Raw genomic sequence first — 57,671 nt, 5'->3', positions numbered from 1 at the left:
ATTTCCTTAGGAGGTTTTTATATACCAGATTATAGGTCTTTGAATAACTACTTTAAAAGGGTAGTCTACAGAACAGGTGTTAGATTTGAGAAAACAGGACTTAATGTAAATACTGAAACAATTAAAGAGTTTGGCATATCTTTTGGTGTAGGTTTACCACTAAGAGGAGGAATATCTAGTGCCAACCTAGGTTTAGAGATAGGTAAAAGAGGAACAACAAGTAGTAATTTAATTCAAGAGAATTTTATAAATCTACAATTAAGTTTATCTTTGGGCGATAGATGGTTTGAGAAAAGAAAGTACAACTAACAAAAGAGAAATATTATTATCATGAAGACGAGAATTACTTTTTTACTAACATTATTAATAGGTTTAAGTTTTGGTTTTGCACAACAAGATGAAGAGTGTATGACAAAACTTTCTATTTTTCATGAATATGTTAAAGCTAAGAATTACGATGCGGCTTTTGAACCTTGGATGGCTGTAAGAAACAAATGTCCAAAATTTAACAACGCTATTTATGTAGATGGTGAAAAGATTTTGGGGCATAAAATTAAGAACTCTACAGGTGCAGAAAAGTTAGGTTTTATTAATGATTTAATTAAACTTTATGAGCAAAGAGGTGAGTATTTTGCAAGTAAGACACCTAAAGGGAAGTACGGGGCAATTGTATGTCAATTAATGTACGATAACAGAAAAGAACTTAACAAAACGGTTGAAGAGTTATATGATTGTTTTGATACTGCTTATAAAGCTGATGAAAAAACATTCACAAACCCAAAAAGTTTGTATACCTACTTCTCACTTATGGTAGAGTTATATGATGCTGGTAAAAAACCTGCAAAAGATTTATTCAATAAATATGATGATATTGTTGAAAAAGTTGAAGATGAGGTTAAAAACTATTCTAGTAAACTTAATACGCTTGTTGCCAAAGAGGATGCGGGAACTGCTTTAACTAAAAAAGAAGGTAGTTATAAGAGGTTTTATGAAAGTTATTTAAAGGCATATGATCAAATTTCATCTGGTGTTGATGAAAAATTAGGAACAAGAGCTAACTGTGAAAACTTAGTGCCTTTGTATTCTAAAGATTTTGATGCCAATAAAACAAATGCTATTTGGTTAAAACGCGCGGTAAGCAGAATGTATTATAAAGAATGTACTGATACAGCCTTATATGAGCAATTAGTAAAAGCTTATGATGAAACAGCACCATCTGCAGATACTAAATACTTTGTTGGAACGGTTTTATTTAAAAACCATAAAGAGAACGAAGCAATTAATTACTTCAAGGAATCTTTTGATTTAGAAGATGATACTTTTAAGAAAGCAAAATTGGCCAACAGAATTGGTTTAATTCTTAAAAAGAAAGGAAGATATGGTCAGGCAAGAACCTACTTCAGAAATGCTTTAAAATTAAACCCGTCAAATGGCCGTCCACATTTATCAATAGCTACTATGTATGCATCAAGTGCAAATAATTGCGGAGATACAACATTTAATAAAAGGGCTGTATATTGGTTAGCAGCACAAGAAGCTCAAAAGGCAGCAAGAGTAGATCCAACCCAAAAGAAGAATGCTGCTAAATCTGTAGCTAATTATAAGGCGAAAGCTCCTCAAAAGGCAGAAATATTTAGTGCTGGTAACTCAGGTCAAGTTATTAAAATTGGTTGCTGGATAGGTGGGCAGGTAACAGTACCTGCAATAAACTAATTGTTTATTAGTTTGAGTTAGTACTCAAAACATTTAATGAAACAAATAATTAAATATTATATATTAAACATAGTCACAGTAATTACTGTGACTATGTTTTTTTCATGCAATGATAATTATAAAGAAGTGCAAAAAATTGGAGTTTCTGAGAATGAGCCTATTGGTGAAGCAGAAAATTTCAATTTAAAATATACAGATTCTGGAAGAGTTACTATTAATCTTTTAAGTCCTATAAGGCTTGATTTCTCTAATAGAGATTTTCCTTATGATGAATTCACAAAAGGTATCACACTCTATTTTTACAATGAAGACAATAAAAAAAGCACAGTTGTGGCAGATTATGCTATTTCTTATAGCAAAACTAACATTATAGATTTACAAGGGAATGTGGTTGTTACAACACATGATGGTAATGTTTTAACGTCCGACCAGTTGTATTTTGATCGTAGAAAAGAGTGGATATTCACAAATCTTCCTGTTACATTTAAATCTGGTCAAGATATTATTCATGGTAACGGTTTTGATTCAAATCGTAATTTCACCAATGCCGAAGTTCTTGAGGTAACGGGTATTTTTACCGTAGAAGAATAGTGCGGTTTAAAAAATTATCATTCCTAATTTAATTATCTTTACCATAAATTAATAAAATGAAATATTTAAGTTTTTTTCAATACGCATATTTAATATTTGCAGTACTATTTATATATGATGGTATCTCTAAATTGGGTGATGGAACAAATGGTGCGTATCTATCATTTGGTATAGGGGCATTAGCAGTTTTCATGTTTTTTTTCAGAAGAAAATTCAGTAAAAAGTTTCAGGACAGGAACAATTCAAACTAAATGACACTTTATGTTGTAATTATTATTGTTTCTTTAATGCTTTCCGCATTTTTTTCTGGTATGGAGATAGCATACGTGTCCTCAAATAAAATCCATATAGAGATAGAAAAAAAGCAGGAAGGTATTCTAGCTAAAATATTAAGAAGACTTACTGCAAAACCTTCAAAATTTATAACCACCATGCTTATTGGAAATAATATAGCATTGGTTATTTATGGGTTTTTTATGGGCGATTTATTGGTGAGTTGGTTTCAATCTATATTACCAAGAGAGAACGACTTTATAAACTATTTGCTCACTGATCTTAGTTTGCTTTCGCAAACGGTTATCTCTACGTTTATTATTTTAATTACAGCAGAATTTTTACCAAAAGTATTTTTTCAGATTTATGCTAATGCGCTAATAAAGGTTTTGGCTTTACCTGCATATATTTTTTACGTTTTATTCAGTTTAATTTCTGGTTTTGTTATTTGGATTTCAGATATGGTTTTGAAAACTTTTTTTAAAACCGACGGTGATCAAATCCAATTAGCATTTACAAAAGTAGAGCTTGGAAATTACATTAGTGAGCAAATGGAATCTGTTGAAGAACATGACGAAGTAGATTCTGAAATTCAGATATTTCAAAATGCTCTAGAATTTTCAGAAGTAAAAGCGCGTGAAGTAATGATTCCACGAACAGAAATTATTGCAGTTGAAATTGATGAATCTATTAAAACATTAAATGCTCTTTTTACAGATTCTGGTAGAACCAAAATTCTTGTTTATAAAGAAACCATTGATGATATATTGGGTTATGTACATTCCTTTGAGCTTTTCAAAAAACATAAAGATATTAAGTCAATGATGCTCCCGGTTGAGTTTGTTCCAGAAACAGTTCTCATTAAAGATGTGTTAAATGTATTAACCAAAAAGCACAGAAGTATGGCAGTAGTTTTAGATGAATATGGTGGAACTTCTGGAATTATGACTGTTGAAGATATTGTAGAAGAGTTGTTTGGTGAGATTGAAGATGAACATGATGTAGTTGACCTAATAGAAAAAAAAATAGATGAAGAAACGTATTGTTTTTCGGCAAGGTTGGAGGTTGATTTTATTAACGAAACATATAAGATTAATCTTCCTGAAAATGAAAACTACGAAACATTGGGTGGGTTGATTGTTAATCATACCGAAGAGATTCCTAATCAGGATGATATAGTGAAAATTGATAACTTCCAATTCACTATTAAGGAGGTATCAAATACTAAAATTGACTTAGTAGAGTTAAAGCTTTTAGAAGAAAACTAAAATAGCCTGACCTATTTATAATTAATGCCTGATTCTGCTTTTATAATTAAATAGAAAATGGTATTTTCGCGCACGATATTTTCGTCAATCACAGTGTTTTTTTTGATTGATTTTCAATAAAAAGTAAAAATCAGATATATAAAATGGCTATTTTAAATAAGATTAGACAAAAAACTTTAGTATTAATACTTGTAATAGCAATGGCATTGTTTGCCTTTGTTTTATCGGGTCTTTTTGATGGAAGTGCAAGCTTCTCTAATAAAACTCAGAATGTTGTTGGGTCTATTAATGGTAAAGATATTTCTCGTGAAGATTTCATGCAGAAAGTTGAGGCTACTCAAAGACAAATGGGTCCAAACGCTACCAACACCCAAGTAATGAATAGAGTTTGGGATCAGGAGGTAAGACAAGCTGTTTTAGGAACGCAATTTGAAGAGTTAGGAATTACTGTTGAAAAAGATCAAATGAGGGATCTTTTAAGAACAGCTTTAGCTACTAATCCTCAGTTTTTAAATGAAGCAGGTTTGTTTGATGAAAATAAACTAAATGAGTATATAGCTAATTTAAAAGATAATTCAGCTGAAGGTTATGCAAGTTGGGTAAATTATGAACAGTCTATTGCTACAAATGCTTTACAACAAAATTATTTTAACCTTGTAAAAGCTGGTTTAACCGGTACTTTGGCTGAAGGTGAATTAGATCACAAATTAGAAGGGAATAAAATTGATATTAAATTTGTACAAGTGGCATACAGTTCTATTGCAGATAGTATTGTGAAAGTATCTAAATCTGACATTTCTAAATATATTAATGATAATAAAAAGGAGTTTGAGGTTGAAGAGTCTAGAGATATTAAATTTGTTCAGTTTAATGAAGTTGCTTCGGTTGAAGATGAAGAGGCTATCAAGAATGAGTTAAATACTTATTTAGCCGGAAGATTAGTTGATGAAACTGGGAGAAAAGATACTATTATTGCATTTTCAAAAGTTAAGAATGATGCAGAATATATAAACTTGAATTCAGATATTAAATTCAATGACCGTTTTGTGTTTAAGTTAGGTTTAGCATCAGAAGCGGCTGATAGTTTATATACTTTGAACGTTGGCGAAACTTATGGTCCTTATAAGGAAGCAGGATATTTCAAAATATCGAAATTAATTGCAGAAAAGCAAATTCCAGACTCAGCTAAAGTAAGACACATTTTAATTCCTTTCTTAGGTTCTCAAAGTGCTACGCCTGATGTAACTTTAACAGAAGATCAGGCAAAAGAGCAAGCGGATAGTTTATTAGCGGTTATTAAAGCAAATCGCTCTAAGTTTCCAGAATTAGTTAAAGAATTTTCTTCAGATAGAGGGAGTGTAGAAAACGAAGGGCGTTATGATTGGCACCCTTATAATTCTATGGTTCCTGAGTTTAATGATTTTGAATTTGAAGGTAAAGTTGGTGATTTAGGAGTTGTAAAAACAGTTTTCGGATTCCACATTATTGAAATTGAAGGTCAGAAAAATAAAAAGAGAGCTGTTAAAGTAGGTACAATTGCTAGAAGAATTGAGCCTTCTGAAGCTACTACAGCTAAAATATTTAGAGATGCTTCTAAATTTGAAATTTCTGCTGGTGATAAAGATTTTGAAGAATTAGCAAAAGAAAGTAATTATACGGTTAGACCTGTAAACGGAATGAAAGCTTTAGACGAAAGTATTCCTGGGGTTGGAAACCAAAGACAAGTAGTGCGTTGGGCATTTGAACAAGAAGCGAAAGTTGGTGATATTAAAAGATTTAATATTCCTGGAGGTTATTTAGTTGCACAATTAGTTGCTAAACATGATGCAGGATTAATGTCTGTTGAAGATGCTACGGCTAAAGTGTTGCCAGAAATTAGAAAAGAAAAGAAGGCTGAATTAATAAGAACAAGAGTTTCTGCTACAACACTTGAGGATTTGGCTGCCGCAGAAAACACAACAGTAAGAAATGCTTCAGCTATTAACATGAAGAATCCAACTATTTCTGGAGCCGGAAGAGAGCCATTGGTAGTAGGTACAGCTTTTGGTTTAAGCGAAGGAGAAACTTCTGGACTTGTTGATGGCTTGAATGGTGTATATATGATACAAGTTACTAAAGTAACATCAGCTGTAGAGCTTGATAACTATCAAGCTGCTGCTAATAGAGTTGAACAGCAAAAATCTAATACGGTTAATAGTAAATTATTCAATGCTTTAAAAGCTGCCGCTGAAATTGAAGACAACAGAGCTAAGTCTCAAGTTCAGTAAGAATAGACAATAATGTTTTAAGAAGCCTCGTTTATCGAGGCTTTTTCTTTGGGTTAAATTCATTTTAGGGCATTACCCGCAAGGGGTCGGGCTTTCGGCAGTCGCTTTTTTGTATTGCATAGGTGCAACAATTCAAGAAGAGCTCCAACAAAGCCTCAATCCCTAATGCAAACCTAAACTATAAGTATAATTCGTTATTCAAAAAGCATATATAGAAAATCCTTTCATTATTTTTGCACAACCTATGGCAGAAAACAAAAAAGATATTCGAGCATTAACAAAAGAGCAACTTAGGGAGTTCTTTGTAAGAGAAGGTGATAAAGCTTTTCGGGGCAACCAAGTCTATGAGTGGTTATGGCAAAAATCGGCTCATACTTTTGATGATATGACTAACATATCAAAAAACACCCGCCAAATGCTTGAAGACAATTTTGTTATCAATCATATAGAGGTTGATACCATGCAGCGCAGTAATGACGGAACTGTGAAAAATGCTGTTAGATTACATGATGGCTTAATAGTAGAATCCGTTTTAATTCCTACAAGTAGCAGAACAACGGCTTGTGTATCAAGTCAAGTAGGATGTAGTTTAGATTGTAAATTTTGTGCTACTGCTCGTTTAAAACGTATGCGTAATTTGAATCCAGATGAAATTTACGATCAAGTAGTTGCTATTGATAAAGAAAGTAAATTATATCATAATAGGCCTTTGAGTAATATTGTTTTTATGGGAATGGGCGAACCACTCATGAATTATAATAATGTCATAAAAGCAATTGAAAAAATAACATCTCCAGAAGGATTAGGTATGTCACCTAGACGTATTGTAGTGTCAACATCAGGTGTGCCAAAAATGATTAAAAAAATGGCGGATGATGAGGTTAAGTTCAAACTAGCAGTATCATTACATTCAGCTATAGATGAGGTTAGAGATACCATTATGCCATTTAATAAAACATTTCCGCTTAAAGACTTGAGAGAAGCGTTAGAATATTGGTACGCTAAAACAAAAAACAGAATAACCTATGAGTATGTTGTTTGGGATGGGATTAATGATAAACGAAAGGATGTAGACGCTTTGGTTAAGTTTTGCAAGTTTGCACCAAGTAAAGTGAATTTAATAGAGTATAACCCTATCGATAATGGCGCTTTTCAACAAGCAAAACCTGAAGCTATAGATATGTATCAAAATATTCTGGAAGCTAATAATATAACTGTAACAGTTCGACGTAGCAGAGGTAAAGATATTGATGCAGCTTGCGGACAATTGGCAAATAAAAGTTGAAAATAACTTACTAAAACTTATATTTGATTTTCCTTAAAGCAAAAGTTTGAAAATAGTAGAACAAATAAAACAACCCATAGCTTTTGAAATGGACCTTTTTGAGCAAAAGTTCCAACTCTCAATGTCTAGCAAAGTTGCTTTATTAAACAGAATTACCCACTATATTGTCAATAGAAAAGGAAAACAAATGCGGCCTATGTTTGTGTTTTTGGTTTCCAAAATGGTGTCCAATGGTGAAATTAGTGAACGTACCTATAGAGGAGCTTCAGTAATTGAATTAATCCATACGGCTACCTTAGTTCATGATGATGTAGTTGATGATAGTAATAGACGCAGAGGTTTTTTCTCAGTTAATGCACTTTGGAAAAACAAAATAGCTGTTTTAATAGGTGATTTTTTACTGTCAAAAGGCTTGTTGCTTTCTATAGATAATAATGATTTTGATTTACTTAAAATCATATCTATTGCTGTTCGTGAAATGAGTGAGGGTGAGCTGCTTCAAATTGAAAAAGCTAGAAAACTTGATATTACAGAGGATGTTTATTACGAAATCATTCGGCAAAAAACAGCTACTCTTATTGCTGCTTGTTGCAGTTTAGGAGCAGCCTCTGTAAAGCCAGATTCTCAAGATGTTGAAAAGATGCGTAAGTTTGGTGAGCTTATTGGTATGGCATTTCAAATAAAAGATGATTTATTTGATTACGGCGATAAACAGATAGGTAAGCCTACAGGTATTGATATTAAAGAGCAAAAAATGACATTGCCTCTAATTCATGTTCTTAACAATGCTTCAAATAAAGACAAAAAGTGGTTAATAAACTCTATTAAAAACCATAATAAGGACGCCAAAAGAGTAAAGGAAATTATTGCTTTTGTAAAAGACAATGGAGGATTACTATATGCTATTACTAAAATGAAATTTTTTCAAAAAGAGGCGCTCACTATATTAAAAGATTACCCAGATTCTGACTATAAAAATTCTCTTGAGCTTATGGTGAATTACGTAATTGACAGAAAGAAATAGTTAACAGTTCTCCTGTTATTTTATTGTTTTTTTTAATCCTTAGGCAACCATTTGCATAAAAATTGCGTCTGTAATAATAGAAAGCAAAATGAATCCTTTTTTGAAAGTTATACAACTCCATAAGAATGAATCTGCTCTTATAAAAAGAGCAATTAAAAACAATCGTGAGGCGCAACACGTTTTGTTTGAGTTGCATGCTCCCAAAATGTTAAGTGTTTGTAGGTATTATATAAAAGATTTACAACAGGCTGAAGAGGCCATGCTTAATGGTTTTTTCAAAGTGTTTTTAAACTTAAAAAATTTCAAAGCGGAAGGAAGTTTTGAAGGGTGGATTAGACGTATTATGGTAAGAGAATCTATTTCGTTTTTAAGACAACAAAAGAATATTGAATTTCCTGTTGAAGAAGTTGAAATTAAGAATGATTATACCAATAATATAAATACAGATTTGGAAGTTGCAGAAATACAACAACACATTGATGCACTTCCTGAAGGATATAAAATGGTATTCATTATGTACGCTATTGAAGGCTATAAACACCATGAAATAGCTGAAATGCTTAACATTAGTGTGGGTACTTCAAAATCACAACTATTTAAAGCACGAAAGATGCTTCAAGAAAAATTAAAAGAATTAAATAAAATAACAAGCTATGGCACCAATTAAATTTGAAGAGCATATAAAAGAAAAGCTTGAAAAGAGAAGGTTACAACCATCGGAGAATGCATGGGATAAATTGTCTTGGCAACTAGAAACTGATGAGAAAAGAAATAATAAGAATGTGTATTGGTGGTATGGTATTGCTGCTAGTATTGTAGGGATACTATTTGTGATTACTCAATTTTTGAATAATGGAACACAAGATGTTATTGAAAATCAGGTAGTGGAAAACCCAAAGATAATTGATGAAGTTGAGCCTGAAAAATCAAGAGCAGATCTTAAATCGGAAATAAAAAGCATACCTGAAGCAATTGTTTCAACTGAAAATAACGGCGAGTTGAACTCGGCAAAAAAGGAATTACCAAAACAAAAAGCAAACCCAGTTGTAAAAACAGCACCTATAGTAGTAGCTGAAAATATAGCAGAGCCTGAGGAAGTTAAGGCCATAAAGGAGACAACTGAAATTTTAGAAGATAAATTGACTTTTGAAGAACAAAAAATACAGCAGGTGGTCGCTCAGGTTCAAAAGTTAAAAGAAAACAAAAGCCACGTGACAGATACAGAAATTGAAGACTTGTTACAACAAGCACAAAGAGAAATAACATTAAAGCAATTATATAATGAAAGCACAGGAATTGTTGACGCTAATGCTTTGCTTCAAGACGTTGAAGCAGATTTAGATAGATCATTCAGAGATAGAGTTTTCAAAGCCCTAAGGGAAAGTTACGGAACGGTAAAAACTGCAGTTGCCGCGCGTAATGAATAATAAATAATATTCATCAATTAAATAAACGAACAGTTATGCAAACTATTACAAAGTATTTAACGCTAATGGCGTTATGTCTGAGTGTGCAATTAATCAATGCACAAGACACTATTCAAAAGATAAATAATAAGGAAAAAATTAAAACATTAAAAACCATTAAGGAAAAAATTACGAAGGAAGAAAAAGACTTTTTAAAAGCTGAAGTAGAAGCTATTAACCGTAGGTTAGAAAAAGCTGAAATGACAAATACCGAGGCTGAAGCCTTAAAAAAAGAAGCTGCTAAAAAAAGAGCAATGAACATTGAAAATAGAATAACCATTGTAAATAACAAAATAGCCCTATTAGAAAGAAACGAAGAGGGATATAAAACCCATGATAACGAAGAATTATCTAAGGCTGGAATTTCAATTGGAGGTTCAGATGGTAGCTTTGTAGGTGTTAACATAAATGGGAAGAATAAGCCTAAAAAATATGACAGACGCACCAGTAGCGATATGGTTCTGGCTTTCGGATTGAATAATGCTATTATTGAAGGTGAAAAATTAGATGATTCGCCATATAAAATTGGTGGCTCTCGGTTTTTTGAAATTGGGTGGGCGTGGAAAACGCGTGTATTTAAAGAATCGAATTTCGTTAGATTCAAATACGGGTATTCGTTTCAAATTAATGGATTGAAACCTAAAGACAATATGTATTTTGTAAAACAGGGTAATCAAACCGTTTTAGAAGAGTTTCCTCAAGATTTAAAAAAGTCAAAATTGTCTATTACTAATTTGGTGTTTCCTATGCATTTAGAATTTGGTCCTTCAAGACGAATAAATAATGATACTTATTTTAGATATTCAACTGATAACAAATTCAAAATTGGCTTGGGTGGTTATGCCGGATTTAATATTGGTACACGACAAAAACTTAAGTATGAGTTGGATGGTGAACGCATTAAAGACAAACAAAAACGCGGACTTAATACTACTGATTTGGTATATGGTTTAAGTGGATATGTGGCTTTTGGAGATACGGCGCTTTATGTTAAGTATGATTTGTCACCCATTTTTAAAGACCAACAATTTGACCAAAACAATATATCAATAGGCGTACGATTTGATATGGATTAAAAAATTAAAGGCTTCCTTAAGGAAGCCTTTTTTATTTTTTAGTATTATTGGGAAGTCTACATAACTATTTTTGGCCCTTTTTAAAACCATAGATATTTTGCCCAATAAAATCTTTTGGAAATTTATCATCGCCTTTAAACCCAATTTCAACGGTTCCGCTATCTTCAGGAATATAATTTGTTTTAAAGATATAATCCCATAAGCTTAAACTAATCCCATAATTCACACCATATTTGCCTTTAGGCAAGGTATATGCATGATGGTACAAATGCATAACTGGATTGTTAAAGATATATTTAAGTGGTCCCCAAGTAATTTTAATGTTTGAGTGATTAAAATGTCCAATGGCTATAGTAATAAAATGTATTATGAAAGCTTGTTCCGGTTCAAAGCCACCTATTAACATTACTCCGAAAGTTTTTAGTGGTTTATACAAAACATTTTCCATCCAATGATATCTTAAATGAGCCGCAAACCCCATTTCTTTCACACTATGGTGCACTTTGTGGAATTTCCATAGAAAGGAATACTTGTGTAGTAATACATGTGTAAACCATTGTACAAAATCTAGAATGATAAAGAACACAAGAAGTTGCGCCCACATTGACCACTCTGAAATATCAAAAAGGGCAAAAGTTTTAGCTCTAATACTAATTTCAGCAAATAGTAATTCTAAAATTTTATAAAATCCGCTAATAACAATAGAGAAGATGAAAAAATTAAAAAACATATAAAAGCCATCTAACCAAAAATCTTTTCTAATAACAGATTGTTGTTTGCGCCAAGGGAAAGCTATTTCTAAAAGCCAAACAGCTAGTGAAATTGCTACAAGTCCCCAAAAATAATTTGTGTACCACGGAACCTCAAAAATTATTGATTTCCATGTCCAGTCAACAGTGCCGGTGAAAGCATTAATGAATGCATCTAAATATTTGTCCATAATTAATTTATATTATTTGTTTATCAATTAATTTAAAAATCTACTAACCTTTAGATATTGGTTTAATTATTTAACTCATACCAATCAATATTGCTTAGAGTAGCTCGTCTTCCTACTTCTAAAGGCGGGTAATTTGTAATTAGATAATTAACTATAATCTCTTGGTTTTTACCTAAATCCCATAGGTTTTGCGTTTCTTGCATCCACCTGATAGTGGAGTTCCATCGTTCTTTATTCATCCTATTCTGAATAACTAATTTGGCAGAATGACAATTAGTACAATTATTAACAACAGCTGTTAGTCCTTCGGCTTCAATTAATCCAGTTCTTACATGTATACCATTTTCTATTTTGTCATAATCATCTTCCTCTACAGAAACAGTATTAACTGTGGTTTCCTTCTTGAAATTGAAAAACGATGGATTGACTGAATAAAAAACAAGTAACCCGCCAGTAACTATAAATAGGCTAGAAAATATGGTTGTTAGCCAATAGAGTTTTTTAATATATTTTTTAAAAATTTCTTCGTTGGACATCTAACTTACTTTTACGGCAATTCTATGACATGCATTGTTTAAATATCCTTTTGGATTCCATCCTGGTAATAACATGGGTTGAGAATTTCCTAGAGAATCTGTCGCTCTAGCCCAAATTTCATAATACCCTTTTTTAGGAAAATCTACAGAAGCTGTAAAATGTTGCCACGCCAAACGGTTAGCTGGCTTTTCAAGAGAACATGTTTTCCATGTTGATCCAAAGTCTATAGAATATTCTAATTTGCCAACTTCTAATTCTCCAGCCCAAGCATGTCCCCTTATATTTAAGCTCTTTCCTTCTTTAATAATTGCTCCAGATTTTGGATATGTAATTAATGATTTTACAGGCATAGACTCAATAATGCACATGTCTTCATCTTTCACTTTATCTCCTGGAGCAACAGGATTACAAGGAACTCTATAGGCAGTACCGGTCATTTTTGTGCCATCATGAACTTTATCTCTAATACTAATTCTATTTACCCATTTACCTGAAACAGACGCTGGCCAACCTCCAGCAACTAAACGAAGTGGATAACCATGTGCTACAGGAATATCTTCATCGTTCATTTTAAAAGCTAAAAGTGTTTCATCTTGAAGCGCTTTAGACATCGGGCATCCTCTAGAAATTGGTTCTTTGGTTGGGTCCATACTTAAATGCGTATCTGTAGCATGATAACCAATATATACAGCGTTGGATTTAATGCCAGCATCTTCTAACACGTCTTTTAACCGTACACCTGTCCAAGAGGCGCAATGTACAGCACCAACAGTCCATTGATTCCCTTTCGCTGGTGGATTGAATTCACTCCTGCCATTACCACCGCATTCTAAAGTTAATTGATATGTATATTGTTTAAACTTAGATTTTAATTCATCAAGCGTATATGTTTTTTCTTTAAGAACAGACTCTCCGTCAATCGTTAGTGTCCATTTTTTTGCATCAATTTCTTGTGGAATAAGTCCGTTGTTTCTAATGAACATGCAAGAATTCGGGGTAATATTATCATCGAGCAAATGAGCTTGGGCTTCAATATTCCATGGTTTGTCATTAAGAACAACCATCTCCTTATGTTTATTGAACATTTTAAAAGGATCTGGATCCTGCAAAGCCAGAGGGTTGTAATCTTCTAATAAACTGGAACCATAAACAATTTCTGCACCAATAAGTGCTGCAAGGGAGCTTAACGTGGCTTTTTTAGCAAATTCTCTTCGTTTCAAAATGGATAAAATATAAAGTTATAGCACTACAAATTACAATATCTGAAAAACTATTCTGTAACTAATGTTACAACATTAGAATTATTGACATCTTTGGGTGTTATTTAAAAGCACGAATCTTGTAAAATTGATCTAACTACATATATCAAGATTTGGCTGTAAGGGTAGAAAGTTAATTATAATTAAAAACCCTTATGAAACAAAAGTTACAATAGATACCACTGGATAATACTACTTTACAAGCTGTTAAAACAAATTATTTATGGAAAAAAGTTTTGAAACTAAGTTTACAGGGTGGTCATTTATAGCTGCCGCACTTATGTTATGGGGAGGTTGGGCCTTATCCTCTCATCATGTAGGTGAGTATTTTGTTGCTGAAGATTTTGCTTCTATTGGAGAGAATGTTTGGTATTGGATTTGGATGTACCGTATATTTATATTTGGTTGGGTAACAATGGCAATTGCCATGTTTGCATTAGTATCAGTAATCGGTAGGAAACCTCATAGAGTCTTAATATTACCGGGAGCAGGAATGGTTATTGTAGGTACATTTACACTTGCAATAGCTTCAGCTTATTATTACAATTACGGTGCTTGGGGTGTTGGGCAAACTGCAGGAAAATCAGCTGCGGAAATTCAGGAATTTATGAATAGTATATTGTATACTAATCAATATGTTACTTGTTTTGTTCGATTTGGGCGAATCTTCTCTGGTGTTGGACTTGTGTTATTAGGTGCTGGTTTAGTGAAATGGAAAATTGTTAGTACGTGGTTAGGATGGTTTACAATTTTATTAGGATTGGTGGCTATGGGAATTATTTTAACCATTGCCGATAACTTTGAAATATATAAACCAATCTTTCATGTGAAAGTAATATGGTTAGCTGTAATGGGTTTATACTTATTAAAACAAGGAGTTAACCTTTCTAAAGAATAAGTTTGATTTGTGATTTGATTTGAGTGACTAACTAAAAAAGCTTCCTAAATTTAGGAAGCTTTTTTAATTTTAAAATCAATTCATTAATATTACATTTACACTCTAAGCAATTTTTTTGTCAATTGATATCACCATCGTCCATAGATCAAGTTTTTGAAACCGCCAGAGTAGAGGAGGTTATTGGAGACTTTGTAAATCTTAAAAAAGCAGGTAGTAATTTTAAAGGTTTAAGCCCTTTTAGTGATGAGCGAACACCGAGTTTTATGGTGTCTCCTGTAAAACAAATATGGAAGGATTTTAGTACTGGTAAAGGAGGAAATGTAGTAGCTTTTTTAATGGAGCATGAACATTTTACCTATCCAGAGGCAATTAAATATTTGGCAAAAAAATATAATATAGAAATAGAGGAAACTCAGCAAACAAATGAACAAAAAGAAGCTGCTGATGAGCGCGAGAGTTTGTATTTGGTAAGTGAGTTTGCAAGTTCATATTTTCAAAAAATTCTTCATAAAACAGATCAAGGGAAATCTATAGGTCTTAGTTACTTTAAGGAGCGTGGATTTACAGAAGAAACTATTAAAAAGTTTGACTTGGGTTATTCTCTAGATGAATGGCAGGCGTTTACTGATGAAGCTTTAAAACAAGGCTATAATATTGATTATTTAGGAAAAACAGGTCTTACAATTGTAAAAGAAGATAAACGTTTTGATAGGTTTAAAGGTCGCGTGATGTTTCCTATTAAAAGTATGAGCGGGCGTGTTTTAGGATTTGGGGGTCGTATTCTAATAAATGATAAAAAAGCGGCTAAATATGTGAACTCGCCAGAAAGTGTAATTTACTATAAGAGTAAAGTGCTTTATGGTATTTATCATGCCAAACAGAGCATTGCTAAAGAAGACAATTGTTTTTTAGTTGAAGGTTATACAGATGTTATTCAATTCCATCAAACTGGTGTTAAGAATGTTGTGTCTTCCTCAGGTACAGCTTTAACTTCTGAGCAAATTAGGTTGATAAATAGGTTGACTAAAAACATCACGGTTCTTTTTGATGGTGATGCAGCGGGTATGAGGGCCTCACTGCGTGGGATTGATTTGATTCTTGAGCAAGGTATGAATGTAAAGGTTTGTACGTTTCCGGAGGGTGAAGATCCCGATAGTTTTGCAAAACAGAATACCCTTGAAGAGTTATCATTGTATTTAGAAGAAAAATCAAAAGATTTTATTCAGTTTAAGGCTTCTGTTTTATATGAAGATTCTAAAGGTGATCCTATTAAAAAAGCCGAAACTGTTAGAGATATTGTAAACAGTATTTCTAAGATTCCTGACAGAATAAAAAAGGAAATATATATTCAGGAATGTGCCAGAATAATGGATATAAGTGAAGAAGTGTTGTTTAGTACTTTGGCCCAAATCAATAAAAAAGAATTTCAAGAAGAAAACAAACAATTTAAAAAAGAGCAAAAAGCTTTTGAAGTTATAAAACATCAGCAACCAGTAAAAAAGGTTGATGTACAATATGTTTTAGAACGAAAGATCATAGAGTTATTATTACTCTATGGAAATAAAGTTGAAGATTTTGAAGATCTTGTCTTAAAGGAGAATGATAAGGGTGATTTAATTTTAGAACCTGTTATTCAAGAGGCAAAGGTTTTTGAGAAAATTTATTTGGACTTGCAAGATGATGAGATGCAGTTTTCCAACGAACAGTTTAGAGCATTGTATTACACTATAATTGATAGGCTTAATCAGAATCCGGATTTTGATCTTAAAATGTTTATAAATTCAGTTGACCAAGAAACATCAAACCAAATCACAACCATTTTAATGGAGGATGAACGTTATGTTCTGGATGACTGGCAGCGAATGAATATATTCCCAAAAGAAAAGATAAATACTGTAGCGCAGTTAGTTAGTGAAACAATTTTAAGCCTGCGTTGCTTCTTAATAGACCAAAAGGTAAAAGAGTTTCAGCAAGAAACGTTACAACATAAAAATGATGTAAATAAGAATGTTCTTGAAGAAGTTAAAGACTACTCAGGCTTAAAAATGCTACTATCTAGAAAACTTAACAGGGTTTTATAATAACTGGTCTGAAAGTTTAGCTTGATTTACCAAATCCACTAAATTAGTAACCTTCAATTTACGCATCAATCGTGCTTTGTAAGTACTAACGGTTTTTTCGTTAATATCAAGTTCTTTAGAAATTTCTTTATTTTTTCTACCAACTGTTAAAAGTTTAAGTACTTCTGCTTCTCTGGTAGAAAGTTTTTTGTAAAATGATCCGCTGCTTTTTCCAACACGATTTCCAAATGCTAATTGCTGTGTCAGTTCATTACTTAAATAAATTCCACCGTCGTTTACTTTCATAATGGCTTCATTAACTGTAATAACATTAACAGTTTTTGATACATAACCAGCAGCTCCTGCTTTTATGGCATTTATTGCATAAACTTCTTCTGGCTGACCACTAAATATAATGGTTTTAATATCTGGATGATCACTTTTTAAGTGACGTAACAATGTTAAACCGTTTAGTTTAGGGAAATCTGCTTCGGTTAAAATAATGTCTACAGGATTTTTCTTAACAAAATCCAAGATGGCTGCACCATCATCAAGGCTTCCAACAATTTTTATGTTAGGAGAAGCCGAAAAAAGAACTTCTAGTCCTTTTCTGGTAATAGGGTGATTGTCTGCTATTAATAACTTTATCATAATTTTGGTTGTTTTGCATAATTATTTTTGAGAGATAATTATAAATTGAGAGAATATGCAACTGTAAAAGTAATGATTTCCTGAATATTTAACAAAAATTATATCAGATTATTAGGAATCTTGCAAACTGGTATAGGAATCATTTTATGTTTATTGGAAGTATTAAAACGCTTGAAAATTTTAAAAACGATTTGTTCTCTGCCTTCAAAGTCGGATTCAGTTTTTCCTTGATCGTCCATTTTCATGGCCCACTCTAATTCTGGGTAAGAGGCACCTATTTGGTCTTCATCACTTCTGGCATCACCAAATAATCCGTCGCTAGGGGCAGCATTCATAATAGATTCGGGAACTTCTAGAGCCTCACCTAATTTATATACTTCAGATTTCATTAAGTCTGCAATAGGGCTTAAATCTACACCGCCATCGCCATATTTTGTGTAAAAACCAACTCCAAAATCTTCAACCTTATTACCAGTTCCAGCTACTAACAGCTTATAAAGGCCTGCATAATAATAAAGTGTTGTCATCCTTAAACGAGCTCTGGTATTTGCCAAGGCCATATCTACAGTAGCTTGATCACCATCAAGGAAAACTTCGGTTTTAAACTCATCAAAAACTGGAGTTAAGTCTGTACGTGTATCGCTAACATTGTCAAATCTCTTTTTTAGTTGCTCAATATGTTCTTGGGCCCTGCTTACATGACTTTCAGCTTGGTGAATAGGCATTTCAACAACCAAAACATTCATGCCGGTTTTAGCACATAATGTAGAAGTAACGGCAGAATCAATACCTCCTGAAACACCAACAACAAATCCATTCACACCTGCTTTTGTAGCATAATCTTTTAACCAGTTAACAATATGTTTAGCAACTTTTTCTGTTTGCATATTAGATGAATTTAAATCTAAGAATAGTACCTTTGCCAACAAAAATAAACGAAACACTCAATTAATAAAAATTTATGTCGTTTAAGTTTTATATGAAGAATTTTCTATTGTTTTCATTGATATTAATAGCTGTCATTTCTTGTAAAAAAGAAAGTCAGCTAGAAAAGGAAATAGCTAAAATAAATATTGATATAAGTGTTGAACGTTTTGATGTGTTTTTTTCGGAATCAAACATTAGTGGCCTTCCTAAGTTAAAGAAAGCATATCCATTCATGTTTTCAGAAAAATTCAAGGATTCTTTTTGGATAGCTAAATTGTCAGACACCTTACAACAAATGCTATTTAGTGAAGTTCAAAATACTTTTCAAGGTTTTAAAAGTGAGGAAGCAGAAATAGAGATGCTTTTTAATCATATTAAATACTATTTTGGAACATTTAATCCACCTAGGGTTATTACCACTACAAGTGATGTAGATTACAGAAATAAGGTAATTGTAACTGATACCATTGCAATTATAGCATTAGATAATTATTTAGGAGGTGAGCATGAGTTTTATGCCAATATACCGAAATTCATAAGCGCTAATTTTGAAAAAGAACAATTGGTTGTTGATTTAGCAACCGAATATGCTAAAAAGTATATTTTCCAAAGTCAAAACAAAACACTTTTAGATGAGATGATTTTTTTCGGGAAGCAACTTTATTTTAAAGATGTAGTTATTCCATTTAGAACAGAGGCACAACGCATCGGGTATTCTCAGGAAGAATTAGATTGGGCAGATGTTAATGAAAGTGAAGTTTGGCGTTATTTTGTTGAACGCGAATTACTTTTTAGTACAGATTCTAAATTACCTGGTAGATTTATAAATCCAGCACCATTTTCTAAGTTTTATTTAGAAGAAATCGATGCTGATTCTCCTGGACGAATAGGGCAATATATTGGTTGGCAAATAGTGCGATCTTATATGAAGCAGAATGATGTTTCTTTAGAAAAAATGCTAATAACGAGCCCTAACGAAATTTACAATAACACAAAATATAAACCAAAAAAGTAATGGCTGGAATGCATAAGTCTAAGATTGAGTTGAATATAGAATTGGATGAAAATAGAGTACCAGAGAATTTGCACTGGACCGCTGAAGATGGAGGAATAAGTAATGAAGAGGCAAAGGCTATAATGTTAAGTGTTTGGGATTCTAATGCAAAGGAGTCTTTGCGAATAGATTTATGGACTAAAGATATGCCAGTTGATGAAATGAAGGTGTTTTTTTATCAAACCTTGGTGTCAATGAGCGATACTTTTAATAGAGCTACCCAAGACGAAAAAATGACCGCAACTATGAAAGATTTTTGCGATTATTTTGCGGAAAAGTTAGAGCTGAAAAAGTAAAACTAATTATTCCTGTCTTTACTCTCTTTCATTTCTTTTTCAAGATGATCAAGATATAGAATGCCATTTAAATGGTCTATTTCATGTTGGAAAATCACAGAAGTAAAACCATCAACCGTTTCAGTTTTATGCTCATTGTTTTGAGTATCGTATTCAATTTTAATTGTAAAAGATCTAGTGTTCAGCGTGTCTGATCTATTAGGTATTGATAAACACCCTTCTTTAACGGTTTGTTTTTTATTTGAGTACTCAATAATCCTTGGGTTGAAATATACTTCAAATGGAAAGTTTTCTCTATCAAATCGTTGTACCCAAATAATGTTTTTCAATATTCCAACTTGTGGTGCTGCAATACCAACACCTAAAGACATGCTGTCTCTTACTGTGGCAAATAGCCTTTTTATAAACCTTTGTTGATTATCGTTATCTGGATTTGGTTTAATGTAGCTGCTTTTGGTACGGAGTAAAAGCGAATCACTTTTGTTGGTGATTTTATAAACTCGCATGGGTTTAGAAGCCTCGGCATTGGAAATCAAGGCTATTTCAGATTTAGAAAAACTGTTACTTGAGATATTCTTTGTACTAGAACATCTTATAAATAGAATAGTAAAGAAGACAAGTAGAAGCAGTTTTTTCATTAGTGTGAAAATGTATATCTATATATTTATCTAACTACCATTCGTTTATCCTGTTAGAATCTAATTTAATAAATATGAATATTAAAATTGTAAACGCCCATAGTCCAGAACCACCATAACTAAACATGGGCAACGGTATACCAATTGTTGGAATCAATCCCATCACCATACCAATATTTATAAAGAAATGAATAAAAATAATGGATGCTACCCCGTAACCATAAACTCTACTGAATTGAGATTTTTGTAATTCCGCCAAATGAAGAATGCGTAATAATAACAAAACAAAAACAACAACAACAAAAGTACAGCCCAAGAATCCCCACTCTTCGCCAACGGTACTAAAAATATAATCGGTATGTTGCTCAGGTACAAATTTCCCGGTAGTCCTTGTGCCTTCCATAAAACCTCTTCCTGTAAAACCTCCTGAACTGATTGCTTTTTCAGATTCGTTTAAGTTATAGGCGAAAGTTCTTTTCATTTGCTCAAGCTTAGCAGGATCTTTTTCTAAACGCAGCCATAGGCTAATACGGTCCTGCTGGTGAGGTTGTAAGATACTTTGATAAAAGAATTTCACTCCAAATGATAATGCTATTGACAACAATAAAATGAATACAGATTGAAAAAGTGAAACTTTTTTTCTATTAAAAAAGTAATAGGTAAAAATAAGAATGGACGCAATAAATGATGTAACAATTGCGCCAAACTTTAATGCCAAAATAGCTAAAACTATCATAGAGATTCCTATAGTTAAATAGTATTTTGGCAAACCTTCTCTATATAAAACAAAGAAAAAAGCACCATATACAATTGTACTACCAGTATCATTTTGAAGTAAAACCAATAAGGCTGGTATTATAATAATTATAAAAGTTTTTATTTGATCTTTGAGAGAATTAATATTGGTATTTAAATCACTAATATGTTTAGCTACAGCCAGGGCAGTAGCTGCTTTGGCAAATTCACTAGGTTGTAAAGTCATGCCTCCAATGGCGTACCATGAAGTAGCCCCATTTACATTTTTGCCAAAAATGAAAAGTCCAACCAAGGAAAGCATGGAAATAATGTAAATAACACTAGAAAACCGTTCATAAAATTTAGTGTCAATAGCTAATAAAACAACAACGAGACCAAAAGTTAAGAAAATGAATATAAGTTGTTTTCCATAAGATTGGTTGAAATCAAGATAGTTAAGTGTTTCTCCAGTGTGTGAAGCGGATATGATATTTAGCCATCCAAAGCCCACTAACAATAAAAAGAGTATGATTGTAATCCAGTCAAAGTTGAAATATTTGGTTCTACCTGTGTTCATTTATTGTTCTCTTTCTGCTAAAATACGATCATATTGTTCAACGGTCATCATTCCAGATTTTGCATTTATTTCGAATGGTTCTCCAAGAAACGGTTTGATGTATTCATGTTCTAGTGTGTAGGTTAGAATCCAATTTTCAAGATCTTTTCTAGTTATTTTCCTATTAATGTATTTTTCAATCATTAAAGTAGCAATTCTACCTGCAAATCGTGCGCCGTAATAGCCGTTTTCAACCAGTATGGCAAGAGCAATTTGCGGGTTATCTTTAGGAGCAAATGCTACAAAAATAGAATGATCGGTTAACTGCTTTCGTTCTCCATCAATTTTAGTAAAGTTTTCTGCAGTTCCAGTTTTACCACAAATTTCAATTCCAGAGGCATTTAAAAACCAAGCTGTACCGTTAGGTCCATAAACATCATGTAAACCTTCAATAATAGGTTCAAAATGGTGTTTATCTATTGATGTTTCGTGTTTATTTGTGTATTTAGAAGGTATGGTGTCATTTTCAATTTTTTTAATGATGTGAGGTGTAAAATAATGACCTCTATTTGCTATGGTAGCCATTACATTTGCTAACTGAATAGGGGTGACTAATACTTCTCCTTGACCAATTGAATTCGAAATAATGGTTGTTGATCCCCATCTAAAATCAGGATACCACTTGTCATAATAAGAGCCATCAGGAATATTTCCTTTTTTGCCAATAGAAAGATCATAGCCCAAATATTCACCTAAGCCGAAACTTTTAATATGGCTACTCCAAACATTCATCCCTTCAGTAGCATTGTTATATTTGTCAATAGTTTTTCTGAAGGCATTAGCAAAATATGAATTGCATGATTTTGAAATACCATTATTAAGTACTCTAGTACCTCCTCCACAGTGGCACCCCATGGGTCTGCTACCGCCATAATGGTATGCTCCAGAACACCTAATTGAAGTTTGTTCATCTATAGCACCTTCCTGTAATGCAGTCAACGCTATAAGAGTTTTAAAAGGTGAACCTGGTTCATGCATTCTTAAAAGACCTTTATCAATTAAAGGAAGGTGGATAGAATCTTTATTTAATTTAGTGTAATTTCCAGACCTTTTTCTTCCTACAAGCAAATTTGGGTTATATGAAGGCGCTGATATCAAACTCAATATTTCTCCACTTTGGGGTTCTATAGCCACAATACCTCCAACCTTATTTTTCATCAGAAATTCTCCGTATTCCTGGAGTTCAGCATCAATGGTAATGGTGACATCTTTTCCAGGAATTGGTATGGTGTCTTTTTCACCATTTTTATAGGGACCAATATCTCTGTTGAATCTGTCTTTTTGGATAAATTTTACGCCCTTAATGCCTCTTAATTCATTTTCATAAGACTTTTCAATACCTTGTTTCCCAATAATATCACCGCTTAAATAATAGCCATCATTTTTAATCTCTCTTTGATTAACTTCAGCTATATAACCCAAAACATTGGCGCCAATAGTGGTTTGGTAATCTCGTAAAGACCTTTTTTGAATATAAAACCCTTTAAACTTTCGCATTTTTTCCTGTAAAACAGCATAATCTTCTTTTGATAAATGCGAAACGAAAACGGAAGGAAGTCTTGGAGAGTAATTTCTAGCCCTTTTATAAGTTTTTAAAAAATTTTCTTTATCAATTTTCAGAAGACTGCAAAACTCAATAGTATCCAGAGGCTCTACTTCTCGTGGAATCACCATGACATCATATGAAGGTTGGTTTGAGACTAAAAGCTCTCCATTTCTGTCGTAAACAAAACCTCTCTTCGGGTATTCGTAAACTTTTCTAATAGCATTATCTTCATACAAATCGTGTCCACTTGAAGTGTAAATTTGCAAGTAGAATAGTCTTGAAATGAATAAAAGCCCAACAAAAATTATAGAAGCAAAAAGTAAAAATTGTCTCATTTAGTTTTTCTACTAAAAATAACAGATATAATTATACTCAATAAAATAGTAAATATACTTGAGAATAACGTTTTTTCAAGTATTAAAAGTATGTTGGAAATATTAAATATTTCTAATGAAAACAAAACAATATGATGCAACGGCACTAATAAAGAAATATAGATAAGTTTTGAACCAAAATCGACAGATCCAAACCTGACTGTTTGGTGCTCATATATCATACCGAAAGATGATTTTAAAAGTAAAGGTCTAACATAGGCTATAAAAACACTTGCCCCAGCATGAATGCCACCTGAATCTAAAAACATGTCAATTGATAGACCTAAAATAAAGCTTACTAAAATAAGTACTAATCTGTTGTTCTTAACAGGGAAAAATGCTATAAATAAAATGTAAACATAGGGGTTTATGTAACCCAGAAAGTTTATGTTGTTAAAAATGATGACCTGCACTAATACTAATGCTATGAAACGAATTATATTTCCAGTAATAGCATTATTCATTTAAAAGTGTATTTATTTCTTCTCTATGTATGTTCTCTATAAGATAAACATGTTCTAAGTTGGTCATGTCATTGAATAGTTTCACGTTTATCTCATAAAAATTTCCGGCGGCATCATTATTAAAATCTTGAATGGTTCCTATACCAATATTCTTTGGGAAAATAGACGATTGTCCGGATGTTATGATAGTGTCCCCTTTTTTCAAATTGGCATTAATTTGAATGTCAACAAGCTGAACTAGTTCAGAGCTTTTGCCGTTCCATTTTAAAGACCCTAAGTGCCCTGATTTTTTTAATTGTGCACTAATCCTGCTATTAGTATTTAAAATTGATATTACCGTTCCAAAGCGGTTGCTAGTTTTGTCAACAATACCAACAATGCCCTTGGTAGTTATTACGCCAAAATCTTCTTTTATACTATCTCTTTTGCCTTTGTTTATAGTTAGAATATTGTCGGTTAAAGAAAAGTTGTTTTTTATAATGTTTGCAGGGTAAAATTTATAGGCTTGTTCAAAAGAGGTGTTGTTTGTAAAGACTGAATCTTTATTTTTATCAATATTAAAAAGTAATTCTTTTAACCTATTGTTTTCTTCAGAAAGTAATTGGTTTTGAGATTTAAGGTTGAAATAACCACTGATGTCGTTTACCGAATTGTAAATACCGCCACTTAAAAAATTGGCAGAATTTATAAATTTACTCTTGTGATAAGAGTGTGATTGAATGGTAAATACAATTGAAATAAAAAACAGCGATAAGAACAATAGGAAATTTTTGTTCCGTATTATAAAATTTATAATCTGCTGCATGCTTTAAGCCCTATTTTATCAATACACTTTTGTATTTAGGTAAATTTTTAAGTGTAATTCCTGTACCTCTAACTACGGCACGTAAAGGGTCTTCTGCTATATAAACTGGTAAATCTGTTTTTTGAGATAAACGTTTGTCTAAACCTCGCAACATGGAACCTCCACCAGCAAGATATATGCCAGTATTATAAATATCTGCAGCTAATTCCGGCGGTGTTTGAGATAAAGTTTCCATAACGGCATCTTCAATACGCAAAATAGATTTATCCAAAGCTTTAGCAATCTCTCTATAAGAAATTGTTACTTGTTTAGGTTTACCAGTAAGTAAATCACGTCCTTGAACACTCATGTCTTCTGGCGGTAATTCTAAATCTTCAGTGGCCGCACCAATTTGAATTTTTATCTTTTCAGCAGTACGTTCTCCAACGTATAAGTTGTGTTGTGTACGCATGTAATAAACAATATCATTTGTGAAAACATCACCTGCAATTTTAACCGATTTATCACAAACAATTCCACCAAGTGCAATGACTGCAATTTCCGTTGTTCCACCACCTATATCAACTACCATGTTTCCTTTAGGTTGCATGATGTCAACCCCAATACCAATAGCTGCAGCCATTGGTTCATGTATTAAATAAACTTCTTTTCCGTTAACACGTTCAGCACTTTCTTTTACCGCACGCATTTCAACTTCAGTAATTCCTGAAGGAATACAAATAACCATCCTAAGAGCAGGTGTAAAGAACTTCTTTTTTAGTGCTGGTATGTTCTTAATAAACATACTTATCATTTGCTCTGAAGCATCAAAGTCTGCAATTACACCATCTTTTAGTGGTCTAATAGTTTTTATATTCTCATGAGTTTTTCCTTGCATTAAACTAGCTTCCTGTCCTACCGCAATTATTTTTCCAGTAATTCTATCTCTTGCTACAATTGAGGGAGAATCAACTACAACTTTGTCGTTATGAATAATAAGCGTATTTGCAGTACCTAAGTCTATTGCTATTTCTTCGGTTAGGAAGTCAAAAAAGCCCATGTATTTTTAGTGGTTTATTGGGTTAGTAAACGAAATCTTGTAAATGTAATAAAAGTTACTAAATATACGCCCTATCAAAGCATTGAAAATGCTATTAATTTTAGGCATTTGATTGTTATACGTCTTTTATCGATTTTCAGACTATAGGTTTTTCGTTTTTTAACTCAAATTAATGTTTGAAATGACGTGTTCCAGTCATAACCATGGCCACATCATTTTCGTTACAGTAATCAATGCTTAATTGATCTTTTATTGAGCCGCCTGGTTGAATAACGGAAGTAATTCCAGCGTTTTTAGCAATCTCAACACAATCAGGGAAAGGGAAAAATGCATCACTGGCCATAGCAGCTCCGTTCAAATCAAAATTAAAAGAACTTGCTTTATGAATAGCTTGCTGTAAAGCATCTACACGACTGGTTTGCCCAGTTCCGCTAGCGCATAACTGCTTGTTTTTAGCTAAAACAATAGTGTTAGATTTGGTATGTTTACAAATTTTCGAAGCAAATAGTAAGTCTTCAATTTGAGAATTGGTAGGAGTTATGTTTGTTACACTCTTTAGGTCTTCAGCTTTATCAGTAATATTATTTCTGTCTTGAAGTAAAACACCATTTAAACAACTTCTTACGTTCATTTTTGGCATTTCAACATCATGAATTTCTAATAAAATTCTATTCTTTTTGCCTTTTAATACTTCTAATGCATCAGAAGCAAAAGAAGGAGCTATTACAACTTCACAGAATAATTTATGAATCTCTTCAGCCGTAGCTAAATCAATCTCGGTATTACTAATTAAAACACCTCCAAAAGCAGAAACCGGATCACCAGCTAAAGCGTCAACATAGGCCTGGTGTAAATTATCACGTTGCGCTAAGCCACAAGCATTGTTGTGTTTTAAGATGGCAAAAGTGGGTGCGTCGTTTTTAAATTCTAACATCAAGTTTACGGCAGCATCAACGTCTAATAGATTGTTGTAACTTAGCTCTTTACCATGAAGTTTAGTGAATAACTCATCAAAATTCCCGAAGAAAAACCCTTTTTGATGAGGGTTCTCACCATAACGTAAAACTTTACCTTTTGTTTCACTAATTTTTAACGCTGCTTCATTATGTTCTTGATTGAAATAATTGAAAATTGCTGTATCATAGTGGGATGAAACATTAAAGGCTTTACCAGCAAAACGCTTTCTGTCTTCTTCTGAAATAGTACCGTTATTAGCCGATATTAATTCTAAAAATTCAGCGTAATCATCAACAGAGGACACACAAATTACATCGGCATAATTTTTAGCAGCAGCCCTAATTAAAGAAATGCCACCTATATCAATTTTCTCAATAATGTCCTGATTACTAGCTCCAGAAGCAACTGTTTTTTCAAATGGGTATAAATCAACAATAACTACATCAATTTGAGGGATATCGTATTCCACTAATTCGGCAACATCACCATCATGGTTTTGTCTGTTCAAGATACCTCCAAACACCTTTGGGTGTAATGTTTTTACACGTCCGCCCAAAATAGAGGGGTAAGATGTTATGTCTTCTACAGGAACAACTTCAACACCTAAATCATTTATGAATTTTTCGGTACCACCTGTTGAGTAAATGGTTACACCTTGTTCATCTAATTTTTTAACAATTGGTTCTAATCCGTCTTTACTAAAAACTGAAATTAATGCTGATTTAATGGTTTTTTCGTTGCTCATTCCTGCTGAATTTTAATGCGATTTGTAATAAAACGCAAAAGTAGTTATTTCAAGTAAAATATCAGCTTAACAATTCTGAAAAATGAAGCTGTTTTTTTATCGAAAAGAAAGAGTTGTTAATATCTATAAAATTCCAGCCACTTTTTCGCAAACAAACTCTAAAAAGCGTTCATCAGCTTCGGTGAAAGGATCAGGGGTATTGGAGTCGATATCAATCTGACCAATATTTTCGCCATTTACAAAAATAGGAATGACAATTTCAGCCTTAACGGTTATACTGCAGGCTATATAGTTATCCTGGGCAGATACATCTGGTACCACGAAATTTTCATTGCTCACAGCAACTTGTCCGCAAATTCCCTTTCCAAAAGGAATTACAGTATGGTCTGTGGGTTCACCAATATAAGGCCCTAAAATGAGTTCTTCTTTGCCGCCATTTCTAAAATAAAAACCAACCCAGTTATAGTAGCTTATATGCTTTTCAAGAAGTTTGCAAATTTTTATTAAACGAGTATCAACCGGTTTGTTGGTTTCAGAAATAATAAATTCAACCTGTGGTTTTAATTTCTCAAAAATCATATTTATGTGTGAATAGTTGAGCAAATGTATTCAAAAAGGTGTAATTTCGAAATTAAGATTTACAATATATCTATATAGCTATTTGAAGGCACTCTTTTTAAAATATAAGGCGGTTGTAAAATTTATACTTACATTTTTAATTGTTTATGGGGCTTTATCCCTGTTGTATGATTTATATTTGAGATATTCAGGAAGCACAAAATATTATCCAGATTATTTTACCAATTTAGTAGCGAGACAAACAGAAATTCTTTTAAATACAGTTGGGTACCAGTCTCAGATACTTCCCCACCCCAATGAGCCTTCAATGAAACTTATTCTTAATGGTAAATATTTGGCTAGGGTTATTGAAGGTTGCAATTCTTTTAGCGTCATTATTTTATTTGTGTCTTTTGTAGTTGCTTTTTCAGGAAAAATAAAAACAACAATTGTATATATACTATCTGGTAGTGTTATGTTGTACGTAGTTAATCTATTCAGAATTGTATTATTAACCATAGGTTTGTACCATTATCCGGAGTATGAAAACATTTTGCATACCGTAGTTTTTCCGGCTATTATATATGGAATGGTTCTATTGCTTTGGGTTTTGTGGGTAAATAGATTTTCAAAAATTGCACAACAACATGAATAAGGCGGTAAAATATATTGTTCTTTTTTTACTCTTTGGATTATTGATTTTGGTTCGTTATTTTGAAGATGCTCTATTCTATGACCCTTATTTGATTTTCTTTAAAAATGATTATTTATATATAGATAGTCCAAGGCGAGAAGTAGCCAAATTAGTTGTGTTTACCACGTTTCGTTATGTGCTGAATGCCATTATTTCATTGAGTATTTTATATGTTTTTTTCAAGAGTAAGAGCATTATTAAATTTTCAGTGATTATCTATTTTGGATCTTATGTATTACTAATGTTGGCCTATATGTATTTTGTTGTAAACCCTAGACAAGAAGACTATTATATGTTTTTTAATGTACGTAGGTTTTTAATACAGCCCATAATTTTATTGCTTCTAATTCCAGCTTTTTACTATCATAAACTTAGGAAATAACCTCTCTTAAATGTTAATCATTTAATAAAATAAGAGGCTTAACTTTCTAAGTTTTGTATTTTTGCATTGTGATAAAATCATTTTTACATAAAAGTTTTGCTGTTTCTTTGGCGCTGCTTGTTCTATGTTCAACAATATCAGTTACTATTGAAAAACATTTCTGTGGCGATACTTTGATTGATGTATCTCTTTTTGCGGAGGCCGAAAAGTGTGATATGGAAACCGAAGAAATGGCTTTAAAGAAAACCTGCTGTAAAGATGAAATTGATGTTGTTGAAGGTCAGAATGAACTAATTGTTTCTTTTGACGATTTAGATTTTGAACAACAACTATTTATTACTTCACTTGTATATTCATATGTTAATCTTTTTGAAGGGGAGCCTAAGAAAATAATTCCTCATAAAGATTACTCACCACCCAATTTGGTCAAAGATATATGTGTTTTGGACCAAGTTTTCCTGATTTGATTTTTTAATTCTTGTTGGTTTAGCTGAATATTTCGGCTGCCTAGAAACTAAATATCTTTCTATAGATATAACGAATTATTAAATCAAAATTATTTCAAAAATGAAACAGATATATACAGTTACAGGAATGACCTGTAGTGGTTGTAAAGCTTCAGTTGAAGAAGCTTTGAGCAGTCTAGCAGATGTTCAAGAAGCATCTGTAGATTTAAGAACGTCCCAAGTGGTTTTAGAATTGAGCCATAAGATTTCCGTTAAAAAACTACAAGAAGCACTTTCAGATAAATATGCCATTTCAGAAAATAAAGAACTTATACAGTCTGAAGAAAAATCAGAATTAAAACAGTTATTTCCATTGTTTTTGATCTTCGGCTATATCATTATAACCAGTGTTCTTTTGAATTTTAAACCATGGGATACAGGTAGTTTTATGCTTGACTTCATGGGGCTTTTTTACATTGTTTTTAGCTTTTTTAAACTTTTAGATTTAAAAGGCTTTCCGCAATCTTTTAGAATGTATGACCCGTTAGCTAAAGTCATGCCTATTTACAGTTGGATATATCCGTTTATTGAAGTGGCGCTTGGAATTATGTTTTTAATGCGAATTGAAATTCCAATGGCATTAATTGCCACCCTAATTATTTTGGGAATTACAACTATAGGAGTTACTAGAACATTGTTGAATAAAAAATCTATTCAATGTGCTTGCTTAGGTACAGCATTAAAATTACCAATGACCAAAGCTACATTTATTGAAAACAGTATTATGATTGTTATGGCAATTATAATGCTCATAAATCTAAATTAAAACAAACGTCAGTACGATTGGTTTTAAACTGAAAGCTTCTCTACTTGACGAAAAGATAAAATGAAAAAAATAATATACATATTATTAATGTTTCCAATTATTATCTCATCTCAAAATTCAATTAGTGGTGTGATAATGGAAGCTAATGATAAAAATGAATCCATTCCGTTGGCAGGAGCCAATGTGTATTGGTTAAATACTTCTGTTGGTACGGTAACAGATATTGATGGTAAGTTTGCCTTAGAATATTCAAAAGAGTATACTAAGCTTGTAATTAGTTATGTGGGGTTTAAAACTGACACTATTACAGTTTCAGAGCTTAAACCAATTCGGCATTGGCTACAACCCACAGATAATTTGGATGCCGTTACCGTGACCACAAGAAAACAAGCTACTGCCAAATCTTATTTAAAAGCTCAAAACGTTATAACGGTGAGTAGTGATGAATTACTGAAAGCAGCTTGCTGCAACTTATCAGAAAGCTTTGAAACGAATCCATCTATTGATGTGAATTTTGCAGATGCAGTTACAGGGACAAGGCAAATAAAAATGTTGGGACTGACCAGTCCTTATATTTTAATTGCTACTGAGAATATTCCATCTATCCGCGGGGCATCTCAGGCATTCGGATTAAGTTTTATTCCTGGTACTTGGGTAGAGAGTATTCAAATTACCAAAGGGGCAGGAAGTGTGGTTAATGGTTACGAAAGTATTGCAGGTCAAATTAACGCAGAACTTGTAAAACCTACTACAGATGACAGATTGTTTGTGAATTTATACGGGGCCAGTAGCGAGCGTATGGAGTTGAATACCCATTTAAATACCAAAGTGAGTGACAAATGGGATACAGGTTTGTATTTACATGGCAGTACACAGCAGGAAGAGCATGATGTAAATAATGATGGATTTATGGATATGCCAAAGTATCATCAAATAAATTTGATGAACCGATGGCAGTACACTAATCTAGAAAAAGGGTTTGTGAGTTTTATTAATTTAAAAGTTTTAAATGATGAAAAACAAATGGGGCAATTGGGTTTTAACCCTAACACGGATAAGTTGACTACGAATGCTTGGGGGAGTGAAATTGATACCGATCGTTTTGAAATTTCAACAAAATTAGGTTATGTTAATCCGCAGGTGCCTTGGCAAAGTCTAGGTGTGCAAACCGCTTTTAGTAGTCATAAGCAAGAATCTTATTTTGGCTTGAATACATATGATATTACCCATAATAGTGTGTACGCTAATGCCATTTATAATTCTATTATTAGTGATTCGCGTCATAAAGTAAAAACAGGTGTTAGTTATACTTATGATCACTATGATGAATTGGTTAATTCTAATATTTATGAGCGAACAGAAACTTCGGTTGGAGGATTTTTCGAGTATTCCCATGACAACTTAGAACTGTTTAATTTGACGGCCGGTATACGTATTGATTATCATAATTTGTTAGGAACGTTTATAACACCTCGCGTTCATGCTCGTTATTCGCCATGGAGTAAATCGGCATTCAGAGCTTCTTTTGGAAGAGGTAAAAGGAGCCCTAATATTTTTGCCGAGAATCAAAACATGTTTGCTACTTCCAGAAATATTGTTGTTAATGATGTTGGAGGTAATATCTACGGTTTAGATCCTGAAATTGCCTGGAATTATGGTTTTTCATATCTGCAAGGTTTTAACCTTTTTGGAAGAAAGGCAGACATAACATTTGATTATTATAAAACTGACTTTAAAAATCAAGTGGTTGTAGATTATGAAAATCCACTAGAGATAAGTTTTTATAATTTAGAAGGAAAAAGTTACGCTAATAGTTTTCAAACAGAGGTAAACTACAATCCGTTTGAGCATTTTGATTTACGATTGGCGTATAAATTTTATGAAGTAAAAACACAGTATAATTCGGGTAAGTTGTATAAACCATTGGTTCCAAAACATCGATTCTTTACTAATGCAGGTTATAAGACCCAAGTAAAGGAAAATGGTGCCCAATGGAAGTTTGATGCAACTTTTAATTGGTTGGGAGAACAGCGGTTTGCATCTACAGCGTCAAATCCTATTCAATATCAACTACCTGAGAATACACCAACAATTGCAACCTTAAATGCACAATTAACCAAGGTGTTTTCTCCTAAATTTGAAGTATATTTAGGTGGTGAAAATATTACCAATGTAAGACAAAACAATCCAATTTTAGGGGCTAATGATCCGTTTGGAGCGAATTTTGATACTACATTTGTATATGGTCCTGTTTTTGGCAGTATGTATTATGCAGGTTTAAGATTTAAAATAAATAACAAACAAAATTAAAACATGAAAAAACTATTAATAATAGTATTGATGCTTACCGGAACGTTAAGTTTTGCTCAAAATAAAAATGCCAAAGCCACTACTGAAGTAGATGGTGTTTGTGGTATGTGTAAAGCAAGAATTGAAAAAGCATGTTTAAATACTAAAGGAGTTAAATTTGCTACTTGGGATGTGAAAACGCATCAATTAAGTTTGATTTTTGATGAACGCAAAACCAGTTTAAAAACAATTGAAGCCAGTGTTTTGGCAGCTGGTCATGACGTAAAAGAATCTAAGGCTACTGATGAGGCTTATGCATCTGTTCATGCTTGTTGTAAATATAGAGATGATGATGTGAAGGATGCTCATCAAGAAGGTGAGGAGCATAAAAAAGGAGATGGACATAATCATTAATTGAAATTTATATTAAGAAAAGCTCAAACTTTTAGTTTGAGCTTTTTTATTGGCATTAAAATTGATTTAGATGTTTAGGTAAATGAGGTTAAAAGCAAGATAAAATTGATTTAGCCCGAATTGTTAGATATGGTTAACTTGCTCACCTTAAAATTACACAAAATGAAAAAAGCTTTTTTATTAATAATTATTGTATTTCAAATTAAAGTTACTGCCCAAATGGTGCAGCCAATTAGTGCTGTTTCTGGTGAGAAATGGGAGTTACAGGAAAATCGTTCAGATGAGTTTAATGACACAGAAGTAGATTATAAAAAATGGCAAAAAAACCCTACTCATGTGCAAACGTGGACATGGGATAATAAAAATAATGCTGTAGAAGGAGATGGTATTGTAAAGCTTATTGCCAGATTTGATGATGAGGGAGCAGATAGACGTTTTTTTGACAGCTGTACCAAAGAATCAACACCAGACTATGATTTGTTTTTTACTTCGGCAATATTGAAGTCTCATAAAACCGGTACTTACGGGTATTATGAAGCAAGAATTAAAGGAGCGCCGTTATTTCCTGGAGTTTCACCTGCTTTTTGGATGTATAGTAGTATTGATGATAGTTTAGTTGAAGAAGGAGCGGTTAGATATAGTGAGGTTGATGTAGTGGAGTTAACCCAAAGAGGTAATAGGGTTGAGGGAAATGAACGTATCACAGATCATAACTTACATGCTATTACTTCAAATGGGAAACCTGGAAATAGAGGAAGAAATTGGATGCGTCCTAATAACCCTAAATATTATGAAAGTCAGCGTAATGAATATCATGCACCTTTTGATCCTAGAATTGATTTTCACGTGTATGGTTGTGAGGTGAATAAGGAAGAAATTGTATGGTATGTTGATGGTGTTGAAGTGGGAAGGAAAACTAATAAATTTTGGCACAGACCTATGAATGTAGCTTTGTCTCTTGGAATTAGAAACCCATATACCATTTTTAAGTGTAATGGTTTTGCTGTTCCGCCAAAACTTACCAAGGAAGAGCAAAAGAAATTTCCTGTAGCTATGGAGGTAGATTATGTTAGGGTCTGGAAAAAAGAATAATAGAAAGTTCTAAGATGAAATAAAAAACGCTTCCATATTCTGGAAGCGTTTTTAATACTATATTTATGACGATTAGCCATTACATCATTCCTGGCATTCCGCCACCACCCATTGGAGGAATAGCAGGAGCATCTTCTTTAATATCTATTAAAGCACACTCAGTAGTTAAGATCATACCGGCTACAGAAGCAGCATTTTCTAAAGCAATACGAGTTACTTTTTTAGGATCAATAATTCCAGCTTTAAGCATATCAACATACGCTTCAGATTTGGCATCGTAACCAAAATCTTTTTTGCCTTCTAATACTTTATTAATAACAACAGAGCCTTCGCCGCCAGCATTTTCAACAATTGTACGTAATGGAGATTCAATAGCTTTATTCACTATTTGAACACCTGTTGTTTCGTCTAAGTTCTCAGTAGTTATTTTTTCTAAAACAGCCTTTGCTCTAACAAAAGCAACACCACCTCCAGCAACAATACCTTCTTCTACAGCAGCTCTTGTTGCATGTAAAGCATCGTCAACACGGTCTTTCTTTTCTTTCATCTCTACTTCAGAAGCAGCACCTACATATAGTACAGCAACTCCACCAGCTAATTTAGCTAATCGTTCTTGAAGTTTTTCTTTATCGTAATCAGATGTAGTCGTTTCAATCTGAGATTTAATTTGGTTAACTCTAGCTTTGATAGCTTCAGCATCACCAGAACCGTTAACAATTGTTGTATTGTCTTTATCAACTGTTACAGTTTCAGCAGTTCCTAACATGCTTAGGTCTGCATTCTCTAAAGTAAACCCTCTTTCTTCAGAAATAACAGTACCGCCAGTTAAGATAGCAATGTCTTCTAGCATAGCTTTACGTCTGTCACCAAATCCAGGAGCCTTAACAGCTGCAATTTTTAAACCTCCACGTAGTTTGTTAACTACTAAAGTAGCTAATGCTTGCCCGTCTACATCTTCAGCAATAATTAATAACGGACGACCCGATTGAGCAACAGGCTCTAATATTGGAAGAATCTCTTGTAAGTTAGAGATCTTTTTATCGAATAATAAAATGTACGGATTTTCTAAATCGGCAATCATTTTATCAGAATCAGTTACAAAGTAAGGAGATAAGTAACCTCTGTCAAATTGCATACCTTCAACAACATCAACATATGTTTCCATTCCCTTAGCTTCCTCAACCGTAATAACTCCTTCTTTACCAACTTTAGCAAAGGCTTGGGAGATTAACTCACCAATAGTATCATCATTATTAGCGGAAATTGCAGCAACTTGTTTGATTTTTTCAGAAGAGTTTCCTACTTCTTGAGATTGACTTTCTAAATCTGCTGTAATTGCTTCAACGGCTTTGTCAATACCACGTTTTAAATCCATAGGGTTAGCACCAGAAGCAACGTTCTTTAAGCCTTCTTTTACAATAGCTTGAGCTAAAACTGTTGCGGTAGTTGTACCGTCACCTGCTAAATCATTAGTTTTAGAAGCAACTTCTTTTACCATTTGAGCACCCATGTTTTCATGCTCGTTATCTAATTCTATTTCTTTTGCTACTGAAACACCATCTTTAGTCACCTGAGGAGCTCCAAAACTTTTAGAAATAATTACGTTTCTTCCTTTAGGTCCTAATGTTACTTTTACCGCATTAGCTAATGCATCAACGCCACGTTTTAATCCATCACGTGCTTCAATATCAAACTTTATATCTTTTGCCATTTTAATTTAGTTTTTGATAATTATACAATAGCAAGAATATCACTTTCTCGCATAATTAAATAATCGTTTCCTTCTAGTTTTAATTCTGTTCCAGCGTATTTTCCGTATAAAACGGTATCGCCAATTTTAACAGTTATAGGCTCGTCTTTTGTGCCAGGTCCGGCAGCAACAACGGTTCCTTTTTGTGGTTTTTCTTTTGCATTATCTGGAATAATAATTCCAGAGGCTGTTTTAGTTTCAGCTGCAGCAGGTTCTATTACAACTCTGTCTGCTAATGGTTTAATGTTTAAGCCCATTTTCCTATATAGTTTTTATTAATTGAATTATTTAACGCTTTAGCGTTATGCTAAAAATGTGCCAATACTTATGAACTGACAAACTTGCAGCAATAAAAAATGCCAACTGTATAAGTTGGCATTTTTTATAATGTTTTATCACTGTATTAATTTGTTGTATCTACAGCGGTTGTGTTGTCAGTTGCAGGTTGTGCTGTTGGTACTGGTAACGGAACTTCTGATGCCGCTTCAGTATCTAACGCTTTAGAGTCTATATTGTCTCCTCCTGTGTTAATAGCAACGTTTGACGCTAGTATTAATACTAGTAAAAAAGTTGCTAAGTACCATGTACTTTTATCTAAAAAGTCAGTGGTCTTTTTTACACCACCTAATTGTTGGCTTCCACCGCCTCCAAAAGTAGATGATAAACCACCACCTTTAGGGTTTTGCACCATGATTACCACTATTAGCAAAAATGCTACTATTACTATTAAGGCTAAAAATATTGTAAAATTACCCATTACTCTTTTTTATTTTGTTCTTGTAATTGTTCTACTGCTTTAATTTGGTTTGCAAAGAAACTACTTTTTTCTGGATATTTCAAACTTAAAATCTTATAAGACTGAATTGCTTTTTTATAGTTTTTTTGCTCTACATAAATACGCGCTAAAGTCTCCGTCATTAAGGCTTCAGGTTTGATCATTTGAGCCTTAGCTAAATTGCCTTTTTTGCCTGAGGATATTGCCGGTTTTATTTTAGGATTATCACTAATAAATTTATCTATAAGTTCAAACTTTTTAGCCTTTTCTTCTTTTATCGAATTGTCAGCTTTAGTTTCTGTGTTTTTTATTTCTGGTGTTTCTCTTTCTCTGTCAATTGGTTTAAACCTAGTAAGTTTTAACCATTCATTAAAAGAGTGTTTCTCGGTTTTATCAAATTGAAGTGGTTTGCCTAAATTCAGAATTTCATTTGCTGATAATTCTGGACTTTCTACAACTTCGGTTGCACTTTTTATAATTTCAGATTCATCTAGAGTAAAACTTGCTTCCTTAGGAGGAAGAGGTTCTTTAGGCTGAAACAAAGTTGGGTCTAAAACACCATCTGTTTCTTTAATCTGACGTTTTAAAGCTTCGTCAATAGCTACACTTTTGTTGACGGAAATATCTTCTGCATCAACATTTATATCTTTTAAATGTTCAATATTTTGTTTAATAAACTGAGATATTTCGTTCTGAATGAAAATATCTGAGGTTATAAAATCGAATAAAATACTTCTGTCTGTTGTGTATGCTGCTGTAGTTTTTAACTCCTGATTGTACTTAAAACTACTTTGGTTTTTTAGTCCTTTAAGGTAAACAGCACGAGCCGATTGAAAATAGGGAAACTCATCAATTATTGATTTTACGGCATTAGTTTGCTCATGCGAAATATCCTGAGGGTGCTGTAAAATATGTATAAAATCTGATGAGTTCATTGGCTTGTACCAAATTTAACTATTTCTTACCACCTAGCTAGGGTAGCGTTAAATATATCTTGCGTTAAACGGTCTAATATCTCTTCGTGAGCTGTTTCTTTTTGTGCGCCTACTAATTGAGCACTACCAGGGAAATCATAGAAAAAAGAAAAACTTTGTTCTAGATCGTCTTCTTCATTATTCGTGTTATAGAATCTTACTTTTACTGTTATTGTTAACCTGTTTTGAGCAGCTGTATTTTCGGCAGTTGCTGTTGTTGGAGCAATTCGGTAATCTGTAATTTCTCCTTCATAAATTAGGTCTGCCCCAGAAGGTTCTAGCCTATAGTTTGTTTGATTCTGTATTAAATCTTCAAGTGCCAATTTAAAATCACGGTCTAAACCTGGTTCAAATAATAATGAAGTATTTTCAAATTTATTAACTTGGTACGTCTCCGCTATTATTGATGTAGGTGGCGTAAAACTGTACTGAATTTTGCAATTAGTAAAAAGTGCAAATGTTATAGTAAGAAGGATTAATTTTATGTTTTTCATTTATTTGATTGCATTCTTGCCTTCACAGTAATGACAGGTCTTTTAAATTTAACGGTAAATTATAAATCAAATTGTTTAATTTTTCTATATAAAGTGCGTTCACTAATACCTAATTCGGCAGCAGCTAATTTACGCTTTCCGTTGTGACGCTCAAGTGATTTTTTTATTAATTCTAACTCTTTATCATGTAATGATAAAGTTTCTTCTTCTTGAATCTCTTCGGCAAAATGATATTTATCCTGAACGCTTACAACTTCATCAGGTGTGGCAGTGTGTTCTGGTATCGATAATACTTCGGTTTCTTGAACAGGTTCCTCGTAAACTTCACTTTCATTATCGTCTTCGCCATAAATTTTTTGAATGAGGTGTTCTTGGTCTTTTTCAACATCTTTTATATTACCACCTTTCATGAGCTCCATGGTGAGTTTCTTTAAGTCGTTTAAATCGCTTTTCATGTCGAATAAAACTTTATAAAGAATTTCGCGTTCACTGCTAAAATCACTTTCAGATTTTGATGTTTTTACAACTGCAGGCAAATTGGTTCCTGAAGTTGGTAAATAACCACGAAGAGTATCGGCAGAAATTGTTCTGTCTTGTTCTAAAACCGAAAGTTGCTCAGCAATATTTCGTAGTTGACGGACATTACCGCCCCAACGATGTTTAGTTAAAACCTGTACTGCATTATCTGTTAACTTAACCGTTGGCATTTTGTACTTTAAAGCAAAGTCACTGGCAAATTTTCTAAACAATAAATGTATGTCTTCCCTTCTCTCACGCAGCGGAGGTAAATGAATGTCAACAGTGCTCAAACGGTAATACAAATCCTCTCTAAATTTTTCTTTTTCTATGGCTTCAAACATGTTAACGTTTGTGGCTGCAACTATGCGGACGTTTGTTTTTTGTACTTTACTAGAACCAACTTTTATAAATTCTCCATTTTCTAAAACACGTAATAAACGTACTTGGGTAGTTAATGGTAATTCTCCAACTTCATCAAGGAATATTGTGCCTCCATCGGCTACTTCAAAATACCCGTTTCGGGTTTGGGTTGCACCTGTAAAAGCACCTTTTTCGTGACCGAATAATTCACTGTCTATGGTTCCTTCAGGAATGGCTCCACAGTTAACAGCAATGTATTTATTGTGTTTTCTATGGGATAACTGATGAATAATTTTAGGAATACTTTCTTTACCAACACCGCTTTCTCCTGTTACCAGAACAGAAATGTCTGTAGGGGCAACTTGAATGGATTTTTCAATAGCGCGATTTAGTGATGGCGTATTACCAATGATACCAAAACGTTGTTTTATTGCTTGAACTGATTCCATTTAATTTTCTATATATTCTGAAGTTCCTTTTCCGCTTTTATCATTCAGCCACACCCAATTTAACTTCAGTTTAATTTTATTATTCTTATCTAAACTAATTTTTGCAACAGCTTTACCTGCTTTTAATTCATTATCAACAGTTAAACATTGATAAAGCATATTGATTTCGTCTTTTTCTAAATAGCCAATTATTTTTCCGTACTTAATTGTTCCTCCATTGTAATCAGCTGTAATCAAAGTCTTTTCTTGCTTATATCTAAACAAGGTTTCGGAATTAACCTCTCCGTTTTCTGAATTTTCAACCAATGAAAATATCTTATTATTAATGTTGAATTTCGTCATTAATTATTTTCTGAATACCCAACCGCTTCACCAAGTAAGGTGGCGCTTGTGCAATCCGTAATTTTCACGTTTACAAAATCACCTACCTTATAATTTCCTTTGGGGAAAACTACCATTGTGTTTTGGCTGTTTCTACCAGACCAATGTTGGTCTGAACGCTTTGAAGCTTTTTCAATAAGTATTTCTTCAACTTTGCCAACGTGTTCTTGCGTGCGCATTAATGCGTGTTTTTGCTGTAAGGCAATAATTTCGTTTAAACGGCGCTTCTTTGTGTCTAAAGGAATGTCGTCTTCTAGCTTGCGTTCTGCTAGTGTTCCAGGTCTTTCTGAATAAGCAAACATAAACCCAAAATCATACTTTACATATTCCATTAAACTTAAGGTGTCTTGATGATCTTCCTCAGTTTCTGTAGGGAAACCAGCAATCATATCCTGACTTATTGCACAGTCTGGAATAATACGCTTAATATTATCAATAAGTTCAAAATACTCTTCACGTGTATGTAATCTATTCATGGCTTTTAAAACACGATCACTGCCACTTTGAACAGGTAAATGAATGTATTTACAAATGTTATTATACCTAGCCATGGTTTCAATAACATCTAATGTCATATCCTGAGGATTAGATGTTGAAAAGCGGAATCGCATTTTTGGTTGTGCTTCAGCACACAACTCTAAAAGTTTGGAAAAATTAGTGGCTGTAGCTTTTTGTAAACCGGAGGCTTTATCAAAATCTTTTTTAAGTCCGCCACCATACCATAAATAGCTGTCTACATTTTGCCCAAGAAGGGTTACTTCTTTGTAACCTTTATTCCATAAATCATTAACTTCTTCTAGAATACTTTGTGGGTCTCTACTGCGCTCGCGACCCCTAGTAAAAGGCACAACACAAAATGTACACATATTATCACACCCTCTAGTAATAGATACAAAAGCAGTAACACCGTTACTGTTTAACCTTACAGGAGCAATATCTCCGTAGGTTTCTTCTTTAGAAAGGATAACGTTAATAGCATCTCTACCTTCATCAACTTCGGCTAAAAGGTTTGGTAAATCTTTGTATGCGTCTGGTCCAACTACCAAATCAACAATTTTTTCTTCTTCAAGAAACTTAGCTTTTAAACGTTCTGCCATACACCCCAAAACCCCAACTTTCATGTTTGGGTTACTTTCTTGCTTTACCGCATTATATTTTTCCAAACGTTTACGTACCGTTTGTTCTGCCTTATCTCTAATTGAGCAGGTGTTTACTAAAACCAGATCAGCTTCCTCTAAATTTTGGGTGGTGTTGTAACCTTGTTGGTCTAGAATAGATGCTACAATTTCACTATCAGAAAAATTCATTTGGCAACCGTAACTTTCAATAAAAAGTTTGCGCTTGTTGCTTTCCTTTTGCTCTAAAACTAAAGATTCTCCTTGTTTATTTTCGTCTATAATCTTTTCCATAATATGCTTGAACCGGTTATGGTCAATAAGTGTGCAAAGATACAATTAATTTATATTTTCTGACAAAGTGTCAGATTCATTTTTAAGTTAAATTTTCGAAGTTTGTTTTGGTTTAGGCGCAACCATTTTTAAGAATAGGTATCTAGTTAATAAAATAAGCTAAATCAAAAATCATGCTCCGACTGACTGAAAAAGTGCTTTTCTTTTTCATTATAATATTCTCTTTTTTAAATACGCAATGCGAAGAAGATGTTATAATTGATGATTTGCTATGTGATTTCACTACTGTTATTGACGAAACCAAATATGCAAATTTAAGCTCTGATAATTTTACTTTTGTTAACGCAGAAATAGAAGGAGATTGTTTGTCTATTGAAATTGGAGCTTCAGGGTGTGATGGAAGCACTTGGAAGTTTGAGTTAATTGATTCTGGAGCTGTTGCTGAGTCTTTTCCTGAGCAACGTTATTTAAAACTGAAATTTATAAATAATGAAGACTGTTTAGCATATTTTGAAAGAGTTATATCTTTTGATTTAACACCAATTCAAGTGCAAGGAAGCAATAAAATTATACTTCATCTTGATGGCTTAGATGAGTCACTGGAGTATTCTTATTAAATTAGACAAATCATTAAAAATAAAGCCCTGTGAAAACGAAAAATATTTTTTTAACCCTATTAGTAGTAGTTTTTTTATTTTCATGTAATAAAAAAGATGATGAAAATCTTGATTTAGTAACAGTGGCAACTCCGGAATTTGTAAGTAAATCAGAGTTCAGAAAAATGGTTGATATTGTTGCACCACAACCCATTAAACAAGCTGGTAAGATTTATGCTTATGGTGATTATATTTTTGTAAACGATGTACACAAAGGTGTTCATATTCTTGATAACACTGACCCAAAGCAGCCTAAAGCAATTAAATATATAGTTATTCCTGGAAATGAAGATATTTCTATAAAGAATGATTATTTGTATGCAGATAGTGCTACCGATTTAGTAGTTTTTAATATTTCGGATATTAATAATGTAATGGAGGTTGCCCGATTACAAGATGTATTTCAAGTGTACAATTTTAGAATTCCAGAGGAAGCAGTGGCAACGGATTATGAAGACTTCAATTGGGGAACGGATATACTAATTGGTTGGAAGCTAGAGCAGAGACCTAGAGAAGAAGTTGAACAAAATATTTGGATTGATAGAGCTGTGTTTGATACTGCGGTAATGGCGGCATCTGCAGAGTCTAGTGTTGGTACTGGTGGTTCTTTGGCGCGCTTTCAGATAGTTGATAATTACCTGTATACTGTAGAATCTCATGAAATGACCATTTTTAATATTAGTAACTTATCAGAACCAAATAAAACGTCAACGTTTTACGCTGGAAATAATATAGAAACCTTGTTTCAAGCTGAGGGTTACCTTTATGTTGGGAGTACTGATGGCATGTATATTTACGATTTAGTAGATGCCGAAAACCCAACAAAATTATCGGAGTTTATTCACTGGACTGGTTGTGACCCAGTTGTTGTAGATGGTGATTATGCCTATTTGACTATAAGAGGTGGAAATAATTGTGGTGAGCAAGAGAGCGTATTGGAAGTAATTGATGTAAGTGATAAAACAGACCCAACGTTAGCGGAACGTTACGCGTTAGATAATCCGTATGGGTTAGGTGTTAAAGGAAATATGTTATTTGTTTGTGACGGAACATCTGGCTTAAAGCTATTTAACCGGAATACGCCAGTTGATTTGAATCTTGTTAGAACTATTGCAGATGTGCAAGCTACCGATGTTATTCCTTTAGAGAACAGTTTAATAATGATAGGTGATAATACGCTGTATCAATATAAATATATGGAAGACAATATTAGCTTTTTAAGCTCATTTTCACTCAACTAAACAATAATGTCGTGAGGAAGAAATCCGCTTACAAGCGGATTTTTTTTGTTTGATTATGTAACAAATCGTTAAAAACGGTTACCTTTATTGTATACAATTATTTCTAACCAAAAAATAAAAAGATGAATTCTGTTAATTCTTTAATTGAAAAGATAAATGCTGCCAAAACATTAGATTTTGGAAACATTTTTACTGATTCTATTGAGCTCTTCAAAAAGACATGGCTTCAAGGATTTTTACTCCAATTATTTACATTTATTGTAATGCTTCCTTTAATTATTGTGCTTTATGCGCCTTTAATAGGGGTGGTAATTGCCCAACAAGAAGGAGGATATGCTAATAATGATGCATTTGAAAGCTTTATTGCAGGTATGTCTTTATTTTACATTGTTTTTGTACTTGCCGGTATTTTAGTTTTAGGGACAATCTCTATTGCATTAAATGCTGGTTTTTATAAAATAATGAGAAAGTTAGATAATGATGAGCAGACTTCTACTTCAGATTTTTTCTATTTCATTAAAGGAAAATATTTAAGTAAGATTTTTGTTTTAATGTTGGCTTCTTTTGGTATTGCTGTTTTAGCTACCTTATTGTGTTATCTACCCATATTTTATGTAATGGTGCCATTGTCTTTATTTGCTATAGTTTTTGCTTTTAACCCAGATTTGACTGTTGGTGAAATTGTAAAAGTTAGTTTTAAACTTGGGAATAAAAAATGGTTGCTAATCTTTGGATTATTAATAGTTTCAGGTTTGCTAGCTGAAATAGTTGGACTATTATTATGTGGAATTGGTTTATTGTTTACGGCAGCTTTTCCGTACCATCCTATTTATTTAATCTATAAAGAAGTCATAGGTTTTGATGAAACCACTGCTATAGAACAAATTGGTGAGAGTACCGAATAAAAATTTTTAAATAGATCTGTAAAAGCCCGTGTTTACTGTGTTAAATACGGGCTTTTTTTGAAAAATATTTTACAGTTAATCCATAAAATGCCACAGATAAACTTTTTTTCATATACATTTGTAGCTTCAAAATTGGAAGTATGGCGAAGAATTTAGTGATAGTAGAGTCACCTGCAAAAGCAAAAACCATTGAGAAATTTTTAGGAAAAGATTTTAAAGTTGAGTCTAGCTTTGGGCACATATCAGACCTTCCTTCAAAGGAGTTAGGAGTTGACGTTGACGGTGATTTTAAACCAAAATATGAAGTTTCAAAGGATAAAAAAGCAGTTGTAAAAAAGCTTAAAGAATTAGCTAAAAAAGCAGAAATGGTTTGGTTGGCTAGTGATGAAGATCGAGAAGGAGAAGCTATTGCATGGCATCTTGCTGAAGCTTTAAAGTTGGATAAGGAAAAGACTAAACGTATAGTTTTTCATGAAATTACTAAGTCTGCCATTCAAAAAGCCATTGAGAATCCTAGAGGAATTGATTATGATTTGGTGGATGCGCAACAGGCACGTAGGGTTCTTGATAGAATTGTTGGTTATGAATTATCTCCAGTTTTATGGCGAAAAGTAAAAGGAGGTCTTTCGGCTGGTAGAGTACAATCGGTTTCTGTAAGATTAATAGTTGAAAAAGAAAGAGAAATTGAAGGGTTTAATCCGGTGGCGTCATATAGAATTGATGCTGAATTTTCAAACGAAAATGGTCAATCTTTCAGAGCTAAACTGCCGAAGAATTTTTCAACAAAAGAAGAGGCACAAAAATTCTTAGAACAAAACGCTTCGGCAGATTTCAAAGTTGCAGATTTACAAAAAAAGCCTGCAAAAAAATCGCCTGCAGCACCATTTACTACATCAACCTTACAACAAGAGGCATCACGTAAATTATATTTTTCGGTAAGTAAAACCATGACTATGGCACAACGTCTATATGAGGCTGGTTTGATTACTTATATGAGAACAGATAGTACTAATTTATCTGATGAAGCTAGGCAAGGAGCGCAAGCTGCAATTGAAAGTGCATATGGTTCTAGTTATAGTAACCCAAGAAATTATAAAGGAAAATCAAAAGGGGCGCAAGAGGCTCACGAAGCTATTAGGCCAACTGATTTTTCAAGGCATTCAGTAGCTATTGATAGAGATCAAGCCCGTTTGTATGAGTTAATTTGGAAACGAGCTATTGCTTCTCAAATGAGTGAAGCGCAATTAGAACGTACCAATGTTAGAATTAGTGCATCAACCCATAATGAAGCCTTTACGGCTAATGGAGAAGTTATTACTTTTGATGGCTTTTTGAAAGTGTATTTAGAAGGTACCGACGATGAAAATGTAGAGCAAGAAGGCATGTTACCTGCAATGAGAGTTAATGAGGGACTTCTTAATAATTATATTACTGCAACAGAACGTTACACCCGTCCGCCTGCAAGATATACAGAAGCTTCTTTAGTTAAAAAATTAGAAGAATTGGGTATTGGCCGTCCGTCTACATATGCACCTACTATTTCAACTATTCAAAATAGAAATTATGTTGAAAAAGGTGCTGTTGAAGGTGTTGAAAGAAAGTATGCTCAACTTACTTTAAGTAATGGTAGTTTAACTGATAAGGTACTTTCAGAAAAAGTAGGATCTGATAAAGGTAAATTGGTTCCAACAGATATAGGAATGATTGTTACAGACTTTTTAGTAAATCATTTTGATCAAATTTTAGATTATAATTTTACTGCCAAAGTTGAAGAAGATTTTGACAGTATAGCTGATGGAGAAGAAGATTGGACTAAAATGATGAAAGCATTTTGGAAAAACTTTCATCCAAAAGTAGAAGATGTAAAGGAAAATGCTGAGAGAGAATCTGGTGAACGCATATTAGGTACAGATCCTAAAACGGGACGTCAAGTAAGTGTTCGCTTAGGTAGATTCGGACCAATGGTTCAAATAGGTACGGTTGAAGAAGAAGAGAAACCATTATTTGCAAGTTTAGGTCCAGAACAACAACTAAACAGTATTACTTTTGAAGAAGCTATGGATTTATTTCAGCTTCCTAAAAGTTTAGGTACTTATGAAGGTGAACAAGTGCAGGTTAATAATGGGCGTTTCGGTCCGTATGTAAGATTTGGAAAAGCTTTTGTGTCTTTGCCTAAAGGCGTAGATGCTTTAAGTGTAGATTTAGATGATGCCATAGTCTTGATTAAAGAAAAGCAAAAGGCAGATGCACCTATATATATGTATAAAGATTTACCGGTGCAAAAAGGTAAAGGGCGTTTTGGACCATTTATTAAATGGAACAATATGTTTATCAACGTAAATAAAAAATACGATTGGGATAACCTATCAGATGAAGATATAGTGGAATTAATTGAAACTAAAATCCAAAAGGATATAGATAAGATTATTCATAATTGGGAAGATGAAGGTGTTAGAGTTGAGAAAGCACGATGGGGAAGACATAATGTTATTAAAGGAAAGATTAAGGTTGAATTAGCAAAAACCGTTGATGTTTCCAAAATGACTTTAGAGGAGGCGCAGGCTTTAATAGAGGCTAAAACTCCAAAGAAAAAAACTACTAGAAAAAAAGCAACCACAAAAAAGAAATAGTATAAATGAATTTTAATTTTCTGTCTCCAGTTTCAGATTTAGTTTTAGCTCATAATGAGCTGTTGTCAACGCAAGCTTTAGGAAGAAAAATTAAAATTCATTCAGAACAGAATGGCATTCCAGATTTAGAAGGGGTACAAATTGCCATAATTGGTGTTTTAGAAAATAGAAATGATGTAAATTATATAGGAGCAGAATTTCAATTGGATGAAATTAGGAAATCCTTTTATGGGCTTTTCCCAGGTAGCTGGAATACTTCTATAGCTGACTTAGGAGATATTGATAAAGGAGAAAGTGTTGAGGATACCTATTTCGCATTAAAAACAGCTATTAATATATTAGTTAAAAAGAAAATCATTCCTGTCATTTTAGGGGGGTCTCAAGATTTAACTTACGCAAATTATAGGGCTTATGATAATTTAATTCCTATGGTTAATATAGTTAATATAGATAGTAAGTTTGATTTAGGAGACTCTACTAAGCCTATTAAGAATAATAGTTTTGTTGGAAAAGTTATTTTAGACGAACCTTATAACTTATTTAATTATGCTACCATTGGCTATCAAACCTATTTTAATTCTCAAGAAGAAATAGATTTAATGGATAACCTGTATTTTGAGTCATATAGGTTAGGAGAAGTTTCAAATAACATTTCCATTGTAGAACCGGTTTTAAGGGATGCTAATATTGTAAGTATTGATTTAACATCTGTAAGAAGTCCAGAGGTGAGTTTGAACCAAAAATTCTCTCCTAATGGTTTAGATGGTAAAGAAATTTGTGCAATTTCTAGATATGCGGGTATTAGTAATAAGGTGTCTTCTTTCGGTATATATGAATACAAACCATCCAAAGATGATGAGATTACTTCTATGTTAATTTCTCAAATGCTTTGGTACTTCATAGAAGGAGTCAATTATAGGGTGAGTGATGATGATTTCTCTGATGATAGAAATTATCAAAAATTTATTACCTTAGTAGACTCCCAAGAATTAATCTTTTATAAAAGTAATAAAACTGGTAGATGGTGGATTGAGATACCTTTTTTAAAAGAAATCAATAATAAATTAAAAAGACATACGTTATTACCTTGCATGCATCAAGATTATTTAGATGCTTGCAGTAATAAGGTGCCAGACCGCTGGTATAAAGCGTTCCAAAAGAATTGTATTTAATAGCAATATCAGGGTAAAAGGTTAATTTCATCGATTAAATGCTTGTTTTTTACGATGAAATGTAAATTTTTTATCAAAATAGTTGTTTTTTAAAAAATATATAAATATGTTTACGCTCTCAAAATGAAGCTGAATTAATTAACCTCGAGTTTTCTATGATTATGAAAAAGTTTACATTATTAACCGCAGTACTAATACTACTAGCTAGTTGTGGCTCCAAAGATAGGGGTGAGTTAGTTGGTGTTAAGGGAAAAAAGTGGCATCCAGAAAAGCCCTATGGAATGGAGCTCGTTCCTGGTGGTGCGTTTATTATGGGTAAAGCAGATGATGATTTAGCCGGTGTACACAATGCTCCAGCAAAAACTGTTACTGTTAGACCATTTTATATGGATGAAACAGAAATAACTAATAGTGAATATAGACAGTTTGTTAACTGGGTAAGAGATTCTACTATTAGAACTAAATTGGCAATTTTAGCTGATGAAGTTGGAATGACTCCTGAAGATGGTGGTGTTGGTGAATATGCTTTTAAAGAAGCAGATACTGCTGATATGTCTGTATATGAAAAATATATTTATGAGAATTATACGGGTCTTGGTCCAACAGGATATGAAGGTTATAACCTAAACAACGATATAGAGTTAGTATTTGATACAGCTGAATATCCTGATGAATATTATGCTGAAGTTATGGATACTATGTATTTACCTATGGAAGAGTCTTATAATGGACAACGTACTTGGGATGTTTCTAAATTTAAGTTTCAGTATACCTACATGGATATACAAAAGGCTGCTAAAGATAGAAGTTTAAGAAGAAAAGATGTTATTCTTAAAGAGGAAGTTGAAGTTTATCCTGATACTACTGTTTGGATAAGAGATTTCTCTTACTCTTATAATGAGCCAATGCATAATGACTATTTTTGGCATGATGCTTATGGTGAATACCCTGTGGTAGGAGTTACTTGGAAACAAGCCAAATCTTTTTGTCAATGGAGGACCTTATGGAAAAACACTTATCAAAAAGACAAAAAAGGAGCGCACTTTGTTAATGCATTCAGATTACCTTCTGAAGCTGAGTGGGAGTATGCTGCTAGAGGAGGTCTTAGAGCTGCTACGTTCCCTTGGGGAGGTCCTTACGCAAAAAGTGATAGAGGTTGTTTTATGGCAAACTTTAAACCTGTGAGAGGAGATTATGCTGCAGATCAAGCATTATATACAGTAGAGGCTAAATCTTATGAGCCTAATGACTATAATCTTTATAATATGGCAGGAAATGTTGCCGAATGGGTGAATTCATCATATGATCCATCGTCTTATGAATATATGTCTACCGTGAATCCAAGTGTGAATGATATGCAAAATGAGCGCAAAGTTGTTCGTGGAGGATCATGGAAAGATGTTGCTTATTTCTTGCAAGTAAGTTCAAGAGATTATGAATATGCAGATTCTGCAAGAAGTTATATTGGCTTTAGAACCGTTCAAGATTATATGGGGACACAAGTAAATACTAAAAACGGTAAAAAGACAAAAATTTAATCAAATCAATAATAAATAACACTATTAATTAACCTACTTAAGTATTCATACTTAAATTAAAAACCGAAAATTATGGCACAGTCAAGAGCAAGTAAAAAGTTTATGAATTTAGCTTATGGATTAGGCGCATCAATTGTAATTGTTGGAGCACTTTTTAAGATTATTCATTTTGAAATTGGACCTTTAACAGGTAATGTAATGTTAACTATTGGATTAGTTACAGAGGCAATTATATTCGCTATATCAGCATTTGAACCAGTAGATGACGATTTAGATTGGTCATTAGTATACCCAGAATTAGCTGGAGGTCAGGCCGCTGAAAAAGGAGCTCAAAATCCACAAGGATTATTGTCTCAGAAATTAGATGAGTTATTAAAAGACGCTAAAATTGATGGCGAATTAATGGCTAGTTTAGGCGATAGTATTAAAAACTTTGAAGGAGCTGCTAAGAATCTTTCTCCTACTGTTGATTCTTTAGAAGCAACTAGAAAATATGGTGAAGAACTATCATTAGCTGCTGCTCAAATGGAATCTTTAAATAGTTTGTATAAAGTACAATTAGAAAGTATTAATAAACAAGCATCATTAAATGAAGAGTCTGTAGAGAATGCCGCTAAATTAAAAGAGCAAATGCAATCTTTAGCATCTAACTTATCGTCGTTAAACGGTGTATATGGAGGTATGTTATCTGCAATGAACAAAAGCTAATTAGGGGTTACCCAAATTTATATTAATTAACCAAAACCTAATTAGATATGGCAGGAAATAATTTATCACCAAGACAGAAGATGATCAATCTGATGTATTTAATCTTCATTGCGATGTTGGCCTTAAATATGTCTAAAGAAGTGCTTTCGGCCTTCGGATTGATGAACGAAAAGCTTACAGAGTCTAATGAAGCGGCAACAACCCGTAACGCAGCATTTGTTGCTAGTTTAGACCAAAAAGCTATAGACCAAAAAGCAAAGTATGAGCCTTTAAAAGATAAAGCTCACCAAATAGACGTTTTAGCAACTGATTTTAATAATTATTTAGAAGAGTTAAAGTCTAAAATGAAAGCCACTGTTGATGATCCTACTGATTATGAGATCATGGATAAGGGAGATTACCTTGATGAAAACTTCTTTAAAGGAGACAAGTTGAAACCTGGAGGAGAAGAATTCATGAATCATATGGCCACCTTTAGAGATGGTGTAGCTAAGATATTAGCTGATGAAAAAGGTATGGAAAGCGTAGTAAAGGATGTGCAAAAGAAATTTAACACAGATGACCTTAAACGTGGAGCTGGAACCGTAAATTGGTTAATGCATCATTATAAAGGATTTCCTTTGGTTGCCTCTCTAACTAAAATGACACAATTACAAGCAGATATTAAGACTACAGAGTCTGAGGTATTATCTAATATGTTGCAAGGAACACTATCTAGTGAAGTGTCAATGACAAATTATACTACTTTATTAGAGACTACTAAATCCGCTTATTTTAATGGAGAAACATTTGATGGTCAAATTGTTTTAGGTAGAAAAGATGCTACCACAAAACCAAATAGAGTAGAATTAACTTTAGATGGTAGACCATTAACAGAAGATCAATATACTATTGAAGATGGTAAAGTAAAATTAAATGTTGGAACTGGTAATCCTGGAGAGCATAAAATTGAAGGTAAGTTAATTTTTGCCCAAGATGGTGAGGATGTAGAGGTTGTAGTAGATCAATCATTTGCTACAGTGCCTAAGCCTAATGCCGCTACAATTTCTGCAGATAAAATGAATGTAGTTTATAGAGGTGTTAAAAATCCTATGACTATTTCATTTGCTGGTGTTTCAGATAATAATGTAAGTGCTAGAGCTCAAGGTTTATCTAGAGTAAGAGGAAGTAATTATGTTATGGATGTTACTACTGTTAAAGGTAGAGAAGTTAAAATTAATGTTACAGGTAAACTACCAGACGGTTCATCTGTTAACGATAATGCAACCTTCAGAATTAAAGATTTACCTAAACCAACAGGAACTATCAGAGGTGAAGACGGTGCTATTAAGATGCAACGTAATAGTCTTGAAATTTCAACTATTGGTGCTAAGTTTGATGATTTTGACTTTGAATTACCATTACGTGTTACAGGGTTTAAATTTAAAGTTCCTGGACAACCAACGATAAATGTTAGTGGTAGCAAGCTTGATAGTAGGGCTAAATCAGCTTTGCGTAAGGCAAAACGAGGTTCTGGTGTTCAAATTTTTGATATTCAGGCAAAGGCCAGTGGTGTAAGTGTTATACTTAAAAAAGTATCACCAGTATTTATTGAGCTTACTAATTAATATTTAAGAATAGTCTTAGATTAAGCCCTATTAAAAAAAATAAAGATGAATTGTAAAAGTTTTTTATTAGCCATTATAACCGTTTTTTCGGCAACAAGTATGTTTGCTCAGGCAAATATATTGAATGCTAAAAGCCCTGATGAAATTGGGGTAAGAACGGAAGCACAGAAAGCTATTGATAATGATACGGCATTGCCGTATGGTTATGTAGACGATAGAGACATTCTGTTTTCTAAAATGACATGGGAGAATATTGTTCTTGACGAGCGTGCTAACTTTCCGTTATACTATCCTGTAGATACCAATAATATCGGTAGCGATAGAAGGTCTTTGTACGATGTGCTTATGAAGAACATTAAAAATGGAAAGATAGAAAGGATTTATGATGATTCTTATTTTACAACACAAAGAACATTAAAGGATATTGAAGCCGCTTTGGTGAAAATTGATACAACCGAGTTAGGTATTGAACAATTAAATGCAGGAGAGGAATTATCTGCTGAGTATATTAACAGACGTGATATTACCGCTGCAGATATTACCCAATACAGAATTAAAGGGTTGTGGTATTTTGATAAGCGCCAATCTGAAATGAAATATAGACTTTTGGGTATTGCTCCTGTAGCTCCTGATGTTAATTTTATTGACGAAGAAGAACCAGATTTAGTAGAGTTATTTTGGGTGTTTTTTCCTGATGCAAGAGCGGTCTTGCATGAAGCTAAATCTTTCAATAATGAAAATAGCGCGATTCCATTCTCATTTGATCATATCTTAAATTCTCGACGTTTTCATGGATATATCTATCAAGAAGAAAATGTTCAGGGAGATAGAAAAGTTAATGAGTATATCGCTCAAAATGCTTTAATGCAATTATTAGAATCTGATAGGATTAAAACTAAGATTAGAGATTTTGAACTGGATATGTGGACATATTAAACCACATAAATTAATAGAAATTAAGAGCCCACTTTATAGTGGGCTTTTTTTTTGTTTTTTCTATAAGGTCTGAAATCCAATTTTTTATCTTCGCAACATGCAAGTTGATTATATAGTTGTTGGTATTGGTTTGGCAGGTATAAATTTCTGCGAACAGCTTAGGCAGAACAATAAAAGCTTTGTGGTTTTTGATAATGGTTCCCAACTATCTTCTGCAGTTGCTGGGGGGCTTTATAATCCAGTTGTTTTAAAAAGGTTTACCTCCGTTTGGAAAAGTAAAGAACAACTTGAATTGGCTTTACCTTTTTATGCTTCATTAGAAAAATTATTAAAAGTTAAGTTAGATTATAAAATTCCTGTTTACCGAAAGTTTGCTTCAACCGAAGAACAGAATAACTGGTTTACAGCTTCTGATAAACCATTAATAGCTGAATTTCTTTCTGATAAAATAATTAAGAACTACAATGAAAGTATTGATGCACCATTTGGTTTTGGTGAAGTTTTTAATACTGGAAGAATAGATGTAAAGACTTTAATTGATGCCTATAAAGATTTTTTGAAAAAACAGAATAGTTTTTTTGAAGTAGACTTCGATTATGAGACTTTAAAAATAACACCTGACTATGTTAAATATGAAGCCCTTGAAGCTAAAAAAATTGTGTTTGCAGAAGGATTTGGAATTAAGCAAAATCCGTTTTTTAATCATTTACCTTTAGTTCCAGCCAAAGGAGAATTGCTTATTATTCACGCACCAGAATTAAAGATTGATTTTGTTTTAAAATCGGCAGCCTTTTTAATTCCGATAGGGAATGATTTATACATTGTTGGGGCTACTTACGAATGGAAAGACTTAACCAATAAAACATCATTAAAGGCTAAAGAAGAGCTCTTAGAGAAGCTTAAAATGCTTATGGCATGTCCGTTTAAAGTAGTTAATCAAATGGCAGGTGTAAGACCAACCGTTAAAGATAGAAGACCTTTAGTTGGAAGTCATTTAGTTTATAAAAACATGTATGTATTGAACGGGCTTGGTACTCGTGGTGTTATGATAGGCCCTTATGTGGCTAAACAGCTTTATAATTTTATAGAAAATGAGATGGCCTTAGAACGGGAAATTGATATTAAGCGATTTATTAGCTAAAGTGCCCACGTTAGCGATTGTAGCAAACTACCATGTAGTGCGCAAAGCGCGACCCGCAGGGTAACGCCCAAAAAATTATTTCTTAACTAAATCTTTATCGTAATGCATAAAAAAGTTAATCCAAATATTTCTGGAAAGCCTCATAATTATAGGCATAAAAACTACTAAAGTACCAACAATTGAAATAAACGTAACTTTTAAACTGGCATTTAAAAATAGGTTGCTAATTACAAAAGCGGCCACAGCAAAGGCAATACCTACGGCGTAACTTACGTACATGGCACCGTAAAAAAAGGAAGGCTCAATCCGGTATTTGGTATTGCAATTTGAACAACACTCATTAATTTTTAAGGTATCTGCTATGATATAAGCATTTTTATTGCAGTACATTGACTCCTGATGACATTTTGGGCAAGAGCCGGTAATAATACTATAAAATTTAGTTCCTTTTTTAAACATATATTTTAGTGTATTTTTGCGTGCGTTTTAAAAAACAAAAGTAGCTGTAAAAGTTCTAAAATTTGTAACTAAAGTCACATTTCTATGCTTAATATTCATAATTTATCTATTTCATTTCAAGGAGAATACCTTTTTGAAGATATTACTTTTAAACTTGGAAATGGAGACAGAGTGGGGCTAATTGGTAAAAATGGGGCAGGAAAATCTACTATGCTTAAGATTTTATCTAAAGAGTTAGAGCCAGATTCAGGACAAATAGCAGCAGATAAAGCCTTGAAAATTGGCTTTCTAAAACAAGATATTGATTTCGTTTTTGGAAGAACGGTTTTAGAGGAAGCCTATGAAGCTTTTACCGAAATCAAACTGTTAGAAGCTAAAATGGAAACTATTAATACCCAATTAGCTGAACGCACCGATTATGAAAGTGAAGGATATCATCAACTCATGGTTGATATTAATGAGATGCAACATCAATACGAGATCTTAGGTGGTTATAATTATCAGGGTGATACCGAAAAAATTTTACAAGGTCTTGGTTTTCAGCGCGAAGATTTTGATAAACTTACAGATACTTTTTCTGGTGGTTGGCGTATGCGTATTGAATTAGCTAAATTATTACTTCAGAATAATGATATATTGCTTTTAGATGAGCCTACCAACCATTTAGATATTGAATCTATTATTTGGTTGGAAATCTTTTTGAAAAACACTTCTGGAGCTGTTGTTATTGTATCACATGATAAAATGTTTCTTGATAATGTTACTAATAGAACTATTGAAATTTCTTTAGGTAGAATTTATGATTACCCAAAGCCATATTCTAAATATTTGGTGCTTCGTGAGGAGTTAAGAACGCAGCAATTGGCGTCTCAAAAAAATCAGCAAAAGCATATTGAGCACACAGAGAAACTTATTGAAAAGTTTAGAGCAAAGGCTTCAAAAGCAACTATGGCCCAGTCACTTATTAAAAAACTTGATAAGATTGAAAGAATTGAGGTTGATGAAGATGATAATAGTGTGATGACGCTTAATTTCCCTGTTTCAGTAACACCTGGGAAAGTGGTTATTGAAGCTGAAACTGTTTCTAAAAATTATGGTGAGAAAGAGGTGCTTAAAAACATAAGTTTACTAGTTGAACGCGATAGCAAAACGGCTTTTGTTGGGCAAAACGGACAAGGTAAATCTACTTTGGCTAAAATAATAGTTAATGATATTAAGTTTGATGGTCATTTAAAACTTGGTCACAATGTACAGCTTGGTTATTTTGCGCAAAATCAAGCAGAGTATTTAGACGGAAATAAAACGGTTTTAGATACTATGATTGATGCTGCCAATGAAAAAAACAGAAGTAAAGTACGAGACATTTTGGGTTCTTTTTTATTTAGAGGGGATGAAGTTGAAAAGTATGTGAGAGTGCTATCTGGTGGTGAGCGTAATCGTCTAGCTCTTGCCAAATTAATGTTGCAGCCTTTTAACGTTTTAATAATGGATGAGCCTACAAATCATCTTGATATTAAATCGAAAAATGTACTTAAAGAAGCATTAAATCGTTATGAAGGTACTTTGATATTGGTGTCGCATGATCGTGATTTCCTGCAAGGTCTAACCAATAAAGTTTATGAGTTTAAAGATCATAAAATAAAAGAATACTTAGGCGATATTGATTATTATTTAGATCAACGTAAAGTAGAGAATTTGCGTGAGGTTGAAAAGCGAACGGTGATAAAAGAAGAACCTAAAAAGAAAAAGCAACATTCTTACGAAGAACAGAAAAAGTTAAAGTCTTTAAATAATAAATTAAGTAATGTTGAAGCTAAAATCAATCAGCTTGAAAAGGATATAAAAGGTATTGATTTAGAGCTTGAAATCAATTATGAGGAAGTTTCCTCTAAGCCAAATTTCTTTGATAATTACCATCAGAAAAAAGCAGACTTAGAAGTATTAATGGTGAAATGGGAGGCGATTCAGCTTGAAATTGAGCAGTTCATCGATTAGAGTTTGTTAAAATTTCATGTATTTCATCGATTAAAATAGTCTTTAAGCTTGTTTTGAGGTATTTTCGTTACAGAATTAATCCCAAATCTATTCTAACAATGAAAACCTTAAAGCTAGTAGTGGTTTGTTTATTAACAACTGCGTATTCATTTGCAAATATTTCTTCTACCGAGAAAGATGCCTTAATTGCATTATATAATTCAACAAATGGTGAACAATGGAACACCAAGTGGGACTTAAGTACGACCATAGATACTTGGTATGGTGTAACTGTGGAGGATAATATCATAGTTGAAATTAATTTACCATTTAATAATCTTCAGGGCGAATTACCACAAGAAATTGGTAACCTTTCAGGTTTAAGAAAAATTAATTTAGGTTTTAATAAAATTTCTGGTAGCATACCGGCATCTCTAAGTGGTTTAAAAGAGCTAACTTCTTTAGAATTATTTATGAATGCCTTTGAAGGAAATATTCCAGTTGAATTAGGAGAATTAAAGAAATTGGAATCCTTAAAATTATATAGTAATAAGTTTACAGGAGAAATTCCAAATTCATTAATGGGTTTAACTAACTTAAAAGAGCTTTTATTAGGAAGTAACTTTTTAACTGGGACAATACCAAATGAAATATATGCCCTTTCAAAGTTGCAAAAGTTGAGTTTGATGGATAATAGATTGGAAGGAGAAATACCTGTTGAAATTGCCCAATTGCAAGATTTAGAGGAACTATTGTTATCTACAAATAAACTAACGGGAGAACTTCCTATGGAGTTTATGAATTTAACAAAGTTAACCACAATTATGGTTAGTGACAATAATTTAAACCAAGAATATATTAGTGTTTCTGGTAAGAACCCTCCTAGTATGATGATGTTAAACTCACAGAATGCTACAGCTGTAATGGATATTGAAAAAGAATAATAGAGTAATGTTTTATATTTTTAGTTTTAAAAGTGGTTTATTATAAACCACTTTTTTATTTTTAAACATGATTGAGCAATTCTTCACATGCCCGTATTGTTGGCAGGAAATTTCAATGCTGTTAGATGATTCTATTATTGTTCAGAATTATATTGAAGATTGTGAGGTTTGTTGCAATCCAATCGAAATCTCATTTGAAGTTTTTGAATCAGAGATTTCAGGTTTTCAAGCAAATAGCATTGAACAGTGATTTTTTCTCATTTTATGTTTGTAGAAACCTAAAAAGGATTGTATATTTGCAGTCCGAAATAATTTGGTCGGCATTATGAACCGAAAGTTAAACGCTAAGTAAGTTGTTTCAGATTAATTATATCGCGGGATAGAGCAGTAGGTAGCTCGTCGGGCTCATAACCCGAAGGTCACTGGTTCGAGTCCAGTTCCCGC

General features: G+C 33.0%; 57 protein-coding genes (1 of these 57 running past the window's edge). 35 read left to right on the top strand and 22 right to left on the bottom strand.

Annotated features, from left to right (window positions below):
• From FUA22_RS08360 to FUA22_RS08310, 11 genes are all read left to right on the top strand, one after another.
• Window positions 1–309: the 3' end of a hypothetical protein gene (locus FUA22_RS08360; RefSeq protein WP_147767518.1), read on the top strand. The gene continues 996 nt to the left of window position 1, outside the view; only the last 309 of its 1,305 coding nucleotides appear in the window; its start codon lies off the left edge, out of view; its stop codon occupies window positions 307–309.
• A 21-nt stretch (window positions 310–330) separates the two neighbouring features.
• Window positions 331–1,713, top strand: coding sequence for a tetratricopeptide repeat protein (locus tag FUA22_RS08355; protein WP_147767517.1), 1,383 nt, complete (start codon window positions 331–333; stop codon window positions 1,711–1,713).
• A 36-nt stretch (window positions 1,714–1,749) separates the two neighbouring features.
• Window positions 1,750–2,304, top strand: coding sequence for an LPS export ABC transporter periplasmic protein LptC (lptC, locus tag FUA22_RS08350; RefSeq protein WP_147767516.1), 555 nt, complete (start codon window positions 1,750–1,752; stop codon window positions 2,302–2,304).
• Window positions 2,305–2,360: 56 nt separating this feature from the next.
• Entirely contained in the window at window positions 2,361–2,555 is a 195-nt protein-coding gene (locus FUA22_RS08345) for a hypothetical protein (RefSeq protein WP_147767515.1), read from the top strand.
• Window positions 2,556–3,845, top strand: a complete 1,290-nt coding sequence (locus FUA22_RS08340) for a hemolysin family protein (protein WP_147767514.1) — start codon at window positions 2,556–2,558, stop codon at window positions 3,843–3,845.
• Window positions 3,846–3,988: 143 nt separating this feature from the next.
• Window positions 3,989–6,112, top strand: a complete 2,124-nt coding sequence (locus FUA22_RS08335; protein WP_147767513.1) for a peptidylprolyl isomerase — start codon at window positions 3,989–3,991, stop codon at window positions 6,110–6,112.
• 244 nt (window positions 6,113–6,356) lie between these two features.
• On the top strand, window positions 6,357–7,397 hold the full coding sequence (rlmN, locus tag FUA22_RS08330; protein WP_147767512.1) for a 23S rRNA (adenine(2503)-C(2))-methyltransferase RlmN: 1,041 nt from the start codon (window positions 6,357–6,359) through the stop codon (window positions 7,395–7,397).
• Window positions 7,398–7,443: 46 nt separating this feature from the next.
• Window positions 7,444–8,421, top strand: a complete 978-nt coding sequence (locus FUA22_RS08325) for a polyprenyl synthetase family protein (RefSeq protein ID WP_147767511.1) — start codon at window positions 7,444–7,446, stop codon at window positions 8,419–8,421.
• A gap of 100 nt (window positions 8,422–8,521) precedes the next feature.
• Window positions 8,522–9,088 (top strand): RNA polymerase sigma factor, encoded by a 567-nt coding sequence (locus tag FUA22_RS08320; protein WP_147767510.1) that lies wholly within the window; start codon window positions 8,522–8,524, stop codon window positions 9,086–9,088.
• Window positions 9,075–9,848: a hypothetical protein gene (locus FUA22_RS08315; RefSeq protein ID WP_147767509.1), complete on the top strand. Its 774-nt coding sequence runs from the start codon at window positions 9,075–9,077 to the stop codon at window positions 9,846–9,848. Before FUA22_RS08320 ends, FUA22_RS08315 begins: the two co-directional genes overlap by 14 nt.
• 35 nt (window positions 9,849–9,883) lie before the next feature.
• Complete coding sequence (locus tag FUA22_RS08310) at window positions 9,884–10,963, top strand: hypothetical protein (RefSeq protein ID WP_147767508.1); 1,080 nt, start codon at window positions 9,884–9,886, stop codon at window positions 10,961–10,963.
• A gap of 64 nt (window positions 10,964–11,027) precedes the next feature.
• Here the strand turns inward: FUA22_RS08310 and FUA22_RS08305 are convergent, their stop codons facing one another.
• The 3 genes from FUA22_RS08305 to FUA22_RS08295 form a co-directional block, all read right to left on the bottom strand.
• Window positions 11,028–11,903, bottom strand: a complete 876-nt coding sequence (locus FUA22_RS08305; protein WP_147767507.1) for a sterol desaturase family protein — start codon at window positions 11,901–11,903, stop codon at window positions 11,028–11,030.
• Window positions 11,904–11,965: 62 nt separating this feature from the next.
• Window positions 11,966–12,439 (bottom strand): monoheme cytochrome C, encoded by a 474-nt coding sequence (locus tag FUA22_RS08300; protein WP_147767506.1) that lies wholly within the window; start codon window positions 12,437–12,439, stop codon window positions 11,966–11,968.
• Complete coding sequence (locus tag FUA22_RS08295; protein ID WP_147767505.1) at window positions 12,440–13,660, bottom strand: sulfite oxidase; 1,221 nt, start codon at window positions 13,658–13,660, stop codon at window positions 12,440–12,442. It abuts the gene before it with no gap.
• Between the two features lie 262 nt (window positions 13,661–13,922).
• On the opposite strand from FUA22_RS08295, the gene FUA22_RS08290 reads away from it, so the two are divergent.
• Together FUA22_RS08290 and dnaG are read left to right on the top strand one after the other, a co-directional pair.
• Window positions 13,923–14,597 carry a hypothetical protein gene (locus tag FUA22_RS08290; protein WP_147767504.1) on the top strand — a complete coding sequence of 225 codons (675 nt, stop codon included), beginning with the start codon at window positions 13,923–13,925 and terminating at the stop codon, window positions 14,595–14,597.
• Window positions 14,598–14,719: 122 nt separating this feature from the next.
• Window positions 14,720–16,678: a DNA primase gene (gene dnaG, locus FUA22_RS08285; protein WP_147767503.1), complete on the top strand. Its 1,959-nt coding sequence runs from the start codon at window positions 14,720–14,722 to the stop codon at window positions 16,676–16,678.
• On the opposite strand, the gene FUA22_RS08280 is transcribed toward dnaG, so the two are convergent.
• Both FUA22_RS08280 and nadE read right to left on the bottom strand, forming a co-directional pair.
• Window positions 16,673–17,308 (bottom strand): response regulator, encoded by a 636-nt coding sequence (locus tag FUA22_RS08280; RefSeq protein WP_147767502.1) that lies wholly within the window; start codon window positions 17,306–17,308, stop codon window positions 16,673–16,675. The genes dnaG and FUA22_RS08280 overlap by 6 nt on opposite strands.
• A 98-nt stretch (window positions 17,309–17,406) precedes the next feature.
• Complete coding sequence (nadE, locus tag FUA22_RS08275; RefSeq protein ID WP_147767501.1) at window positions 17,407–18,195, bottom strand: NAD(+) synthase; 789 nt, start codon at window positions 18,193–18,195, stop codon at window positions 17,407–17,409.
• A 92-nt stretch (window positions 18,196–18,287) separates the two neighbouring features.
• On the opposite strand from nadE, the gene gldB reads away from it, so the two are divergent.
• Window positions 18,288–19,250, top strand: a complete 963-nt coding sequence (gene gldB / locus FUA22_RS08270) for a gliding motility lipoprotein GldB (RefSeq protein WP_147767500.1) — start codon at window positions 18,288–18,290, stop codon at window positions 19,248–19,250.
• Entirely contained in the window at window positions 19,250–19,585 is a 336-nt protein-coding gene (gene gldC / locus FUA22_RS08265; RefSeq protein WP_147767499.1) for a gliding motility protein GldC, read from the top strand. The genes gldB and gldC overlap by 1 nt, the downstream gene beginning before the upstream one ends.
• Before the next feature lie 2 nt (window positions 19,586–19,587).
• Here gldC and def read toward each other — a convergent pair whose 3' ends face one another.
• The 8 genes from def to FUA22_RS08225 all read right to left on the bottom strand — a co-directional run bounded on the left by def (window position 19,588) and on the right by FUA22_RS08225 (window position 28,083).
• Entirely contained in the window at window positions 19,588–20,223 is a 636-nt protein-coding gene (gene def / locus FUA22_RS08260) for a peptide deformylase (protein WP_147767498.1), read from the bottom strand.
• 34 nt (window positions 20,224–20,257) lie between these two features.
• Complete coding sequence (gene rodA, locus FUA22_RS08255; RefSeq protein WP_147767497.1) at window positions 20,258–21,535, bottom strand: rod shape-determining protein RodA; 1,278 nt, start codon at window positions 21,533–21,535, stop codon at window positions 20,258–20,260.
• Window positions 21,536–23,455: a penicillin-binding protein 2 gene (gene mrdA, locus FUA22_RS08250; RefSeq protein WP_147767496.1), complete on the bottom strand. Its 1,920-nt coding sequence runs from the start codon at window positions 23,453–23,455 to the stop codon at window positions 21,536–21,538. It lies immediately after the preceding gene.
• Window positions 23,452–23,958 (bottom strand): rod shape-determining protein MreD, encoded by a 507-nt coding sequence (locus FUA22_RS08245; RefSeq protein ID WP_147767495.1) that lies wholly within the window; start codon window positions 23,956–23,958, stop codon window positions 23,452–23,454. The genes mrdA and FUA22_RS08245 overlap by 4 nt, the downstream gene beginning before the upstream one ends.
• On the bottom strand, window positions 23,951–24,763 hold the full coding sequence (gene mreC, locus FUA22_RS08240) for a rod shape-determining protein MreC (protein ID WP_147767494.1): 813 nt from the start codon (window positions 24,761–24,763) through the stop codon (window positions 23,951–23,953). Before mreC ends, FUA22_RS08245 begins: the two co-directional genes overlap by 8 nt.
• A 10-nt stretch (window positions 24,764–24,773) precedes the next feature.
• Window positions 24,774–25,802: a rod shape-determining protein gene (locus FUA22_RS08235; protein ID WP_147767493.1), complete on the bottom strand. Its 1,029-nt coding sequence runs from the start codon at window positions 25,800–25,802 to the stop codon at window positions 24,774–24,776.
• Window positions 25,803–25,971: 169 nt separating this feature from the next.
• Complete coding sequence (purH, locus tag FUA22_RS08230) at window positions 25,972–27,504, bottom strand: bifunctional phosphoribosylaminoimidazolecarboxamide formyltransferase/IMP cyclohydrolase (protein ID WP_147767492.1); 1,533 nt, start codon at window positions 27,502–27,504, stop codon at window positions 25,972–25,974.
• Window positions 27,505–27,627: 123 nt separating this feature from the next.
• A complete protein-coding gene (locus FUA22_RS08225) occupies window positions 27,628–28,083 on the bottom strand; it encodes a GAF domain-containing protein (protein ID WP_147767491.1) in 456 nt (151 codons plus the stop codon).
• 82 nt (window positions 28,084–28,165) lie between these two features.
• On the opposite strand from FUA22_RS08225, the gene xrtF reads away from it, so the two are divergent.
• From xrtF to FUA22_RS08190, 7 genes are all read left to right on the top strand, one after another.
• A complete protein-coding gene (gene xrtF / locus FUA22_RS08220; RefSeq protein ID WP_241664789.1) occupies window positions 28,166–28,717 on the top strand; it encodes an exosortase family protein XrtF in 552 nt (183 codons plus the stop codon).
• Complete coding sequence (locus tag FUA22_RS08215) at window positions 28,710–29,138, top strand: exosortase F system-associated membrane protein (protein WP_147767490.1); 429 nt, start codon at window positions 28,710–28,712, stop codon at window positions 29,136–29,138. The genes xrtF and FUA22_RS08215 overlap by 8 nt, the downstream gene beginning before the upstream one ends.
• Window positions 29,139–29,206: 68 nt before the next feature.
• The gene (locus FUA22_RS08210) at window positions 29,207–29,605 is read left to right on the top strand and encodes an HYC_CC_PP family protein (RefSeq protein WP_147767489.1); all 399 of its coding nucleotides are present in this window, start codon (window positions 29,207–29,209) and stop codon (window positions 29,603–29,605) included.
• Between the two features lie 100 nt (window positions 29,606–29,705).
• On the top strand, window positions 29,706–30,410 hold the full coding sequence (locus tag FUA22_RS08205) for a heavy-metal-associated domain-containing protein (RefSeq protein ID WP_147767488.1): 705 nt from the start codon (window positions 29,706–29,708) through the stop codon (window positions 30,408–30,410).
• A 60-nt stretch (window positions 30,411–30,470) separates the two neighbouring features.
• Entirely contained in the window at window positions 30,471–32,720 is a 2,250-nt protein-coding gene (locus FUA22_RS08200; RefSeq protein WP_147767487.1) for a TonB-dependent receptor plug domain-containing protein, read from the top strand.
• 3 nt (window positions 32,721–32,723) lie between these two features.
• Entirely contained in the window at window positions 32,724–33,113 is a 390-nt protein-coding gene (locus tag FUA22_RS08195) for a heavy-metal-associated domain-containing protein (RefSeq protein WP_147767486.1), read from the top strand.
• A gap of 162 nt (window positions 33,114–33,275) precedes the next feature.
• Window positions 33,276–34,205 carry a family 16 glycosylhydrolase gene (locus FUA22_RS08190; protein WP_206667096.1) on the top strand — a complete coding sequence of 310 codons (930 nt, stop codon included), beginning with the start codon at window positions 33,276–33,278 and terminating at the stop codon, window positions 34,203–34,205.
• 79 nt (window positions 34,206–34,284) lie between these two features.
• Here the strand turns inward: FUA22_RS08190 and groL are convergent, their stop codons facing one another.
• The 8 genes from groL to miaB form a co-directional block, all read right to left on the bottom strand.
• Entirely contained in the window at window positions 34,285–35,916 is a 1,632-nt protein-coding gene (gene groL / locus FUA22_RS08185) for a chaperonin GroEL (protein ID WP_147767485.1), read from the bottom strand.
• Between the two features lie 20 nt (window positions 35,917–35,936).
• On the bottom strand, window positions 35,937–36,212 hold the full coding sequence (locus tag FUA22_RS08180; RefSeq protein ID WP_147767484.1) for a co-chaperone GroES: 276 nt from the start codon (window positions 36,210–36,212) through the stop codon (window positions 35,937–35,939).
• Between the two features lie 146 nt (window positions 36,213–36,358).
• Window positions 36,359–36,712 (bottom strand): preprotein translocase subunit SecG, encoded by a 354-nt coding sequence (gene secG / locus FUA22_RS08175; protein ID WP_147767483.1) that lies wholly within the window; start codon window positions 36,710–36,712, stop codon window positions 36,359–36,361.
• Window positions 36,712–37,665: a hypothetical protein gene (locus tag FUA22_RS08170; RefSeq protein WP_147767482.1), complete on the bottom strand. Its 954-nt coding sequence runs from the start codon at window positions 37,663–37,665 to the stop codon at window positions 36,712–36,714. Before FUA22_RS08170 ends, secG begins: the two co-directional genes overlap by 1 nt.
• A 26-nt stretch (window positions 37,666–37,691) precedes the next feature.
• Window positions 37,692–38,198, bottom strand: coding sequence for an LPS assembly lipoprotein LptE (gene lptE / locus FUA22_RS08165; RefSeq protein ID WP_147767481.1), 507 nt, complete (start codon window positions 38,196–38,198; stop codon window positions 37,692–37,694).
• A gap of 59 nt (window positions 38,199–38,257) precedes the next feature.
• Window positions 38,258–39,526, bottom strand: a complete 1,269-nt coding sequence (locus FUA22_RS08160) for a sigma-54-dependent transcriptional regulator (RefSeq protein WP_147767480.1) — start codon at window positions 39,524–39,526, stop codon at window positions 38,258–38,260.
• The gene (locus tag FUA22_RS08155) at window positions 39,527–39,868 is read right to left on the bottom strand and encodes a hypothetical protein (RefSeq protein WP_147767479.1); all 342 of its coding nucleotides are present in this window, start codon (window positions 39,866–39,868) and stop codon (window positions 39,527–39,529) included.
• Window positions 39,868–41,316, bottom strand: a complete 1,449-nt coding sequence (miaB, locus tag FUA22_RS08150; protein ID WP_147767478.1) for a tRNA (N6-isopentenyl adenosine(37)-C2)-methylthiotransferase MiaB — start codon at window positions 41,314–41,316, stop codon at window positions 39,868–39,870. Before miaB ends, FUA22_RS08155 begins: the two co-directional genes overlap by 1 nt.
• A gap of 173 nt (window positions 41,317–41,489) precedes the next feature.
• On the opposite strand from miaB, the gene FUA22_RS08145 reads away from it, so the two are divergent.
• The 10 genes from FUA22_RS08145 (at window position 41,490) to FUA22_RS08100 (ending at window position 53,850) form a co-directional block, all read left to right on the top strand.
• Window positions 41,490–41,933 (top strand): hypothetical protein, encoded by a 444-nt coding sequence (locus tag FUA22_RS08145; RefSeq protein ID WP_147767477.1) that lies wholly within the window; start codon window positions 41,490–41,492, stop codon window positions 41,931–41,933.
• Between the two features lie 29 nt (window positions 41,934–41,962).
• Window positions 41,963–43,213 carry an LVIVD repeat-containing protein gene (locus FUA22_RS08140; protein ID WP_147767476.1) on the top strand — a complete coding sequence of 417 codons (1,251 nt, stop codon included), beginning with the start codon at window positions 41,963–41,965 and terminating at the stop codon, window positions 43,211–43,213.
• A gap of 122 nt (window positions 43,214–43,335) precedes the next feature.
• Window positions 43,336–44,118, top strand: a complete 783-nt coding sequence (locus tag FUA22_RS08135; protein ID WP_147767475.1) for a hypothetical protein — start codon at window positions 43,336–43,338, stop codon at window positions 44,116–44,118.
• Between the two features lie 140 nt (window positions 44,119–44,258).
• Window positions 44,259–46,748, top strand: a complete 2,490-nt coding sequence (gene topA, locus FUA22_RS08130; protein ID WP_147767474.1) for a type I DNA topoisomerase — start codon at window positions 44,259–44,261, stop codon at window positions 46,746–46,748.
• Window positions 46,749–46,753: 5 nt separating this feature from the next.
• Window positions 46,754–47,920, top strand: a complete 1,167-nt coding sequence (locus FUA22_RS08125; protein WP_147767473.1) for a formimidoylglutamase — start codon at window positions 46,754–46,756, stop codon at window positions 47,918–47,920.
• Between the two features lie 161 nt (window positions 47,921–48,081).
• Complete coding sequence (porK, locus tag FUA22_RS08120; RefSeq protein ID WP_170309878.1) at window positions 48,082–49,458, top strand: T9SS ring complex lipoprotein PorK/GldK; 1,377 nt, start codon at window positions 48,082–48,084, stop codon at window positions 49,456–49,458.
• Window positions 49,459–49,530: 72 nt separating this feature from the next.
• Window positions 49,531–50,166, top strand: a complete 636-nt coding sequence (gene porL / locus FUA22_RS08115) for a type IX secretion system motor protein PorL/GldL (protein ID WP_147767471.1) — start codon at window positions 49,531–49,533, stop codon at window positions 50,164–50,166.
• 47 nt (window positions 50,167–50,213) lie between these two features.
• Window positions 50,214–51,773 (top strand): type IX secretion system motor protein PorM/GldM, encoded by a 1,560-nt coding sequence (porM, locus tag FUA22_RS08110; protein ID WP_147767470.1) that lies wholly within the window; start codon window positions 50,214–50,216, stop codon window positions 51,771–51,773.
• A 45-nt stretch (window positions 51,774–51,818) separates the two neighbouring features.
• Entirely contained in the window at window positions 51,819–52,709 is an 891-nt protein-coding gene (gene porN / locus FUA22_RS08105) for a type IX secretion system ring subunit PorN/GldN (RefSeq protein ID WP_147767469.1), read from the top strand.
• Window positions 52,710–52,806: 97 nt separating this feature from the next.
• A complete protein-coding gene (locus FUA22_RS08100) occupies window positions 52,807–53,850 on the top strand; it encodes an NAD(P)/FAD-dependent oxidoreductase (protein WP_147767468.1) in 1,044 nt (347 codons plus the stop codon).
• Window positions 53,851–53,925: 75 nt separating this feature from the next.
• On the opposite strand, the gene FUA22_RS08095 is transcribed toward FUA22_RS08100, so the two are convergent.
• A complete protein-coding gene (locus tag FUA22_RS08095) occupies window positions 53,926–54,309 on the bottom strand; it encodes a DUF983 domain-containing protein (protein WP_147767467.1) in 384 nt (127 codons plus the stop codon).
• A gap of 84 nt (window positions 54,310–54,393) precedes the next feature.
• Between FUA22_RS08095 and FUA22_RS08090 the strand changes: the two genes are divergently transcribed.
• From FUA22_RS08090 to FUA22_RS08080, 3 genes are all read left to right on the top strand, one after another.
• The gene (locus FUA22_RS08090) at window positions 54,394–56,304 is read left to right on the top strand and encodes an ABC-F family ATP-binding cassette domain-containing protein (RefSeq protein ID WP_147767466.1); all 1,911 of its coding nucleotides are present in this window, start codon (window positions 54,394–54,396) and stop codon (window positions 56,302–56,304) included.
• Between the two features lie 98 nt (window positions 56,305–56,402).
• Window positions 56,403–57,227, top strand: coding sequence for a Two component regulator three Y domain protein (locus tag FUA22_RS08085; RefSeq protein ID WP_147767465.1), 825 nt, complete (start codon window positions 56,403–56,405; stop codon window positions 57,225–57,227).
• 67 nt (window positions 57,228–57,294) lie between these two features.
• On the top strand, window positions 57,295–57,477 hold the full coding sequence (locus tag FUA22_RS08080) for a CPXCG motif-containing cysteine-rich protein (protein ID WP_147767464.1): 183 nt from the start codon (window positions 57,295–57,297) through the stop codon (window positions 57,475–57,477).
• Window positions 57,478–57,671: the final 194 nt, after the last annotated feature.

It is taken from the genome of Seonamhaeicola maritimus, assembly GCF_008056315.1.
GTDB lineage: Bacteria > Bacteroidota > Bacteroidia > Flavobacteriales > Flavobacteriaceae > Seonamhaeicola > Seonamhaeicola maritimus.
Note: the sequence above shows the minus strand (reverse complement) of the source record. Positions and strands in the feature narration are given on the sequence as shown.

Coding starts and splice junctions, on each gene's coding strand:
- rodA (WP_147767497.1), bottom strand. CDS start 21,535: ATGAACACAGGTAGAACCAAATATTTCAACTTTGACTGGATTACAATC.
- gldC (WP_147767499.1), top strand. CDS start 19,250: ATGGCTGGAATGCATAAGTCTAAGATTGAGTTGAATATAGAATTGGAT.
- FUA22_RS08290 (WP_147767504.1), top strand. CDS start 13,923: ATGGAAAAAAGTTTTGAAACTAAGTTTACAGGGTGGTCATTTATAGCT.
- def (WP_147767498.1), bottom strand. CDS start 20,223: ATGAAAAAACTGCTTCTACTTGTCTTCTTTACTATTCTATTTATAAGA.
- FUA22_RS08195 (WP_147767486.1), top strand. CDS start 32,724: ATGAAAAAACTATTAATAATAGTATTGATGCTTACCGGAACGTTAAGT.
- FUA22_RS08080 (WP_147767464.1), top strand. CDS start 57,295: ATGATTGAGCAATTCTTCACATGCCCGTATTGTTGGCAGGAAATTTCA.
- FUA22_RS08100 (WP_147767468.1), top strand. CDS start 52,807: ATGCAAGTTGATTATATAGTTGTTGGTATTGGTTTGGCAGGTATAAAT.
- FUA22_RS08245 (WP_147767495.1), bottom strand. CDS start 23,958: ATGAATAATGCTATTACTGGAAATATAATTCGTTTCATAGCATTAGTA.
- FUA22_RS08155 (WP_147767479.1), bottom strand. CDS start 39,868: ATGACGAAATTCAACATTAATAATAAGATATTTTCATTGGTTGAAAAT.
- groL (WP_147767485.1), bottom strand. CDS start 35,916: ATGGCAAAAGATATAAAGTTTGATATTGAAGCACGTGATGGATTAAAA.
- topA (WP_147767474.1), top strand. CDS start 44,259: ATGGCGAAGAATTTAGTGATAGTAGAGTCACCTGCAAAAGCAAAAACC.
- purH (WP_147767492.1), bottom strand. CDS start 27,504: ATGAGCAACGAAAAAACCATTAAATCAGCATTAATTTCAGTTTTTAGT.
- FUA22_RS08310 (WP_147767508.1), top strand. CDS start 9,884: ATGCAAACTATTACAAAGTATTTAACGCTAATGGCGTTATGTCTGAGT.
- FUA22_RS08335 (WP_147767513.1), top strand. CDS start 3,989: ATGGCTATTTTAAATAAGATTAGACAAAAAACTTTAGTATTAATACTT.
- FUA22_RS08125 (WP_147767473.1), top strand. CDS start 46,754: ATGAATTTTAATTTTCTGTCTCCAGTTTCAGATTTAGTTTTAGCTCAT.
- porM (WP_147767470.1), top strand. CDS start 50,214: ATGGCAGGAAATAATTTATCACCAAGACAGAAGATGATCAATCTGATG.
- miaB (WP_147767478.1), bottom strand. CDS start 41,316: ATGGAAAAGATTATAGACGAAAATAAACAAGGAGAATCTTTAGTTTTA.
- FUA22_RS08355 (WP_147767517.1), top strand. CDS start 331: ATGAAGACGAGAATTACTTTTTTACTAACATTATTAATAGGTTTAAGT.
- FUA22_RS08345 (WP_147767515.1), top strand. CDS start 2,361: ATGAAATATTTAAGTTTTTTTCAATACGCATATTTAATATTTGCAGTA.
- FUA22_RS08200 (WP_147767487.1), top strand. CDS start 30,471: ATGAAAAAAATAATATACATATTATTAATGTTTCCAATTATTATCTCA.
- FUA22_RS08095 (WP_147767467.1), bottom strand. CDS start 54,309: ATGTTTAAAAAAGGAACTAAATTTTATAGTATTATTACCGGCTCTTGC.
- FUA22_RS08135 (WP_147767475.1), top strand. CDS start 43,336: ATGAATTCTGTTAATTCTTTAATTGAAAAGATAAATGCTGCCAAAACA.
- FUA22_RS08180 (WP_147767484.1), bottom strand. CDS start 36,212: ATGGGCTTAAACATTAAACCATTAGCAGACAGAGTTGTAATAGAACCT.
- porL (WP_147767471.1), top strand. CDS start 49,531: ATGGCACAGTCAAGAGCAAGTAAAAAGTTTATGAATTTAGCTTATGGA.
- gldB (WP_147767500.1), top strand. CDS start 18,288: ATGAAGAATTTTCTATTGTTTTCATTGATATTAATAGCTGTCATTTCT.
- porN (WP_147767469.1), top strand. CDS start 51,819: ATGAATTGTAAAAGTTTTTTATTAGCCATTATAACCGTTTTTTCGGCA.
- nadE (WP_147767501.1), bottom strand. CDS start 18,195: ATGCAAACAGAAAAAGTTGCTAAACATATTGTTAACTGGTTAAAAGAT.
- FUA22_RS08225 (WP_147767491.1), bottom strand. CDS start 28,083: ATGATTTTTGAGAAATTAAAACCACAGGTTGAATTTATTATTTCTGAA.
- FUA22_RS08170 (WP_147767482.1), bottom strand. CDS start 37,665: ATGAACTCATCAGATTTTATACATATTTTACAGCACCCTCAGGATATT.
- FUA22_RS08145 (WP_147767477.1), top strand. CDS start 41,490: ATGCTCCGACTGACTGAAAAAGTGCTTTTCTTTTTCATTATAATATTC.
- FUA22_RS08085 (WP_147767465.1), top strand. CDS start 56,403: ATGAAAACCTTAAAGCTAGTAGTGGTTTGTTTATTAACAACTGCGTAT.
- rlmN (WP_147767512.1), top strand. CDS start 6,357: ATGGCAGAAAACAAAAAAGATATTCGAGCATTAACAAAAGAGCAACTT.
- FUA22_RS08190 (WP_206667096.1), top strand. CDS start 33,276: ATGAAAAAAGCTTTTTTATTAATAATTATTGTATTTCAAATTAAAGTT.
- FUA22_RS08315 (WP_147767509.1), top strand. CDS start 9,075: ATGGCACCAATTAAATTTGAAGAGCATATAAAAGAAAAGCTTGAAAAG.
- porK (WP_170309878.1), top strand. CDS start 48,082: ATGAAAAAGTTTACATTATTAACCGCAGTACTAATACTACTAGCTAGT.
- FUA22_RS08235 (WP_147767493.1), bottom strand. CDS start 25,802: ATGGGCTTTTTTGACTTCCTAACCGAAGAAATAGCAATAGACTTAGGT.
- FUA22_RS08205 (WP_147767488.1), top strand. CDS start 29,706: ATGAAACAGATATATACAGTTACAGGAATGACCTGTAGTGGTTGTAAA.
- FUA22_RS08305 (WP_147767507.1), bottom strand. CDS start 11,903: ATGGACAAATATTTAGATGCATTCATTAATGCTTTCACCGGCACTGTT.
- lptC (WP_147767516.1), top strand. CDS start 1,750: ATGAAACAAATAATTAAATATTATATATTAAACATAGTCACAGTAATT.
- FUA22_RS08160 (WP_147767480.1), bottom strand. CDS start 39,526: ATGGAATCAGTTCAAGCAATAAAACAACGTTTTGGTATCATTGGTAAT.
- lptE (WP_147767481.1), bottom strand. CDS start 38,198: ATGAAAAACATAAAATTAATCCTTCTTACTATAACATTTGCACTTTTT.
- mrdA (WP_147767496.1), bottom strand. CDS start 23,455: ATGAGACAATTTTTACTTTTTGCTTCTATAATTTTTGTTGGGCTTTTA.
- FUA22_RS08090 (WP_147767466.1), top strand. CDS start 54,394: ATGCTTAATATTCATAATTTATCTATTTCATTTCAAGGAGAATACCTT.
- FUA22_RS08280 (WP_147767502.1), bottom strand. CDS start 17,308: ATGATAAAGTTATTAATAGCAGACAATCACCCTATTACCAGAAAAGGA.
- FUA22_RS08340 (WP_147767514.1), top strand. CDS start 2,556: ATGACACTTTATGTTGTAATTATTATTGTTTCTTTAATGCTTTCCGCA.
- secG (WP_147767483.1), bottom strand. CDS start 36,712: ATGGGTAATTTTACAATATTTTTAGCCTTAATAGTAATAGTAGCATTT.
- FUA22_RS08300 (WP_147767506.1), bottom strand. CDS start 12,439: ATGTCCAACGAAGAAATTTTTAAAAAATATATTAAAAAACTCTATTGG.
- FUA22_RS08215 (WP_147767490.1), top strand. CDS start 28,710: ATGAATAAGGCGGTAAAATATATTGTTCTTTTTTTACTCTTTGGATTA.
- mreC (WP_147767494.1), bottom strand. CDS start 24,763: ATGCAGCAGATTATAAATTTTATAATACGGAACAAAAATTTCCTATTG.